Genomic DNA, 57,671 nt, shown 5'->3' on the forward strand with positions numbered 1-57,671 from the left:
TCCTCCCGCTCGGGCCTTGAACAGCCAGGGCGCACACTCAGCGAGTGCCCCCTGGATCGTGGCCACGTAGTCGTGCCGCTCGGCGACGAGTCGCGCACCTTCCTTCGCCAGGTGGGCACGCTCCTCAGGGGACGCCTCCAGAGCCCGTCGGAGCGCCAAGGCCAGTGCGAGGGGTGCCGCCGGCGGGGCGGAGAACCCGGTTACGCCGTCCAGTACGGTCTGGGCCAGCCCACCGGCGGTGGTCGCCACCACAGGTCCGGCGCCCGCGGCGAACGCCTCCAGCGGGATCCGTCCGAACGGTTCCGTCCGCGACGGCACAACCACAGCCCGCAGCTTCGGGTGATGCAGCCAACCTCGTACACGCGGGTCGAACCGGGTAAGCAGAGTGGCGTCAAGGTCGTACCTATCCAGAAGGCCGCGCAAGTGCTTCTGGTGGGCATTCGACTCGCCCGACCGACTGCCGGCCACCAGCACCAGGTGCGGTACGGGAAAACGCTCGTCGGCCAGCAGCCGAAGCGAGTGCAGGAGATCCGCGAACCCCTTGGACGCCTCCGCCCGGCCCATCGCGAGCACGAACCCGGCTTCGGCACTCTCGGGGAGCGGCAGCATGTGAGCCGGCTCCATTCGCCCTTCGGTATCCAGCAGCCCGTTCGGCAGGTCCAGCATGGCGCGGGCGGGCAGACCGTAGACGTTGACCAGGTGGTTGCGCATGTGGGCGGAGATCGCTGCGATGCGCCCGCCCCGTTCCGCGGCTGCGTTCAGCCCGCGCTGTTCCCAAGCGATCTGCTCCTGGTCACCCGGTCGGGTGAGCTTCGCCGTCGACCTGGGCACGAGCAGGACATCCACGCCCTCCGGGGCGTAAGAGCCGACAGCAAGGAACGGCACATCACAGCCGACCAGCAGACCGCCACCTTTCAGGTAGGCAGCGGCCCGGCGCACGGCCAGATAGCACAAGGCTTCGCAGTCGACCGGAGTCCCCAGCAGCGAGGCGCCGCGCACGGGCAGCACATATGCTCCGGCGTCCGCGAGCATCCCTTCCACTTCGGCCGCCCAGAGCGGATCACGCCCAGGGTGCCCCTGAGGCAGCAGGACTGGCACCACCACGAGGTTGCCGTATGGCAGGATCCGCGCGAGCGCGGTCAGGAACGCCCGGTTACTGAACCCGCTTCCGGAGACCGCGCCGTATACCCCCTCATGGACCAGAACTACGACGTGCCCGTCGCGGCCGGCACCAGGCGCTCCGGTACTCCTGCCGCTGTCGTAGACGAGGTTCAGCATGCTGTTCACAAAGTCCTCCATGGCGACGTGGCCATCGCAGGGCCCGCTCGTGTCGTGGCGCCTCTGTCTCCAGCACCAGGTCGGGCCGGGAGATGACTGGCCTCGGGCCGGTCAGAGACTGGTGCCCCAACGGACCGCTCGTTGCTCAGTCCTCCGACCGCAGCCAGACGCCGGCCGCCACGGTCTAGGAGATGTAGTACGGCCTCGGCTGCAGCCCACCTCTGCGGCCCAAGCTCAGGCCGATCATCAGTGCGCCTTCCATCAGCCACTCCGTGCAGCGAACTCCAGCCAGCGGCGGCCGCGACGATCAAGAAGCGTCGCGACCGGGGGCTGGACTGCCCCTTGACGGCCTTGCGGTGCGGGCTTCATGAACCTCGTCCTCCACCAGTTGGTTGCTGCGCACAAGCTTGGTGGCAGACGCTGTGCCGTCGGTACGTCCTCCGACCGCCCCTAGACCGAACTTTCACCGAACTTAGGCGCCCTACCAGGCCCTTCACCGCTGACAGGCACCCTCAGGGTGGCATCCTGGCCACATGGCAGAACTCAACGGAGAACCGGTCGAGCTCGGACAGCTGCAGACCTTGGCGCTGACCAACTACGGTCATTTCACATCCATGCGCGTCGACGACGGACGTGTCCGTGGCCTGTCACTGCATATGGACCGTCTTCGGCGGGACTGCCGGACGCTCTTTGGTGTCGACCTCGACCCGCAGCGTGTCCGCGAGCTGGCACGTCGTGCTGCTCCCGCCACCGGATCCACAACAGTCCGCGTCACCATCTTCGACCCGCGACTCGACCTCGGAAGTCCGGGCGCTGCGAACGATCCACATGTCCTCGTAACCTCACGGACAGCAGGCGCGCTCCCGCTCCCCCCTCTCCGGGTGCAGTCCACGCCGTACGTGCGCGACGTAGCCAAGGTGAAGAGCGTCGGCCTCTTCGCCAGCATCCATCACCGGCGACAATCACAGCTGGCAGGATTCGACGACGCCCTCTTCGTCGACCAGGATCAAGTGATCTCTGAGGGCGGCACCTGGAACATCGGCTTCTTCGACGGCACCCAAGTAATCTGGCCGGCTGCCGACTGCCTCGTCGGCGTGACGATGGAGCTCCTGAAGCAAGCCCACGACCACATCTCCACGCCTATCAGGCTGTCCGATCTGCCGAACATGCAGGCTGCCTTCGCCACGAACGCAGCGATCGGCGTCCGAGCCATCAGCGGCATCGACGGCATCCGCCTGCCCGAATCCCCCGCAATCATCGACACGCTCCGCAAGCTGTACATGGAGATCCCCGGCGACTTGTTGTAACGGTCCGGTCCCCGGCTCCAAGTGACTAGGCTGGCAAGGACCAACTGCAACAAGGAGTCCTGGGGTGGCCACAGTTGAGCGGTGGTCCGGGCTGGAAGTCCGGGCCTTACGCGAGGCATCACGCATGAGTACCGAGGAGTTCGCCGCGCGACTCGGTGTCAGCGACCGCATGGTGTCGAAATGGGAAGCGCGCAAGGACACGATCCGCCTTAGGCAGGTGAACCAGGCCGCCCTGGACACCCTCCTATCCAGCTCCTCCCGAGACGTCCACGAACGATTCGCCAGCCTCGCCCGCTCGCTGGGCACCGTACTGCCTGCGCAGGAGGCACCGCCCCCCGGACCGCAACCTCAGCAACACCAGGTCCGCCACCCCTTCGACGGCAAGAAGATGGCCCTGGTCGAGGCCAGCACCTTCCTGTGCGGTGAGGAGAACAAGCCAATCTGGCTGCCGTCCTTCTACATCGACGTGTTCCCAGTGACCAACAGCGACTATGCGCGCTTCGTGGCCGCCACCGAGCACCAGCCACCCCAGCATTGGCCGCGCGGCAAGTGCCCGGAAAGCATCTTCGACCACCCCGTCGTCTTCGTCACCTGGTACGACGCCACGGCCTACGCGACCTGGGCGGGCAAGGAACTGCCGAGCTCCCAACAATGGGAGAAATCGGCCCGCGGCGTCCGCGGCGAGACCTACCCCTGGGGCGACAGCGCCACGCCGGCCAAGTGCAACTCGCGAGAGAGCGGTATCGGCTCAACGACCCCGGTGTCCCGGTACCACAGCGGCGTTTCCCCATACGGGGTCTACGACCTCTGCGGCAACACCTGGGAGTGGTGCTCCACCCGGTCCGAGCCGGGTCGCTACGAGCTGAAGGCCGGCGCCTGGACCAGTCCCTTCCCGCGAGCCATCCCCGCTGTCTTCAACGACGCTTCCGCGGACATGCTCGACGACGACACAGGGTTCCGCTGCGCGGCGTCTGCGAGCAGCATCGAGGCCCTGCTCGGAGGGTGAGCAGCCGACAGCGGTCTAGCGGCCGGCGAGCCGGGCACCGGCCCGGCCGCAGACTTCGCAGGTCCTACGGGCGGGCGTCCTTCGCCCTCCTGCGGACACTTGTCCTCGCCCAGCCGCCATGACCGACACGAAATTTCCCCCCGCCCGATTTCACGATTTCCAAGCCTCATCACCCGCCACCGTGGCAAGGGCGGGCAGGCTGCCAGTACCGAACTGCTGCACAGGGAGCTCTGAAGCTGTGGTCAACAGGTGAGACTGTCCTACTCGTTAGGGCTACCCAGGTGTACAAAGACGGCATGTCTATATGCCCGCACTGCGTTCAACAGGTTGAACTCACTCGCGACGGACGCGTGGCACCGCATCTACTCACCGCCTACAGCGAGGCGCGTTGCAACGGTGCAGGGCAGCAACCAATGCACGACGCTGGGTCCTCTTCGGACAACGAGGGCGCATGGCGGCGCACCCATGCAGTAATGGAACTTCCGGCCCCTGGCTGGCTTCCCCCCTGGCGGCAGCGGCACTGGGCGTCGATCGCCCTGCCGGCCTCCGGCGCGGTGAGAATCTGGCTACCCTCGACCACATCGTTGGGGCATATTGCACTGATCGAGAGCCTACTGAGCACCAAGACCCCGCCCATGTGGGACTTGCACAGCGAGTGCTGGACAGTTCCGAAGGGGCACTTCCTTCCAATGCTTAGCAAGCTTCTCAGACGCCACCCAAAACTCATCCTCGGGCGCGAGTACAACCCACGAGAGCGGTGCAATCCCCGGTGCAAGAACGCGCAGGGCCCTTTGTGTACGTGCTCCTGTCTGGCCAAGTACCACGGTCATGGCAAATGGATGGACGGCTTCACCACCGTCGATGAGTTCGGTACCACCTACGAGAGGGCATCGTGGCACTGGCTCGTCACTACCCTGGCCAGTTAGAAGCCACCACGTCTCGGGTCTGCTCGCTGTGGCGGCCCCAGCCTGTCCGCGGACAGTTCTGCGATTCGTGACGCCACGTCGAACCTGTCAGCCAGGCCGCTGCCTTGACGTGGTCGGGGTGGCAGACAGGTGGTATTTGCTTCACTCCCTCGTCCGCACAGTCGAAGGAACCGCTCACCATCACCGGGCCTGCCTGCGCAAAGAACGCCGAGAGCGACGATCTGTACCGGGGTCGGGAGCCGTCGGAGCCCGCGGTCCTGGCGAGCCGGACGATCCGCCGGACGGCCAGCTCCTGGCCCGCGTCCGTCATTGGCACGTGTGGACGATCACGCAATTCGTGACCCCGAGCGACCGCACCATCAGGCCACCGGGCAGCGAAATCACCTCTCGGTCAGTTGTCTCATTCCGCTTCCTCGCTACGCTCTCCGGCACTAAGGTCACCCAGAGTGGTGATCTTGAAGAGGAGCATGGCATGAGTGTGGCGCTGGTCCGCCCCGTCCAGCGGGTGCTTGAGGAACGCTTCGGCAGCCTGATCGATACGTCCGACTTGGGAAGCCAGTCGGAGGAAAAGCTCCGGGAGCACCGCCTCACCCGTGCGCTGGCGGCGATGGCGATCGGCATCGAGCACCCGTTGACGGACGAGGAGTGCGCCCAGGCCGTCTTCGACGGTGGCGACGACCGCGGACTCGACGCGATAGCCATCGACCGCCGCCGGCATCCGACCAGGATCTCCCTCGTCCAGGCGAAGTGGAGCGACAACGGCAGGGGCAAATTCGGCGAGGCCGAGGTGCACAAGATGGTCGAAGGGCTCGACCTGCTCCTCGATCTCCGGTTCTCGAAGTTCAACGGGCGCTTCCAGCGGCACGTCCAGGTACTGGAGGAGTGCTACGACGGCACCCAGGAGGCCCCGAAGATCACTCTGGTGCTGGCCCTGATGAGATCAGATGCCCTCGGCCCGGAGATCCGGGAGCTGCTGGAGCGCAAGATCAAGCAGTTCAACGAGGTCGAGGAGATGGTCGACTACAAAGTCCTCGACCTGCGCGACTTCCGCCGGGCCGCCCTCGGAGACGCAGCCACCCCTAAGGTGGACGCCACGGTCAGACTCGAGGGTTTCGGCCAGGAGACGACGCCGTACAAGGCGTACTACGGCACGATGACCACTCCGGAGATCGCTGAGCTCTACGGAAAGCACCGTCGCGGCCTGTTCGCCCGCAACATCCGGGACGCCCTCGACCTGACCGATGTCAACGTGAAGATACGCGGCACCTTGACGGACGCCCCGGAGCACTTCTGGTACTTCAGTAACGGCATCACCATGCTCTGCGAACGGATCAAGCCGACACGCAAAGCTGTCACAGGAGGGGTCGGCGACTTCCTGGTCGAAGGCGTCAGCGTGGTCAACGGGGCCCAGACGGTGAGCGCCATCCACAAGGCGTACGACGAGAACCCTGAGGCAGCCCAGCAGGGTCGCGTTCTCGTACGGCTGATCTCCCTGGAGGACTGCCCGCCCGGGTTCGGGGACCTGGTGACGACCAACACCAACACCCAGAACCCGATCGAGGAACGCGACTTCAAGTCACTCGATCCGGTGCAGACCGCACTTCGGGACACCTTCGCCTTCGACCTTCGCCTCGCCTATGTGATCAAGCGGGGCGAGCGGGAGCCCGCGCCCGAGCACGGGTGCACGATCACCGAGGCGGCGGAGGCCCTGGCCGCGGTGCACCCGAACGCCGAGTACGCGGCGCTCGCCAAGCGCGACCTCGGCGGCCTCTGGGAGGACGGGACCTACGAGGCGTTGTTCGGCAAGGACCCGGCGGCCTTCCGGGTGTGGCGCTGTGTGCAGCTGCTGCGGTCGGTGCGTGGCCATCTGCAGGAGATCCGGGAGGGGCTGGTCTGGCGGGCAGCCGCGATGGCCGGCTACGGCGATCTCCTGGTCACGCATGTGATCTTCCGGCAGCTTGACACCAGGAAGATGTCGGATCCCGACTTCGACTGGGACACGCAGCTGGCCCGGGTGCCTGAACTGGTCGGCGAAGCCCTGATCCGGTCCCTGCAGGCCGTCGACGTGGAGTACGGGCCCAACAGCCACATCATCGCCGCTGTACGAAACACCGAGAAGATCCGCCAGGTGGCCCGGACAGCGCTGCGCGGAATGTCCTCGGACAGCCCGGCCCCGGAGCTTGCGGCGGACTATCAGGCGTCGGCCTCCTCGGGCCGCCAGGTCAATGCAGTCAAGACACTTGTCAAGCAAGGGGCAATCCCAGACGGGACTGTGCTCGAGTACCGACCCTACTCCGGTCCCGAGCGCCGGGAGATGCCGCAGTGGCTCGCCGAGGACCAGAGGCGATCTCAGGCGATTTGGCGGAACAGCGCAACCGATCAGCTGCAATGGTGCTACGACGACCAGTGGTACTCGCCCAGCGGCCTGGCCCGCATGATGCGCCGGCAGGCATCCGGGGCCGATCAGTCCACCCAGGGCACTCTCCGGTGGTTCCTGCCGGAAAGCGGATCGCTGGCAGAGATCGCGGAGCGGGCGCGCGCCGAGGCAGATCTTCTGGTGGGGAACGAGCCCGATGCCGATGAGACGGCGGCAGGAAGCGCATGACCAGCGCCCCTCCTGTCCTCCGCCAGGAACGGCGGCGGACGACAGGAGGGCCGGCATTGTCGGTGCCACCTTGTAGGGTCGCGCAGCGGCAGAGCGCAGGACTGGTCAGTCCTGGGAATCGCGCCCTACCCGTGACCGTAGGATCGCAGGTGGCGGCCGTGCTGTGAGTGGACCTTCACGGCACAGGACAGACATATCCGACCCCAGCGGTGACAGCCGCCGGCACGGTTGAGTACAAGGAAGAAGCAGCACGCCGATGGAGGAACTGACCTTGGACCTGGATATTCCGCAGCAGCCCGGAGAGAACGCAGGCCAGGCGGCGGGCGAGGAAGAATCCCAGGTTGTCGCCTTGAAGGAGGGCGAGGTCGCCGACTACATCAGCGGCAAGGCGATCAAGGAGACGCCCAAGGAGAAGGTCCGCCAGCGCACCGCTCGCGCGCTCGTCCACGAGTACGGGATCGACCCCGACGACATGGAGCGTGATTTCGCCCTCACGGTCAGTGAAGAGGGGGCCAAGCGGAAGCGCACCAAAAAGGCCGACATCGCGGTCTTCGAGTCCGGCATGCCCCACAACACCGCCAACCTGCGCCGGGTGGTGGTCTGCAAGCCCGAGCCCAAGCAGACCAAGAACGTCTTCAAGCTGCGCACGCCCGACCAGGCCCGGAATGACCTGGAGGAACTCCAGGAACTGATGGGCAACGACGGCCGTCCACTGTGCGCTCACGGCATGTGGACCGATGGCGCCGACTTCTTCTTCCTCAAGAAGGTGGTCGGCGAATTCGGGGTGGACTTCGAGGACCGCAGCGACTGGGAGATCACCGACGGGACGGCCGGCAGCCGTACCGTCGCCTCGCACCAGCGGCTGCGTGTGGCCGAGCCGGAGAGGCTCAAGATCGCCTTCCGGCGTTGCCACAACTACATCCACGGCAACGAGGGCATGCCGAAGGACGCCGCCTTCTGGCAGTTCCTCTACCTGCTGTTCGCCAAGATGTACGACGAGCGCGTCAGCCGGGGCACGGGGCACGGTAGGTTCCGGGTCGGCCTGAAGGAGATGTTCGAGGCAGACGGGCGCGCCGCCATCGCCAAGCGGGTGCGGAGCCTCTTCGAGGACGTCAAGGGCGAGTACAGGGAGGTCTTCAAGCCCACCGACGAAATCACCCTCTCCGACCAGGCGCTCTCCTTCATCGTGAGCGAGCTCGCCCACTACGACCTCAGCGCTTCGGACATCGACGCCAAGGGCATCGCGTACCAGGAACTCGTTGGCACCAACCTGCGCGGAGACCGGGGGCAGTACTTCACCCCGCGCTGCGCGGTCGACCTCATGGTGGAGATGCTCGATCCCCAGCAGGACGAGACCGTCCTCGACCCGACCTGCGGCACCGGAGGCTTCCTCCAGGCCACCCTCAAGCACCTGCGTGACGGCTGGAAGAAGGAGGCAGACACCTTCGGCTTCCCCGACACCAAGGAAGAGCAGGAACGCTACGCTGACCTGCTCAAGGAGTATGCGGACAAGCACCTGTTCGGTGCCGACTTCGACCGCTTCCTGGTGCGGGCGACGACCATGGACGTCATGATGCTCGCGCAGACCACGGGCAATATCTTCCACATGGATTCACTCGCCTTCCCACGCGGACACCTCGCGGATGTCGAGAAGGCGAAGGAGAGGATTCCCCTCGGCAAGACCGTTGACGTGCTGCTGTCCAACCCGCCGTTCGGCGCGGACATCCCGATCAGCGACGAGTCGGTGCTCGGCGACTTCCGCCAGGGCATCGCCCGGTCGTGGGGGCGCGACCCAGTGACGGGAGAGCCCACCGCGAGCACGACCACCACACCGAAGAGCATGGCACCCGAGCAGCTCTTCATCCAGCGTGCCATCGAGTGGGTCAAGCCCGGCGGACGGATCGGCATCGTCCTGCCCAACGGCATCCTGTCGAACCCCGGACCGACCGACGAGGCGATCCGCCGCTACATCCTGGAGCACTGCTGGGTCCTCGCCAGCGTCGAGCTTCCCGTGGAGACCTTCATCGTCGACGCCAACGTCAACATCCTCACCACGCTGCTCTTCCTGAAGCGGAAGACCGAGCAGGAAGTACGCAACTGGAGGATGAAGACGGAGAAGTCGTACCCGGTCTTCATGGCGGTTGCGGAGAAGGTCGGCTTCGACCGTCGGGGAAGCGAGTTGTACAAGCGCACACCCGACGGCGAGCCCGTGGTCGAGACCTCGGTCGAGATCGAACGGCTCAACATCCGGGGGAAGCAGGTGGTCCGGCCACTGAGGCGCAGCAGAAAGGTCATCGACAATGACCTGCCGGTGATCGCGGAGAAGTACCGGGAGTTTCGGGCCAAGTACCCGGTGCCGGGCAGCGACCCGCGCGAGGCTGCAGGAGCGGGCGCATGAAGGTCACCGACCTCGCCAACCCGGTGATGTCCGGCTGGTTCGCGGCCCAGGGGCTCCGGCTGGACGCATCGCCGTATGTCTCGGGTGCGCTGGCGATGAAGGAGATGCTCAAACGGGTTCCGAGGACGGAGCCGCTGGCAAGCCTGACCGACGGGCATAACGGGGGGCTCTTCAGTGGTCCCTTGTTCAAGAGGGTCTACCTCACGGACCCTGAGCACAGTGTGCCGTTCCTCGGTACCAAGGACATGATGACGGCTGACCTGACCGGGCTTCCTCGGTTGAAGAAGTCCGACGCGGAGTCGTCGGCGCTGTCCTACCTCGAACTCAAACCTGGCATGACTCTGATCTCGCGGTCGGGGTTCAATGCTGGTAGGCGCTCCTACGCTCGTCCTGATATGGAAGGTATCTGGGGATCGGAGGACATCGTCAAAGTCGAGCCCAACCAAAAAAAGATCAAGCCTGGCTACCTGTACGCCTTCCTCCTCAGCAAGTTCGGCGAAGTACTCGTCCGGGGATCCGTCTACGGGTCTGCCGTGAAGCACATTGAGCCGCACCACATCGCGGGGCTCCCGGTGCCCCGGTTCGATGCAAAGCTCGAGGAGCGGATCCACAAGCTGATCGAGAAGAGCGCGGAGCTGCGGGCGCAGTGTCAGAAGGACCTTGTGGCTGCAACAAAGGACTTCTTCGACAGCAACGGGCTTTCCGAGCTGAACGAGGTCGGCTGGCACCAGCAGGACCGGGACCTCGGGTTCGTGGTGGAGAGCGTGGGGACGACTTCGATCCGGGCGCTGAACTTTGCGCCTCGGGCGCGGAGGTTGCTGGAGCAGCTGGGGTCAGTGCCAGCCAAGAGCCTTGGGACGATTTGCAGCGGCGGGTACCTGGATTCAGGCGTCCGCTTCAAGCGGGTTGACAGCGATTCCGAGCACGGGGCCCAGCTCGTGGGCCAGCGGCAGGGGTTCTGGCTGCGTCCGGAGGGACGATGGATCAGCGCTGCTCACGCGCCCCGAGGAATCTTCGCGGAGGACGAGACCGTCATGATCGCAGCCCAGGGAACCCTGGGCGAGAACGAGGTGTTCTGCCGGCCACTGTTCGTTACCGGCAAGTGGCTCGACTACGCGTACACACAGCACTTCCTTCGCGTCGTCAGTGGTGACCCCGAGATCCCTGGCGCCTACCTCTTCGCCTTCTTCCGCTCCGAGGCCGCCTTCCGAATCCTGCGCTCCCTGAGCGTCGGCGGCAAACAGCAGGACATCCACGAAGCCCTTCGCGCCGAGATCCCGATTCCGCTGGCCCCGCCCGCCGACCGCGCCCGCATCGCCGCCACCGTCCGCTACGCCTACAACTGCCGCGACCGAGCCGACGTCCTCGAAGACAAGGCGCTCGCGCTGCTCACCGCCGCCATTGAGGAGGCCGCCGGGTAATGGGTGCCAGGATCGTTGCTGTTGGGGAGGCCGTCAACGATGCCGAGCGGAGGGTGATCGCGCACCTGCGTGATCACGCCCCCGACGACTGGACGGTCCTACACTCCGTCGAGATCCCGAGCCGGAACCGGGAGAGAACCTTCGAGGTCGATCTCGTCGTGGTGACGGGACACGCGGTGTACGTCATCGACGTGAAGGGCACCTACGGCCGGATCGAGGCCGACGGCAGCCGCTGGTACCCGGCCCGCCGCGCCCCGTTCCGCAGCCCGGTCCCCAAGCTCCAGAGCAATGCCAAGCAGCTCAAGACGATCCTGGAGACCATCAACCGGCCGCTCGCCCGGCTCTACACCGACGCTTTGGTGGTCCTCACCGCCCCGGACGCCGTCCTCACCGACTCCACGCCGCTCCAACGTGACGCGAAGGCCACCGTCGCCCTGGACGGCCTGATCGGGCGGCTGGCCGACCCCGGCCGGGTGCCAGTGGTGTCCGGCCGGTTCGACACCGATGTCTCCGCCCACCACGAGGCGATCGTCAGCACCGTCCGCGCTGCCTCCCGCGCGCCCTCCGGTGCGCTCCGGTTCGGCAACTGGCAGGTGATCGAGAAGCTCAGCGAGTCACAGCACGCCGACGGCGTCGACGTACTCGCCGAGTACCGGGCCAAGCACGCCCTGATGGTGCAGGGGTCGGGGACCGTCCGGCTCCAGGTGCGCAAGGTCGACCCCTACGCCTCGGAGGCCGAGCGGCTGTTCGAGCGCAAGCAGATCGGGATCGCCTACGAGGCGCTCGGCAAACTGCCTTCGCACCCGAACGTCGTAGGGGTCCGGGACTTCCTCGCCGACGACGACCAGGGCGTGTGCGTCACTGTCTTCGAGGACGTGCCCGGACACGCTCTGAGACTGCACTTGACCGGTAGCGGCAGCGCCGACCCGCTGACCGCCGACGCCAAGCTGCGGACGATCCGCGATGTTCTGCGCGGCCTTGCCCACGCCCACAGCCGCCGGATCGCGCACCGTGAGCTCACGCCGTCGAACATCCTGATCGCCCAGGACGGCCGGGCGATGCTGACGGGCTTCGAGTACGCCAAGACGGCCCAGCGCCGCCCCCACACCGTGGGCGTCCAAGCGCATCAGGTCGCCGACCGGGCGTATCTGGCGCCCGAGTGCCACGCCGCACCCTCGGCCATGGGCATGGCCGCGGACGTGTACGCGGTCGGGGTGATCGGCTACCAGCTGTTCACCGGGGAGCTGCCGTTCTCCTCGGCCACTGAGCAGGCCGATGCGGCCGGGCGGCTGCCCACGGGTGTCCTTTCAAGCGCCGGGGTGCGGGAGGAGCTCGCGCACTGGCTCCAGACCCTGTGTGCCACGGACCCCGCCGCGCGGCCCACCGCCGTCGAGGCACTGCGGCGCCTCGACCTCGCCATCGGCGCGGTCCGAGCACCCGCCAAGCGCATCGGCTCCTCCGCCGCACCAGCTCTACCGCCCGCTGCCGGCCGTGGCCGGGGAGACCTGGACGCCGCGCGCGGCCCGGAGTTCTACCGGGACCTCCCGGCCGACTTCCAGCTCGGCACGAAATACCTGGTGCGTCGGAGGCTCGGCCGTCCCGGTTCATTCGGGGTGGCCTACCGGGTGTACGACACTATAAGGAGCGTCGACCGGGCAGTGAAGCTGGTCCTGCGGGACCGGGACTCCGTCCTGGAGCGGCTGCGCCGCGAGGCCGACGTCCTGGCACGGCTCCAGGGCGCGCCGCACCCCAACGTAGTGGCGATGGTGGACGCGGACCGACTGCCATCCCCGGATGAATACCCCTACCTGGTCTTCGAGTTCGTCGACGGCAAGGACGTCGCCGAGGTGATCCGGGGCGGGCGAATGGGGGCGGCGGACGTACTGAAACTGGCGATTGACACCGCGCGCGGCCTGCGGCACATCCATGACCTCGGGGTGTGGCACTGCGACATCAAGCCGAGCAACCTGCTGTGGACCGACGACGGCGTCAAACTGATCGACTTCGGGATCGCCAAGACATCCGACTCCTCCGAGGGACACACCTACACCAGCCCCCGCTACAGCCCGCCCGACCTCGACCAGGTTCCCGCCGACGCCGGCGGCTACACCGATCGTGACCTGTTCGGGCTGGGCGTGACCCTTTACGAGGCGCTCACCGGCGGGAATTACCCGTGGGACGCCAACCGTCCGCTCCCAGGCGTCCGGCCCGACGACCCCCGGACGGCCTACAGCGGGTTCGGCGACCTCGCTCCTGGCTTCGCCGACACCATCCTCCGGGCGGTCTCGCCGTACCGGGCCGAGCGGTTCACCACCGCCGAAGAAATGCTGCGAGCACTGGAAGACCTCCAGTCCGCACGGGACGTCTCCGCATCCGCCCCGTCCTCACCCGCACGCTCGCAGGTACCGCCGGCGCCGCCCGCCGGTGACAGCCCCGAGGAGGCAGAGCCTTCCGAGCCGAACAGCAACCCCTTCGTCGGCCACCTGCAGACCCTGTACAGCCAGAGCCACCGTTCCAACCGGGGCACCCGCGGTCTCGACCCGCGCGCCATGTCTGTATACATCGAGACCGCCCTCGACCGTGAGCTCATCCCCGCCCTCCGCCGGGGCGAGCACGCACTCGTCGTGGTCACCGGCAACGCGGGCGACGGCAAGACCGCCTTCCTCGAGCACTTCGAGCGCCAGGCCCGCGAGCTGGGCGCCGACTTCGGCCCGCCCCGGTCCAACGGCAGCGACTTCACGCTGGAGGGGCACTGCTTCCGCACCAACCACGACGGCAGCCAGGATGAGGGCGACACCGTGGGGGACGAGGTCCTGGAGAACTTCTTCGCCCCTTATGCGGGTGCGTCGGAGGAGGGGTGGCAGGGAATCGAGGGCGAGACACGCTTGATCGCCGTCAACGAGGGGCGGTTGATCGACTTCCTCAGCCACCGCCACGACCGCTACCCCCACCTCTCCAAGCTGGTCAATACGGGCCTGGCCGGAGGTAGCACCGGACAGGTCGTCGCAGTCGTCAACCTCAACACCCGAGACGTGTCCGCCCGACTGGTGGGCGCCGACGGCGTCCCGCAGGACGGCGAGTCGCTCCTGGAACGCATGGTCAACCGGATGACCCACGAGAATTTCTGGGAGGACTGCGCAAGCTGCGACCTGGCCGCCGTCTGCTACGCCCGGCACAACGCCCAGACCTTCCAGCACCCCTCGGCCGGCCCCCAGGCCAAACGGCGACTGCGCCGGGTGTACGAGCTCACCCAGCTCCGCGGCAAACTCCACGTCACCCTGCGCGACCTGCGCTCGGCACTCGCCTTCACCCTCACCTCGGGCCGTGACTGCACCGAGATCCACGAGCTGTACGCAAACGGCGATGTCCGCCGCATCCTCGACGGCTTCTACTTCTCCGCACACCTGGGCACACCCCCAGCAGACGACGGCACCCTGCAGGAGCGCGACCGGCTGCTCGCACTGCTCCGCGAGGCGGACGTCGCCGCCACCCCGAGCCCCCGGCTCGATCGCCGACTGGACTACTCCGGCCTTCTGGACAGCGGCGCGCTGGTGACCGTGGACGGGCGGGGCGACCGGGACCGTGTCCTGCTCTCCGGCCTGTTCGCCGAGCTCACGCGGTCTGGGAGCACCCACCGTGACCAGGCCGAAGAACACCGCCGCTACCTGGACGCAGCCCGCCGCCTGCTCTACTTCGAGCTCCACGACGAGGAGCGCGCCCAGCGGATGCTGCCCTACCCCTCCGTCCTGCGCTTCATGGACCTCCTGTCCGCCGACGGCGACCTCGTACAGGAACGCGACGCGCTCCTGCGCGCCCTCAACCGGGGAGAAGGCCTGATGGCCCCCGAGCGCATTGGAAACGCCCTCGCCCTGAAGGTCCGCGAAGTGACCGGCGGCACCGTGCGAAGCTTCCGCCGCTTCCCCGCAAAGGGGTTCCGTCTCTCACCCGGCACCGCACACTCCTCCCCGTACATCGAATCCGGTCGGACCTCGCTGCGGCTCAGCTACCAGGACCCGGCAGGACGTCAGGGCGGCACAGCGGAGCTCGATATCCGGCTCGACCTCTTCGACCTACTGCATCGCTTCGAGCAGGGCTACCGGCCGTCCGTGGCCGACATCCAGGGGCAGCAGCTGGCTCTCTCTGTCTTCAAGAACCGGCTGTCCGCCGTCCCCTACCAGGAAGTGCTCCTCACCACCCACGGGCACGACCTGCGCCGCATCCACCGCACCGAGGACCGTGTCCTACACATGGAGGAACTGGCAGCCGGGCTTCCTGTCGGCGCTCGGGCCAACGGGGACATCGAGCAGCACGGCACCGACACTGACGGAGCGCAGGAAGGAGCGGCATGGCGCTGAGCGGATCACTCGGCACGTTCCACCACCCCGGCGTCAGCCGGATCGACTACAAGCCCCTGGACATGGACCGAGTCCTCACCGCGCTCCTTGCGCGGCTGTGGCACGACGGCAGGCCCAGCAAGATCAGTCGGGACAAGACGCTAGAGGTGGAGGTGTTCGTCAACCTCTTCCTGAAGCACCCCAAGGTATTCGACGGGTTCGACCGGGACACCACCGCGCGCTGGACCGCCACCCACCTCCTGGACCTGGTCAACCGAGGCAAAGCGGATGAGTCGGTGGCAGGGCCCAGGCCGCTGCACGGTTTCGTCTACCGGTTCCGCAACAGCCGCAAGTCCCGCCCCTACGGGGCCGACGAGCAGCTGTACGAGATGCTCGCGGTCGACGACGGAGCATTGAAGGGGCTCCGTGAGTTCTTCTTCTCCGACATCGACCGCTCCACCGACGCGATCACCCCGGGCCTGGACACCGACGTGGAGACACAGGCGCTGCTGCATCTGGTCGAACTCGCTGGCGGACAGATGCAGGACCGGCCGGACAACGGCAAACCCCGCACCCCCCACCCGCCGCTCTGTGCTGAACCAGCCCAGTTGCTCTGCCAGGACGTCATGCGGCTCCTTTACCACCAGGACCACATGCCTCGCACTGTTCTGGTGGACCACCTCAAGACGCTCTTCGCCTTCCACCTGGCGCTCTACCACCTCCGCATGGTGAAGCTGCTGCCTGCAGCCCTCGCGAACGGCACAGCCCCGGCCTCCTGCCGCAAGGGCCACACCGGCACGACGGCAGCCGACCGCTGCCCGTACCAGGTCCGCCTCTTCCTCGACGTGGAGGGCGCGCCGGGCACCCGGGCCGCCGGCCTCGCCGAGCACAGTGCGGAGATCTGGTACCGGCGGATCCCCCGCTTCGTGCAGGCCACCTACCAGATCAAGAAGCTGGACGAGTTCGCCGAGCACCTCGCCGCCCAGGGCGACGGCCCAGGCCGGTCCGGCGGCCGCAACTACGCCACCCTCGAGGAGGCGCTGAGGCTGCTCGGCAAGTCTTACGTGAAGAAGCGGGACTCCTTCTTCCAGCAGCGTGCCACCCGGGTGCGGGACGAGGAGAAGGAACTGCCGCCTGAGGTCAGGCAGATCACCCAGCTCAAGCTCGACCCCTTCGACGAGTACACCGAGATGCTCATGCACTACCGGGGCCGCTACTACCGGAGCCAGTTCGTGAAGTGCCTGGACTCCATGCTGCTCAAGCACCGCCCCGGCGCACTGATCGCCCAGCCGCGCGGCGGACATGGTGGCGATGCCTCGGCCCGACGCTTCATCCTGGACGCACGCCTCCTCGAAGTACTGCTCCAGGTGTCCCTTCTCCGCGAAGAGGCCGACTGGTCCGGGAACCTCGCAACCGCTCCGATGCGGGTCGACGAGTTCCTCGCCCTGCTGCGTGACCGCTACGGGCTCCACATCGACCGGCTCCCCGAGGGCGACGGCTTCACCGGGGCCCACCTCGACGACCGGGCGGCCCTGCGCGCCAACTCCACGGCGTTCCTCAACCGGCTGCGGGAGATCGGCTACTACCAGGACATGTCCGACGCCTACCTGACGCAGACCATCACCCCCCGGTACACCATCGGCACCGCGGCACGGACAGGAGCCACCCCCGGATGAGCAGCGGCACCACCGGAATGACCGAGACCACCTCCAAGGACCTGCGCGACGCCCTCGAAAGCGTCCTCGCGCCCCGGCTCTCCGCGCTCCTCGCCGCGCGCGGCCACGGGCACTGCATGCGGATCACGGAGGTGGAGGCCGAGCTTGCCGCGGCACTGGTGCGCCGCCTGCGCGGAGCCGCCGGCCCCGTAGCCACCGTCTGCCTGCTTCTCCCCGAGGCTGACCTGGGCCCGGACCGGCCATTCCATGACGTCGGCGTCACCAGCACCAGACTGGTCGAGCTCCGCAACCGGACGGAGGGCGAGGGCGTGGTGCCCGGACCACTCCTGGTCTTCGTCCCGCCCGGCACCAAGGTGAGCGCCGAGGACTCCTTCGGTATCGCGACCTTCGAAGAAGTACCGGTCGGAGACGCCTACGCCCATCTCGCGGACCATCTCCTCGACCAGGTACCCGAGCGACTGCGCCCTGGGATCGACACACTGCTCGCCGCCCTCCGCGACATGACCGGGACCCGCGGCGGCAGCCGCTCCATCGCCCACTTCCTCCTCATGCTCCAGGCCAATGACTACCGTGAACAGGTAGCCGGGGCGGCGGTGTACCACTTCGGGCTCGTACCGGACTTCGACCTGTTCTCCGACCCGGGGCTGATCGCTGAGCGGGTCGGGAAAAACCACCGCTTGGTGGAGAAGCTGACCGCCTCACCGCGCTCTGAGCGGCAACGGGTCCTCGACCTGGGCCTGAGCGACAGCGACTTCGCCTCCCGCCTGGCCGACTTCGCCGTCCGTTGCGGACTGGAGGATCCGGCGGCGTGGACCCGCCGCATCGTGGTCGACCGGGAGAACCGGCCCCTGTCTTTCAGCAACTGGCGCATCGACGAGCGAAAGCGCGCTGCCGTCTCCATCGAGGTGCGCGAACTCGGCCTGCCCACCGTCGGCGACAGCGCCGAGGCAGCTGCCTACCCAGCCCTCTCCGCCATCGTCGGCCAGCCCTACCTGCTCGCCGGGGAGAAGGGCGTACGCGACCTCGCCGTGCGATTCGCGGTACAGCCCGACCCTCGCAAGGTGGAAGGGCTGGCGAAGTTTCGTGTGGAGATCGTCTCGGAGAGCGGCGGCCCGATCGGCCGGATCACGCACATCGGCAAGGGTGCACGCCCGAAGACCGAATACAAGGCCTCACTCCTCCGCCTCAACAAGATCGACTGGCAAGAGGGGTGGCACTACGTCAGAGTCGTCCCGCTGGACGAGAGCGACGAACCCCTCGACGTCCTCCCCGGCGCGCATGATCTGCCCGGCGGGGAGAGCGAGCATTTCTACGTCGTACCCGGAGGAGAGATCGAGGAGCCTCCGGAGCGCAGCGCCGGGCGCTTCGCCGGAGTCGCCCAGGCGCTGAGGTGCCTGCAGCTCGACGCCGTGGCCGGCGCCGAGGATCCCGCACGGGTCACCGCGGCCGATGTCCGCTGGCGGCCGATCACGGCACGCAGCCCTCAGAAGATCCTGAATGTGCGGATCCAGACCGTCGGCAGCGCAGAGATCCGGCTCTCGCCGCTGCTCGTCCAGGCCCAGCAGGACCTGCTCGCCCGGCCGGACGACACCTCGTTGCGGCGTATCCTCCTGAGATCCGACGGCACTTCGGAGATGCCAGTCAGCCTGGACGAGGACCTGAAGGACGCCCTGACGGGACGGGCGGCCGAGGCGTACCACGACTTCCTCTCCGCCCGGCGGGCCTACTTCGCTGCGGTCAGCGGTCAGGACGACCGTGCGGCGCAGGATGGTCCGGCCGCGGCGGCCGGACTGCTCGTCAGCGAGGCCGCCGACTTCGAGCGGGTCCGAGACGAACTCGTCGCGTATGCGGAGGCGTACGCAGAGCTGGTCGATGCCCAATCTCTGCATGCCGAGCGGGCCGGCGAGACCGGACAGGGCCGTGCCTTGGCCGCTCTGGCCAGGATCCAGCAGGTCGACTGCGTGGCAGCGACCCTGGCGGACGGTCTGGGGCGCAAGGACACCGTTCTGCTGGTCTCTCCGACCCACCCGCTGCGGGCGCTGTGGCTGGCCGCGTGGTCGGCGCTCGGTCTGGACTGGACGCAGCGTCTGGCTTCCGGTGACAAGCCTGCTGTCCTCGCGGTCAAGGACTCCCTCATGGGGAACCTGGCCCCCCTGGGCTTCCCGTTCGCCGTCCCGCGGCAGGACGGCCGCCTGATGGCTGCCGCCGACAACCTCACCCCGTACTGGGGTGCCTATCTCCCCAGCGAGACGGCAGACCGCCGCGGCCTGCTCGGCAGGCTCGCCACTGCACTGCAGCTGCCGCCCGCAGGCACGCGTCCTGTCTCCGGCGCTCTTTCCGGAACGGCGCTCGCCGACCGCATCGAGCGGTACGTACGGCTCCATCCGTACGTCCACACGCTCGTCATGAACGTCGTCAACGCCGGCCGAGCGGAGATCGTCGCCGACGCCCTCCTCGAACTGCAGCGCCGCGACACCACCCGGGAACTCGCATACGACATTCGTCTCTGCGTGACCGATCCGCATGCCCCGGAGACCGGAGAAGCACTGGCGGAACTGCAGAGCGCCCAGAGCGCGATCACCTCCGCCGAAGCGGAGGCCTTCCTGCACACCGCAGGTCCAGGACGTACAGCGAAGCTCGTCCACTCCGTGCGCTCTGTCGCGGAGTTCACCAGCCAGGCCGACGACTTCGATGCCCATCTCACGGTCCTCATCGACGCCTTCGGCGGTGAGCAGCACGCCGCCACCACGCACCGGGGCATCGCTCACGCCCCTGTCCACGGCCTGGTGCAGAGCACCGCGGTCACCTACGAGGACAACGAGCAGCAGATCGTCTGGCGCACCTCCCCGCGCCACGGCAGCGCCCTCGCCCTGGAGGAGGCCGAGGACCTGGCGACCCTGATGAGCCGCCTGCCCGGACTGCTCACCACCGCGGCCGCCTGTGTGGCCACCGCCGGGCAGGCCCCGAGAAGCGTGCCCTGCACCGTCCTCGCCCTGGACACCGACGACCGGGCCCTGCTCTACCAGGCCCACGAGACCGGAGACTGGGTCGTCACCATCGACCGGACCCTCGGCCTGGAGTACTTCGACCACGCGGGACAGCACGGCCGCCCCGAATACGTCATCGACTACGCGCCCTCGGTCGGCAGCGGACTCGGACACCAGATCATGGTGAGCTCCAACTCGGTCGAAGAACTGCGCACCCTGCTCGGCCCCACCGCCCGGCAGCACGGCCTCGACGTCGACGAGCGCCACCTCGACACCTTCTTCGACCAGCTGCGGCTGCTGTCGGGGAACCTCGCCTTCAAACTCGCCTCGACCGCACCCAACCAGCGCACCGAAGTCCTCGGCCTGTCACTGGCCCGCCTCTACCTGGACTACCAGGACGTCCTGCGTAACCAGATCGTCGTCCCGCTCGACGCCCACCCCGAGCTGTACGCCGAAGTCCGCCGCCAGGCCCGCGAACTCGGGGGCTCCCTCTCCTTCCAGCGCAGCGACCTCGCGCTCTTCCACCTCGAGGCCCGGACCCGTACCGTCACTTGCCGCCTCGTCGAAGTGAAGTGCTACACCGCGCTCGATGACATCACCGCCTACCAGCGGCTCAAGACCAAGATCGGCCAGCAGCTGGAGCGCAGCCAGACTGTGCTCGCCGAGTCCTTCGACCCCGAGCATCGCAGTCCGGACCGCGTCGACCGCCCGGTCAAGAACCTCGCGCTCGGCACGATGCTCCGCTTCTACCTGGAGCGCTCGAACCGGCACGGCGTCATGGACCAGAGCGCTCGCAAGGCCGCGCACGAGCTGCTCGACACCCTCGACGACGGCTACCGGCTGCGGTTCACCCGCAGCGGCCTGATCTTCGACCTGGCCCGGACGGGAACAGATCAAGAGACCGACGCCGGAGTGGAGTTCCACCGGATCGGCAGCGACCTCATCAACGAACTGATCCAGGCGATCCCCACGGTTCGGCCCGGCCTGCAGGCAGCCCCGGACTCTGCTCAGGAGGAGGAGCTGGCACCACAAGGTTTTGCGACCGCGCCCACGCTGGCATTGCTGGACCTGTCCGTGCCCCGCCTCGCCGAGGCGGGCTTCCGTGCGGAAGAACCCCGGGGTGCAGAGGGATACGACTCTGACGGGCAGACTCCCGGAGGGCCGGTGGGGGACGCCAGCGCCGGGTCCGGCCCTGCCGACGAGCCACCGCACTCGGCCGAAGGGCAGGCCCCGCAGGACCAGGAGCAGCCCGCACCGTCGCCAGACCAGGCCTCCCTGCCTGAGGCAGAGCCCGCGCCAGCAGCCGAGGCGCCGGCCTCTGCGGTCGCCAGACCTGCGCACCCGGCAACCGTACTCGATCCGCCCGGCGGCTTCCACGATGCACCAACCGTTGGCGGTCCGAGGCAGGTTACGCAGGTCGCGGCCCCCATCAGCGCCGGAGCCGCACAGCCCGATGTCTTCCTGGGCGTCACCCGCCCCTCCCCGCAGTACGGAATCCTCGGTGAGGCAGTCGGCCGCGCAGTCGCTATCGACTTCCACGAGACCCACACCATCAGCCTCTTCGGCGTGCAGGGAGGCGGCAAGAGCTACACCCTGGGCACTCTCATCGAGGCGGCGTCGTTGTCGGCCCCGCCGGTCAACCTTCTTCCGCATCCGCTGGCCACAGTGATCTTCCACTACAGCCAGACCATGGACTACGCCCCCGAATTCACCTCAATGATCGCCGCCAATGACGACGAGCTGCAGCTGAAGATCCTGCAGGAGCGTTACGGAGCGCAACCGAGTGCTCTCGACGACATTCTGCTGCTGACTCCGGCCGACCAGGTGGAGGACCGTCGGCGGGAGTTCCCCGGAATCGATGTGCAGCCTCTCCGCTTCGCGTCCCGTGAACTCCAGGCTGCCCACTGGCGGTTCCTCATGGGGGCAGTGGGCAACCAGTCCACCTACATCCGCCAGCTCACCCGCATCATGCGCACCCACCGGAACGCTCTGAACCTCGATGCGATCCGACAGGGCGTCGCCGATTCAGGAATGCCGGACCATGTGAAACAGCTGGCTCAGCAGCGCCTCGATCTCGCTGCCGACTACATCGACGACAGTGCGCACCTGACCTCTCTCATCCGTCCCGGCCGGTTGATCATTGTCGACCTCCGGGACGAGTTCATCGAGAAGGACGAGGCTCTGGGCCTCTTCGTAGTCCTGATGCAGCTCTTCGCTGAGGCCCGGCGCGACGGCGAACACTTCAACAAACTGGTTGTCTTCGACGAGGCCCACAAGTACATCGACAGTCCGGACCTCGTGGCCGGCCTGGTGGAGACAGTGCGCGAGATGCGGCACAAGGGCATGAGCATCCTGGTCGCCAGTCAGGATCCGCCCTCTGTCCCGGTCTCCCTCATCGAACTCTCCGACCACGTGATCCTGCACAAGTTCACCTCCCCTGCCTGGCTGAAGCACCTCCAAAAGGCAAACACCGCTTTCGCATCGCTGCGACCGGACCAGCTCGCCCAGCTCCAGCCCGGCGAGGCGTACATCTGGGCGAGCAAGGCCACTGACCCGGCCTTCACCTACGGTGCGACGCGCGTCCGATGCCGCCCGCGGGTGACCCGGCACGGAGGGGCGACCAAGACGGCGAGCGGGGAGTAGCAGGGGCGAAGCTGAAGTTCTCAGGCAAGTTCGGACATCAGGAGAGCGGGACGAAACGAGGGGAGACGGCTGACAGCCCCACCCTGAGTGGGAGATCTACGAGGACACGTGAACCGGTCGTCGCTGCGTGCCCGAGGCCCCCGAGTGAACGGCGGGGGCCCCTCGGGGACGGTCGGTCAGGGTTTGGCGGCGATCTGCTTGCTCACCTCGTTGCGGATGGTGGCCACGGTTGCGGCGAACGAGTCGAGGTTGATGGAGGCCGGCGGAGTGTCGAAGTCGACGCTTCCGGCGACGGCGATGACCGCTGACTCGTCTGCCCAGGTGCATTCGGGTTCGAGGCTTGTAAACGACTGGCCGGCCTCGTGACGCCTCTTTGTCACGCGGCACGACAGAGGTTCGCCGCCGGAGGGGGTGATAGCGCGCGGGCCGACGACCGTTTCCTGCGGGAATTCCCATCGGCGGTCCAGCGTGTCCAGCATGTGAGTGCGCGCCTGTACCGGGCTGAGCACGAACCCTTGCACACCAGTGACGGTCAGGATGTCCGCGGCCTTGTTCTTATCGGGACTGGAGGGTCCCTCGTAGGCCGCGAAGACGGGGACCGGGTTGTCGATCCAGTCGGAGAGGCCGCGGGCGAGGGCTTGATCAGGCCCGGCGTGCTCCGTCTCCTTGTACTTTCCCTTGAGCAGGGTGGGCGGCAGGACCACCCGGTAGGGACCGGACTGCGAAAAGGCCTCGGGCTTCCCGCCGCCCCAGCTGCCCGGCCCGGCACTCGGGTCGCCGCTGCCGCAGGCTGTCAAGACACTTACCGTCATCGCGCATAGCGACAGCCGTCCCCAGTGCTTCACTTCGTACCCCCGTTGCCCCTCTGCTCTTGATCGAGAACACTCTGTCACGAAAGCCGTTGATGGGGTGATCGGTCTCGTACGCAACCCGCATACCGGGGGGTCAGGCGCTTGGACGGGTTCCGACGCTCCCGCAGTGGGGCCGCCGTCACAAGAACCCCGACAGAGCCGAATTGCGTGACCGTCCACAGCTGGTCGCGTCACCTGTCGTCCTGAGCCTCCACCCAGTCGAAGTTGATCCGGTCCAGCATCGGCGTGCGGTCGCCCTGGCCGCTAGCCGGGAGCAGCGTCACCTTCTTCAGTGCGCAACGCAGCAGCATGCGCTGGTCCGCAAGTGGCGCATCTTCCCATGCTTCGCCAAGCAGTTGGCCATCGAGCAGCGGGGTCAGGTCCGACTGACGATGAAGCTCCGTCAACTCCGCCCGCATTGCGCGCGTCTGCTCTCGCAGCCCGTCTGAGAGTCGTTCGTAGCGATCGGCCTTCATGCGGCCGTGCACGTAGTACGCGTCATCGAGATCGGCTCCTCTGCGTTCAGCGTCTTCGAGGGCTGCGGATACGCGGAGCGCTCGCTCATCCTGCTCCGGATCCTGGTAGCGCAACCAACGCCGGGCGATCTCGTGCAACACAGGGTCGCCGGGCTCCATGGAGGAGATACGTCGGACCCAGGCCCCCGCCACTGCCTCATCGGCACGATCAACCTTCGTTCGAACACCAGGACATGCGGCAGGGCCTCCCTCCATTCTGGTCCGGCAGCGGTACGACGCCCCGCCGGACACCATGCCTACCGCGCAACGAGGGCAGTGCAGGATCCCTGTCAGCAGCTTGGCGGGAGTCTTCACGCCGTGCCCGCCTCGGAGGCCCCGGACCGTGCGGGAGGCGAATCGGCTTCTGATCGCGTACCACTCGGTGAGCGAGACCACGCCGGTCCCGCAGGAGATCGGGTGACCATCCGGACCGATCAATGGCTCCGCCTTCCACCCCCACTTATCAATCGGATTGCCGAACTCGTCCGTCTTCCGCTCCCTGTGGGGCACGAGGCCGGCCCACAGGGGGGACTGAGCCATGCGACTGATCGCATTCGCGGACCAGTGACGTCCCGTGCGCGTCCTCAATCCCTGTTCCGTCAGCCGGTGTGCGAGTGTGGTGCTTGCCTCGCCGTTGAGGAGCGCATCAGCGATGCATCGGGCAGTCGGATACTCGGCAGGATGTGGGCCGACCTTGCCGTTGCCCAGGCTCTGGACTCCGAAAGGAGGCCGTCCACCGGGTGCACGGCCAAGGACGCGATGCGAGTCCAGCCCGATCTGCACGCGCTCCGCGATGTCCTTGGCCTCATCACGGGCACGCTCGGAAAGGAACGCGAAGACCAGCCGGCCGCCCTTTGAGCTGTCCAGCCCCTCTGAGACAGAAATGAGCCGAGAGCGGCGGCGGTCCAGTTCGTCGAGCAATGCACCGACGGCCCCCATGCCTCGCCGGTCCAGCCGGTCAGTCTTCCAGACCGCGAGGGTTCTGGACTGACCTGCCAGCACTGCTTCCTTCGCCTTCTCGAACTCGTCCCGGCGGACGTGAATCTTGCTGGCGCTCCGCTGTTCGAACCACACGTGCCGAACTGCAAGCCCTTCGGCGCGGCACCAGCGCACAATGTCCCGAAGGTGGGCCCGCAAGGTCGTCAGGTCTTCTCGCTTCTTTGAGCGACGGATGTAGGCATCGACAAGACATTCCGGATCTCCCACCGCCGGGTGATGCAGTCCGAGATCGACGAGTTCCTCCTCACTGAATCCCAGCGCCTTGAGAGCTGCCAGGTCGGCCCTCATCATCCGCACCAGCTCCTACCGTTCGGGATCTCCACACATGGGCAACATGGGGATATATACCCTCGCTGCCCGGCGATCGAGATTCCGGCCCTCTGACCGCCCGCTGACCGCCCGCTGACTGCCCGCTGACCGCCCGCTTCGTTCAACTCGTTCAACGCACCCAGGTATCAAAACCACCCAAAAGGTACGAATACTTGGGACCGCGCCTCCCCGTCGGGGTCAGTCGCATCCACCGACCGACCCCGGCGAGGGAGTTCCGCGATGAGCCATGCCCGCAGCGGCGAGAGCGGCGAACGGATCGCCGTGCTCGACCTGGACGGCACCCTGGCGGAGGGATCCGTGGCCGCCCCCTTCATCGAGGCCATGGTCGCCGGCGGCGCCTGCGATCCGGCGGCGGGGAGGGCCGTGCTCGCCTGCATATCCGGCTACCACGGCGACGCCGCGGGCACCGCGCACGCCTCGGCCGCCGCCGACGCCTATGACCACATCGGCCGCGCCCTGGCCGGGGCGGCCCGTACGGACGTGGCGCGCGCGGCCGCCGAGGCCTGGCCCGCGGCCCGGGAGCGGATCTTCCCCTTCGCCGCCGAACTGGTCGGGCTGCTGCACGGCGCCGGGCTGCGGACGGTGCTGATCTCGGGGAGCCCGTACGAGATCGTCCGGCTCGCGGCGGCCGAGCTGGGGATCGGCGAGGCGCACGGCATGCGCGCCGAGGCCCGCCGCGGGCGCTACACGGGGGTACTGGAGACCACCCCGGCCCTGCCCGGCGGCAAGCGCGCCGCCCTGCGCGAGGCGACCGGGGGCCGCCCCGTCGACCGCCGCCGCTCCTTCGCCATCGGCAACTCCCCCTCCGACGCCGAGGCGTTCGAGCAGGTCGGCCTGGCCGTGGCGTTCGAGCCGGACCCGGTCCTGCACGGCTGGGCCCTGGACCGGGGCTGGATCACCGCCGACCGGCAGGACGTGCTCGCCGTCTGCCGGGACCTGGTCGCGACGCACCCGATCCTGGGGCGGGGGCTCCGGGCGGCCGGTCAGCGCTGAGGCTCACCCGCCCCGGCGGGCGCGGCAGCATGCACGGGCACCGGCGGCGACACCGGAGGGACCGACACCGCGAGGGTCATCTCCATCGGGACGGAGCCGTCGTTGCGGTAGGAGTGGGGGAGGTTGGCCTCGAAGGCGGCCGCGGCCCCGGCCGGCACCTGGAACTGCTCCTCGCCGACCACCAGCGTCAGATCCCCCGCCGTGACGTGGAGCATCTCGATGGTGCCGGAGGGATGCGGGGCCGATTCCGTCCCCTCGCCGGGCACCAGGTGCCAGGTCCACAGCTCCATCGGGCCCCGCTCGTCGGTGCCGATCAGCATCGTCGTCGAACTGCCCGCCTCGCTCGACCAGATCCGGACGGCCTGGTCCGGCGCGACGATCCGCACCTGCGGGCCCCGGTCCTGGTCGAGGAGGGTGGAGATGCTGACGCCGAGCGCGTCGGCCAGCTTCACCGTGGTCCCGACGCTCGGGTTCGTACGGGCCTGCTCGATCTGGATGATCATGCCTCGGCTCACTCCCGAGCGGGCGGCCAGCGAGTCCAGGGTGAAGCCGCGCTCCCCGCGCCACCGCTTGAGGTTCCGGCCGAGCGTCTGGGTGAGCTTTTCGAGATCCGACACATTCCGTCCAATATTTTGGATGACACAGTTCAGTAGAGTGAACTAACCTGCGGTGTATTCGATGCTGCACTCCACGGTTCACTGCACTGTACTGCGAGGCCTGCCATGACCGCCTTCTTCGCCTTGGCCACAGCCGTGCTGTGGGGTCTGGCCGACTTCGGCGGCGGACTGCTGACCCGCCGGATCCCGGCGCTCACCGTGGTCGTGGTCTCGCAGATCGTCGCCGTCGTCGTGCTCGGCGGCGTGGTCCTCGGCACCGGCGCCTGGCGGGAGGCCGGCCCTCAGCTGTGGTTCGCGGTCGGCGCGGGGCTCGTCGGGCCGGTGGCCATGCTCAGCTTCTACAAGGCGCTCGCCCTCGGACCCATGGGTGTGGTCTCCCCGCTCGGTTCCGTCGGCGTGGTCGTGCCCGTCGCGGCGGGGCTGGTGCTGGGCGAGCGGCCCGGCCCCGGCCAGTTCGCGGGGATCGCGGTGGCCGTCGTCGGCATCGTCCTCGCGGGCGGCCCGGAACTGCGCGGCGCCCCCGTCCAGCGGCGGGCCGTGGTCCTCACCCTGGTCGCGGCGTTCGGGTTCGGCGCGGTCATGGCCCTGATCGCGCAGGCCTCCACCACCGTCACCGGGCTGTTCCTCGCCCTGTTCGTGCAGCGGGTCACCAACGTCGCCGTCGGCGGCGCCGCGCTCTGGGCCCAGACCCGGCGCGGCGTCCCGGCCCTGCCGGAGGGCACCGGCCCGCGGGTCCTGTGGGGGCTGCTGCCCGCGCTGGCCTTCGTCGGCCTCGCCGACGTCGCGGCGAACGGCACCTACTCCATCGCCGCCCAGAACGGACCGGTCACGACGGCCGCCGTGCTCTCCTCGCTCTACCCGGTGATCACCGCGCTCGCCGCCTTCGCCGCACTCAAGGAACGGCTGCGCACGGTCCAGGCGGCGGGCGCCGGCCTCGCCCTCGCCGGAACGGTTCTCCTCGCGGCCGGCTAGGCAGGCCGCGCCGGACCCCCTGGTACTCCAGCCGTAGATCGTGATCTCGATGGTGAGGGGTGTCGAGGCGGCAGGTGTCCAGCGTGGATCATCTCGTCCGAGATCGCCCACGCCGTCGCGGGCGTCGGCTCCTTCTCCGTCTACCCGAGTTCACCGCGACGGAAGGCGTCCCATATCTCGCTGAGCCTCGCGGTCGTTGCAGGGGTCCGCTCCTGTGCTTGTTCAACGAGTCGGAGGGCATCGTCGATCTCGCTGAGCTTCCTGGAGGACAGGATGGCCGCCCGCTCTGTCAGGTCGTCCCGGGACACGGTGGTCAGCCACGTGCACGGGGTGAAGCCTGGACGCGGGAACGCTAGCCGCAGCACGCCTTCGAACGGCAGCCCTTCACCGGCGCCGACCGTCACTTCGATGCCCAGGCCGCTGATGTCGAGGCCCGCCGGAGCGACGACCTGCATCACCTGGAACCCGGACGCGTCGTCTCCTGCCAGCAGTACGACCAACCTCCGCTCGTCGAACTGGACCCACCAGACTTCGCCACGTTGCACAAGCCCCTCCGATACACAGGACGACAGGCAGACGCTGCGCGACCTGACGCGGTGTGGAGACGGGTGCGGCCACCGTTGATCAACGGTGTGTGAAGACAAACGATCATGTGGTGGCCGCAGGTCACAGCGTAGACCCTGCCTGCTGGCAGGAGGCGTTCGAGGGCCTGATGAGCCGGATAGCGGGACGCTTCGCACGGGTCGAATCCCGACGCCGGATCAGGGAGCATCGTCTGGTGCCGTGCTTCGCAAGGCGGAGGAGGGCGGCGACGCGAATGGGGGTCTCCCCTGCTCGAGCGAAGCCGAGAGCTTGGGGAAGTCGTCGACCGACGACAACGCGGCGGGGCGTCGCGGTGCCAGGCGGCCCGGGCCCGGCCATGATCCGCCGGACACCCCCTAGCCCTGCTCGGCCTCCGCCAGCTGCGCCAGCCCGCGCAGCTGCTCCGGGGTCATCCCGTCCGGGATCGGCACCGGTGCCGGAGTGCGCAGCGGCGGCTGCCAGCCGGTTTCGGGCTGCCACCTGCGGACGATGCGCGCCGGCGCCCCCGCCACCACGGCGTGGTCCGGCACCTCGCCCCGCACGACGGCACCCGCGGCCACGACCACGTTGCGGCCGAGCCGGGCACCGGGGAGGATCACCGCGCCCGTGCCGAGCCAGCAGCCCGGGCCGATCTCCACCGGGGCGCTGCGCGGCCACTGCTTGCCGACGGGCTCGTGCGGATCGTCGTAACTGTGGTTCGTGGACGTGATGTAGACCCCGGGACCGCAGAACGTGTTGGACCCGATGGCGATCCGGGCGTCGGCGATGACGTGGCTGCCCCGGCCGATGACCACCCCGTCCCCGAGGACGAGCATCGGCTCCGCGCCCAGGTCGAGGTCCGGCATCATGCCGGCGGTGAGGGTGACCTGCTCGCCGATGATGCAGTGCCCGCCGAGGCGGATCCACTGCTCGCCGAAGACCGTGCCCTGCGGGAAGGCGAGCCGGGTGCCCTGCCCGATCGCACCGAACCGCAGGCGTCCCGGGGTCTGCGCGGTGACCGCGCCGGCCTGCTGCATCCAGCGCCAGCCGGCGTGGACCGCGCGGTTCGCCAGCCGGCGGCGCAGGGCCGTCAGCGATGAGAACGTGTTCTGGTTCTTCGGCACCCGGCCACGGTAGTGCGCCGGGCGGCGCCCGTCGGGGCCGCGATCCTGTGATCTTCACCCCATCGCGGGTGCGGGGGCCTGCGTGCCCTACGGTGCTGTGAGCGCGGCAGCGGCATCCGGAGAGACGAAGGAAGAGAACATGACGTACCAGGCGGCCCAAGCACTCGTGGCGGGCGTCGGCGGCAAGAACCCCGACATCGACCCGACGGCCTTCACCGCGCCCACCTCCGTCGTGGTCGGCGACGTCACCCTCGGCGCCGGCGCGAGCATCTGGTACTCGGCGGTGCTGCGCGCCGACTGCGGCCCGATCGCCCTCGGCGCGGACAGCAACGTGCAGGACAACTGCACGATCCACGTGGACCCCGGCTTCCCCGTCTCGATCGGCGAGCGCGTGTCCATCGGCCACAACGCGGTCGTGCACGGCTGCACGGTCGAGGACGACTGCCTGATCGGCATGGGCGCCACCGTCCTGAACGGCGCCGTGATCGGCGCGGGCTCCCTGGTGGCCGCGCAGGCGCTGGTCCCGCAGGGCATGGTGGTCCCGCCCGGCTCGCTGGTCGCGGGCGTACCCGCCAAGGTGCGACGCGAGCTGACCGAGGAGGAGCGCGAGCACATCCGGATCAACGCCCAGATGTACGTGGAACTGGCCAAGCAGCACCGCGCCTCGGTGACCCCGGAGGCGTAGTCCGCTAGCGGGACTCCCACGCCGCCAGCAGCAGGGCCCTGACGGCCCTGTAGTCGTGGCTGCGCGGCCCGGGGCCCGGCCAGCCACGGGAGGACGTCTCCTCGCGGGCGGTGCGCAGCTGCCCCGCCCGCCCTTCCCGCACGGTCCGCTCGGTGACGGCGGCGCCCCGCGCGAGCAGCCGCTCCACCGTGGCCGGGAAGCCCCAGTTGGCGGCCCAGTCGAGTGCGGTGCAGTCCTTCATCCGCTCCTCGATGTCGGCGCCCCGGTCCAGCAGCAGGTCGACGAGGTCCGGGTTCCCGCTGTCCAGGGACGTGGCCGCCAGGACCAGCGGTACGTAGCACAGCCCCCCGGCGGGGCCGCCCGGCGGGGCTCCCGCGTCCAGCAGGGCCCGAGCGGCTTCGGTGTGCCCGTTCATCGCCGCGAGGGCCATCGGCGTCGTCTCGTTGTACGGGCCGGCGTCGAGCAGGGGGTCGGCGCCCGCCGCGAGGAGGAGGCGGACGGCCTCCGCGTGCCCGGCGCACACGGCGAGGTCCAGTGCCCTGCGGCCCCCGACCACCCAGGCGTCGACCTCGGCCCCCTCGGCGAGCAGGCGCCGCACCAGCTCCGCGTCGCCGGCCTCCGCCGCCCGCCCCAGCCCGTTCGCCAGCGCGAGGTAGTGGTCCGTCCGGCCCTCGTTCGACCAGTCGCCTTCCGGTCGCTCCACCGCCGTCACTCGCCGACCGGCACTCGGGCCTCGGCCTGTGCGGGGACGCCGCCCCCGGTCACCGCCGCGGCCGCCTTCTTCATCCGGCTGCGCACCACCAGCGTCACCACGAGCCCGAACACCACGGCGAGCGCGAGCGCCGCCCAGGAGAACCGCTTCAGCCACGGCTCCGCGACGATCCCGACCGAGTAGATGACGGCCGTGGTGCCGCCCGCCCAGAGGATGCCGCCGAAGACGTTGGCGATCAGGAACTTCCAGTACGGCATGTGCAGCACGCCCGCCAGCGGCCCGGCGAAGATCCGCAGCAGGGCCACGAACCGCCCGAAGAAGACGGCCCACATGCCCCACTTCTCGAAGGAGCGTTCCGCCACGGCCACGTGCTCCGGCCCGAAGTGCTTGGGGAAGCGGCGGCCCAGCTTCTCCAGCAGGGGCTTGCCGCCGCGGCGTCCGATCGCGTAGCCGATCGAGTCGCCGACGATCGCTCCCGTGATCGCGCAGATGCCCAGCACCACCGGGTCGATGTCCCCGTGCTGGGAGGCCAGCAGTGCCGAGCTGACCAGGATGATCTCCCCGGGCAGCGGGATGCCGAGGCTCTCGAGTCCGATGACCAGACCCACCAAGAGATAGATGCTGACCGCGGGGATCGTCTCCAGCCATTCCTGGATGTCCACCGGTACGTCCTCCCGAGTCGTCCCCGGCGCGCCCCCTGTGACACGCCGAACGGGCAGCCTATCGGCTCCTCACCACAGCCTTCGCCCTCAGCGGCAGTTCGCGGGAGGAACGACCGGCGAACACCTCCCGGCGACCGGAACCCAGCACCCAGGTCCGCCGCTCCGGATCCCACGACGACAGCGTCCGGGCGTCCACGTCGACGGTGACCCGCTCCGCCGCGCCCGGCGCGAGGGTGAGCCGCCGGTAGCCGGCCAGGGCGCGCACCGGTTGGTCGAGGCTCAGCTCGGGGGACGGGCCGACGTACACCTGGGCCACCTCGGTGCCCTTGCGGCGGCCGGTGTTGCGGACGGTGAACTCCACGCGCAGGCCTCCCCGCTCCGCTCTGACCGTCAGCTTCTCGTACTGCCAGGTCGTGTACGAGAGCCCGTGCCCGAAGGGGAACAGCGGGGCCACCTGCTGCGCGTCGTACCAGCGGTGGCCGACGTGGACGCCCTCGGTGTACTCCTGCCGGCCGCCCACGCCCGGGTACCGGGCCGGGTCCCCGCCGACCGGGGTGGCCTGCTCGTCGGCCGGAAACGTCTGGGTGAGCCGGCCGCCCGGGTCCGCGTCCCCGAAGAGGACGTCGGCGGTCGCGCCCGCGCCCTCCTGGCCCGGGTAGTACATCTGGAGGACCGCTCCGGTGCGCGGGAGCCACGGCATGGTCGTACTGGAGGAGGTGTTGAGTACGACGGTGGTGCGCGGGTTCGCCGCGGCGACGGCCTCGATGAGCCGGGCCTGTCCGCCCGGGAGCGCCAGGGAGGTGCGGTCGCTGCCTTCGGTGGAGTCCTCGTAGGCGAAGAGGACCACGCTGTGCGCCGCCTTGGCGGTGCGCACCGCCTCGGCGACATCGGCGGCCCGGGTCGCCTTCGTGGTGTGCCGGAGCCGGAACCTCTGCCCCTTGGCCCCGCCCCGCGCGGTGACGGCGAGCCGGTGGGTGCCGGCCTTGAGGACGAGGGTGCGGCGGCGCACGTTCATCCCGTCGGGGGCGGCGCCGACGAGTCCGCCCGCGAAGCGCTCGGCCGCCCCTTGGCGCACCGGGAACAGCTCCTCGCCGTCGAGGCGTACGACGGGCCGCTGCCCGGTGTAGTGGACGAGCAGGGTCCACTCGTCCTCCTCGGCGAGCCGGAACTCGCCCGCGTGGTTCCAGCTCCGCCCGGCCTCCACGCTCCGGTCGTCCAGGTCGGCGGCCGGGGTGAGCAGCTTCGCGGGCAGCGGGCGCCCGTAGAGGTCCTCGCCGAGGGCGTAGCGGACGGTCGAGCCCTTCCCGGCGCGCTGCCTGATGGCGGTGAGCGGGGCGGCCGCCCCGTCGGGGACCACGTGCGCGCTGCCGCCGCCGCTGACGAACGGGACCTGGCCGGTGGGCCCGATCACGGCGATGGAGCGGGCGGCGGCGCCGGTCAGCGGCAGGGTGCCGTGTTCGTTGCGCAGCAGCACCGCGCCGGCGGTCGCCACCTTGCGGGCGAGCCGGGCCCCGGCGGCGGCGTCGCGCGGGGGCCGGGCGGCGGGCCGGGCCGCGAGCAGCCCGAAGCGGTCCATGGTGGTCAGGATCCGGTGTACGGCGAGGTCGACGAAGGCCTCCGGCACGGAGCCGCCGCGCACGGCCTGGCGCAGCGGGCCGCCGTAGTGGGTGCCGCCGGGCATCTCCATGTCGAGCCCGGCGCCGATGGCGGCGACGGTGCTGTGGGCGGCGTCCCAGTCGGACATCACCCAGCCGTCGAACCCCCAGGCCTCGCGCAGCAGTTCGTCGAGCAGCGGCTTGCTCTCGCAGGCGTAGACCCCGTTGACCTTGTTGTAGGCGCCCATCACCGCGCCCGCGCCGGCGGTCACCGCGGCCTCGAAGCCCCGCAGCTCGGTCTCGTGCAGGGTCTGTTCGGCGGCGATCACGTCGACGGTGTCGCGGCCGCGCTCCTGGTTGTTGAGGGCGAAGTGCTTGACGGTGGCGATGAGTCCCTCGTCCTGGATCCCGCGGACCACCTCGCCGACCAGGTCGGCGGTCAGCCGGGGGTCCTCGGCGAAGGTCTCGAAGTTCCGGCCCGCGTACGGGGTGCGGATGAGGTTGGCCATGGGCGAGAGCAGTACGTCCTGGCCGAGTGCCCGGCCCTCTCGCCCGAGGGCCCTGCCGTACTCGCGGGCGAGCGCCGGGTCGAAGGCGGAGGCCAGCATGACCGGCGCGGGCAGCGCGGTGGCGGGTTTGCCGACCCGTACGCCGGCGGGCCCGTCGGCGAGGCGCAGCGCGGGGATGCCCAGGCGCGGTACGCCGGGCACGTAGCCGGCCTGGCCGAGCGGGGCGGGGTCCTGGGCGCCGTGCAGCAGGGCGGTCTTCTCGTCGAGGGTGAGCCGCTCCAGCAGGGCGTCGATCCGGGCGGTGCCGCCGGGTTCCGCGGCGGGCGCCGCGGGCGCGGGCGAGGCCTTGCGGAGCCCCGCGCCCGGGGGCACGGTGGCCACGCAGCCGCCCGCCGCACCCATCGCTCCCGCCGCTCCGAGCAGCCGCATCACCGTACGTCTGGACACGGCCTCGCTCATGGGCGCTCCCTGCGGCGTGGGTCGGCGGGAGCGGCCCCGCGCCGGGCCGCTCCCCCGCCCACTGTGCGCCGGGCACCGGCGGGTCCCGCCGAGACGCGCCACCGGGCCCGCCGAGTTTCAGCCCTGCGGCGGCGGAGGCAGGCTGTCCACGTTCCGCTCGGCCTCTTCCCGGAGCTGCACCCGGGCCTCGGTGCGGTGCCCGCGCGCGATGTAGTCCCGTACGACGGCCTCCACGGCGTCCTGCGGCGACCCGACCCCGGCGAGGACCATCACCTCCACCACGAGCTCTGCGTCGAGGCTGATGTCGATCTTGGCCACGGGCACTCCCTCCATCGTCGTGCGAGGGACTCTAGCGGCAGTGGGCGCACTACGCCGTGGCGTTGGGACGCAGCGTCCAGACCACGGTCATCTCGCCCGTCACGGCCTCGTCCTCGCGCTGGATGGCGATGGTCACCGGGAACTCGGGGCGGCCGCCCGCGTCGAGTTCGGCGATGACCTCCGCGGCGGGGCGGCCGAGGGTGGCGGTGGCGGTCACGACGCCCTTGGCGAGCTTCTTGTAGCCGATCTCGGCCTTCACCGCGAGGGGGACGGCGCGCGAGAGCTGGTCGCCGAAGGCGGCCAGGACGATGGCGCCGCTCGCCGATTCGGCGAGGGTGAACATGGCGCCGGCGTGCGGGCCGCCGACGTGGTTGTGGTAGTCGGGCTGGTCCGGGAGGCGGACGACCGCGCGCTCGGGGGTGGTCTCCAGGAACTGGAGGTTCAGGGTGCGGGCCATCGGCACGGTCGCGGCGAGCAGTTCGCCCACGTTCATCTGATCTGCGCTCATGAAAAGCGATGTTACCCGCGAGTAAGCACGATTGGCCAGACCCAGGCCGGGGGCGGCCGTGGCCCACGGAGTCCCCTCCCACTATCGTTACCGGCCATGTGGCCAGGACAGCAGCAGCCGCCCGGGGGCGAACAGAACCCCCAAGGCGCACAACAGAACCCGTACCAGCAGCAGCCGGGGCAGCCGAACCCGTACCAGCAGCAGCCCGGTTACGGATACCCGCAGCAGCCCGGGTACCAGCAGCCCGGGTACGAGCAGCCCCCGACCGTCGTTCCCGGCCAGCAGTGGGGCCAGCCCCAGCCGCCCGCACGGCCCCAGGGCGGCGGGAGCCCCTTCCAGACCAAGACGGTGGCCATCGTCTCGGCAACCGCGGTCATCGTGGCGGCCGCGGCCACCGGCGCGTTCGTCCTCACGCGGGACGACAAGAAGACCGACGAGGCCGACGGCAAGCCCGCCACCTCCTCCTCGGCGCCCGCCACCACCGCGCCCGCCCCGGCCGGCAGCAGCGCGAACCCGCGTGCGGGCGGCGACGTCCAGCCCGTCGTGCCGGGCTGGAAGGTCGTGATCAACCCCAAGTACGGCACCGCCTTCGACGTCCCGCCGGAGTGGAAGGTGCTCGGCTCCGGCATGTCCGTGGGCTTCGAGGACGAGGCCAAGAAGGACGGCTCGGCCTTCGTCATGATGTCCGCACCGGCCTACCTCAAGGAAGAGTGGTGCAAGGTCGACTCCAACGGGGACGGCCGCGAGGAGAAGACCTCGCTGGCCGGCACCGGCACCAAGGGCGGCCAGGGCGCGAAGGACACCGCTGAGCTCTCGCGCAACGCGGCCGGCAGCTGGGCGTACGGCGGGTACGGGCAGCCGCATCCCATCGAGGTCACCAAGATCTCCGAGGCCAAGGAGTACACCACGCTCTCCGGCCTCAAGGGCCACATGGCGACGGCGACCGTGAGCGGCCTGCCGAAGCCGAACAAGTGCTCCTCCGACGGCAAGTCCATCGCCTTCAGCTTCAAGACCACGAACGGTGACTTCTCGTCCTGGGTCCTCTACAGCGCCGCAGGCGTCCCGGACGAGGTCAAGCAGGACACGATGGAGAAGATCCTCAGCACGGTCCGCCTCACCCCCGCGAGCTGACGTACCTCACCCCGGTCCCGGTCCGACAATCCGTTTGGATTCTCGGCCCGGGGCGGGGATAGTCCGGTGGTGAGCTCTCCCCGCACCGCCTCCGCCCGTACGCCCGCACGCCGCCGCCGCCCCGAGTGGGCCGGCCGCAACTACACGCTGCTGACGAGCGCGGCGGTCGTCACGAACCTCGGCAGTCACGGAGCGCTCATCGCCGCCGCCTACGCGGTGATCGAGGCGGGGGGATCCACGGGCGACGTCGGCCTGGTCGCCGCCGCCCGTACGCTGCCGCTCGTCCTCTTCCTGCTCATCGGCGGCGCGATCGCCGACCGGTTGCCGCGCCACCGCGTGATGGTCGCGGCCAACGCCCTCAACTGCCTGTCCCAGGCCGCCTTCGCCGTGCTCGTCCTCTCCGGGGAACCGCAGCTGTGGCAGATGATGCTGCTGACCGCCCTGTGCGGCACCGGCACGGCCTTCTTCAACCCCGCGGCCGAAGGCATGCTGCTGGCCACCGTCTCCGGCGAGCACGCCAACCGCGCCTTCGCGCTCTTCCGGATGGCGATGAACGGCGCCGGCATCGGCGGCGCGGCCCTCGGCGGCGCGATGATCGCCGCAGTCGGACCGGGCTGGGTGCTGGCCGTGGACGCGGCCGCCTTCGCGGTCGCGGGCGCGCTGCGCGCCTTCCTGCACGTCGCCCCCACCACCGGACGGGCTCCCGGCGGCGGCATGCTGGCCGATCTGCGCGAGGGCTGGGTGGAGGTCCGTACCCGCCCCTGGCTGTGGAGCATCGTGCTCCAGTTCTCCGTGGTCATGGCCGTCGTGGGCGCCGCCGAGGCGGTCTACGGTCCCCTGATCGCCCGGGAACGGCTCGGCGGCGCGGCGCCGTGGGGCTTGGCACTGGCCTGCTTCGGGGTGGGGACCATCGGCGGAGCGGTCCTGATGATGAGGTGGAAGCCGCGCAGGCTGCTGCTGACCGGCACCCTGTGCGTGTTCCCGCTCGCGCTGCCGTCGGCCGGTCTGGCCGTGCCGCTGCCGGTGTGGGGGCTGTGCGCGGTGATGCTGGTGAGCGGCGTGGCCATCGAGGTGTTCGGCGTGAACTGGATGACGACCCTGCACCAGGAGATCCCGGAGGACAAGTTCTCCCGGGTCTCCGCCTACGACTGGTTCGGCTCGCTGTCGATGCTCCCGCTGGCCACCGCCCTGGCGGGCCCGGCCGAATCGGCCTTCGGCCGCACCCCGTCGCTGTGGGGCTGCGCGGCACTGGTCGTGCTGGCCACGGCCCTGGTCCTCGTGATCCCGGACGTGCGCCACCTGACCCGCCGGGAGCACGTGGAGTCCGGGCCGGGCTCGAACCGCCCCGCGGGCGACCCGGCCGGGCCCGGCGGACGGCATCAGCCGGAATCCAGCCCCGCCGGCGTTTGAGGCGCGGGGTCTGGGGCGGAGCCCCAGGACGCGGCGCCGCACCCGCCCGCTCACCCCAGGCTGAACGCGCCCTCCGGCGGGGCCGGGGACGCAGCGGCGTCGGCATCGGCCACCGGCCGCGCCCCCCGCACGAAGCGGGCCAGCCCGTCCCCGAACTCCACCCTGGCGGGAAACGCGTCGCCCGCGCACAGCCGGGCCAGCACCCCCACCTCCAGCGGAGCGTCGGAGGCGAGCAGCACCGCGTTCCCGAACCGCCGCCCCCGCAGCACCGCCGGCTCCGCGATCAGCGCCAGCCCCGCGAAGGCTTCGCCGAAGTTCGCCAGTTGGGCCCGCAGGAAGTCGAACGGCGCCCCGTCCGCCAGGTTCGCCGCGTACAGCCCCCCGGGCCGCAGCACCCGCGCGGCCTCCCGCGCGTACTCCACCGACGTCAGCTGGGCCGGCACCCGCGAGCCGCCGAACACATCGGCCACGATCACGTCCGCGCTCCGCGCCGGCGCCGCCTCAAGCCAGGCCCGGGCGTCGGCGGCGTGCACCGTGACCCCGCAGCCCTCCGGCAGCGGCAGGTGCCCGGCGACCAGCTCCACCAGGCCCGCGTCGAACTCGACGACCGCCTGCCGGGAGCCCGCCCGGGTCGCGGCCGCGTACCGCGGAAGGGTCAGCGCGCCGCCGCCGAGGTGCAGCAGGTCCAGCGCCGCCCCCGGCTCCGCCGCGCAGTCCAGGACGTGCGCGAGGCGGCGTACGTACTCGAACTCCAGGTGCAGCGGATCATCGAGGTCCACGTACGACTGCGGCGCCCCGTCGACGGTCAGCAGCCAGGCCCGCTCCCGGTCCACGTCCGGCATCAGCTTGGCGGTGCCCTGGCCCACTTCCCGGATCACCGGGATCTGTTCGTCGCTCACCCCACCATTGTCGGGCCGGGCTCAGCCCGTCCACACCGCCGCGGCCTCGGCGGCGTGCTCCGCGGCCTGCGCCAGGCCCGCCCGGGCCGCCGGGTCGCGCCGGGCCGGGTCCAGGACGTTGCGCCCGAAGACCTTGCGGGCCGCCGCCGACGGGGTGATCACCAGCACCCGCGCCCCCGCCGCCCGCAGGCGCGCGGCCTGCGCGGCGGGCGAGGGGACCAGGCCGGAGCCGAGCGAGATCGGCGCGATGATCACCACGCGGGCGCAGCCGGCCGCCAGGTCGGCGTTGGTGGCGGAGCGGATTCCGCCGTCGATGAAGCGGCGTCCGCCCACCGTCACGGGCGGCCACACCCCCGGCACCGCGCAGCTCGCCGAGACCGCGTCGACGAGCCCGGCCCCGCTCTCCTTGTCGAAGTCGGCCGGCTCGCCGGTGAGCGCGTCGACGGCGGTGACCACCAAGCGCCGCTCGGGCCATTCGTGCGAGACCAGCCGGGCGGCGAACACCTCGCGCCGATCGGCCTCCACCCCCGTGTCGGCGGCCAGGGCGAGAGCACCGACCCGCTGCCGGTAGGCGGTCGAGTCGCGCGAGCGCACCATCGCGAGGGCGTACCGGGCGATGACGCCCGCCCCCAGCTTCGCGGCGGCCTCCCCGGTGGCGGCGCCGAGCTGGCGCTCGTACAGCTCCTGCGGGGAGAGCAGTCCGGAGGTGAGCTGGGCGCCGACCAGCGAACCGGCGGAGGTGCCGACCACGAGGTCGGCGGTCGTGAGGTCGACCCCCGCGCGGGCGAGCCCGTACAGGATCCCGCACTCCCAGCCGACGCCGGTCAGTCCGCCGCCGCCGAGCACCAGTGCCGTATCGCCGCCCATCGCAGCCCACCCCTCCGCGCATGCCTGTGGTGACGGCAGTCTGCCGCAGCAGGCCGGCCGTCACCACAGAGGGGGCCTGATCAACCGGCCCGGACAGCGGTCAGCCCAGCACCGCCGTCACCGTGCCCGCCCCGACCGTCCGCCCGCCCTCGCGGATCGCGAAGCCGAGCCCCGACTCCAACGGGACGTCCCGCCCGAGCTCGACGGTCATCGTGACCGTCTCCCCCGGCCGGGCCAGGCCGGCCACCCCCAGGTCCACGTCCCCCACCACGTCGGCGGTGCGGATGTAGAACTGCGGCCGGTAGCCGGTGGCCACCGGCGTCGTACGGCCTCCCTCGCGCCCGGAGAGCACGTACACCTGCGCGGTGAACCGGCGCTTCGGCGTCACGCTGCCCGGAGCGGCCACGACGTGCCCGCGGCGCACCCCGTCGCGCGGCACCCCGCGCAGCAGCAGCGCCACGTTGTCACCCGCCTCCGCGGACTCCATCGGCTTGCCGAAGGTCTCCAGGCCGGTGACGACCGTCTCGACGGGCCCGCCGGATCCGCCGCCGTCGCCGAGCACGCTCACGCGGTCGCCGATCCGGACGGTCCCGCGCTCGACGGCGCCGGTCACCACGGTGCCGCGGCCGGTGATCGTCAGCACGTTCTCCACCGGCAGCAGGAACGGGGCCTCCGTGTACCGCACCGGTGTCGGCACGTACGTGTCCACCGCGTCCAGCAGCGCCTCGATCGCCCCGGTCCACCGCGGGTCGCCCTCCAGCGCCCCGAGTCCGGAGACCCGTACGACCGGGGTGCCGTCACCGCCGTAGCCGTGCGCGGTGAGCAGCTCGCGGACCTCCAGCTCGACCAGGTCGGTCAGCTCGGGGTCCCCGGCGTCGGCCTTGTTGAGGGCGACGACGATGTGGTCGACGCCGACCTGCCGGGCGAGGAGCACGTGCTCGGCGGTCTGCGGCATGACCCCGTCGAGCGCGGAGACGACGAGGATCGCGCCGTCGAGCTGGGCGGCGCCCGTCACCATGTTCTTGATGTAGTCGGCGTGCCCTGGCATGTCGACGTGGGCGTAGTGGCGGGTGCCGGTCTCGTACTCGACGTGCGTGAGGTTGATGGTGATCCCGCGCCGGGCCTCCTCGGGGGCCCGGTCGATGCGGTCGAAGGGCACGAAGGAGGCGCCCCCGCGCTCGGCGAGGACCTTGGTGATGGCGGCGGTGAGGGTGGTCTTGCCGTGGTCGACGTGACCCATGGTGCCGATGTTGAGGTGCGGCTTGGTCCGCACGAAGGCCGTCTTGGCCATGATTTCTTCCCGTAGCTCGAAGCCGGAACGGGACCCCTGGATCCAGCCGACCCTCCCCCTGCGGGGTCCGCCGGACGATCCGGGAAGGGTCAGCTTCGTGCGCCGTCGAATGCGGCGAAGGGGAATGCCTCGAACGCCTCTGCGAGGACGGCAGCCTTCGGCGCGTCCGCGACTGCGGACGGTGCGACGGAGAAGGCGAACCGGGACATGGCCCTGATACTGCCCGACCGGCCCGGGTCCGTCGAACGAATTACCGCGCCGTCAGAGGTTCTTGAGCGCCTCGCGCACGGACAGCGGTGACAGCGAGCCGCGTTCGGCCTCGACGAAGGCGCGCACCGCCCCGGGGTCCGTCTTCGCGTACTCGCGCAGGGCCCAGCCGATCGCCTTGCGCAGGAAGAAGTCGGGGTGCCCGGCCTGGCGGCGGCAGTAGGCGAAGAGCCGGTCGGCGTCGGTGGCGTCCTTGTAGCGGAGCTGGTGCAGGAGGGCGGTGCGGGCGAGCCAGAGGTCCTCGTCCCCGATCCACTCGTCCATGACGGCCGCCGGCGCCGGGTCGGCGGCCACCAGCGGGCCGACGGTGTGCGCGGCCAGCAGGTCCACGGTGTCCCACCAGGGGACGGTGACGATCAGGTGCCGCACGACGGGCAGGAAGCCGGAGGAGCAGCGGGAGACGTGGCGGCGCAGGTAGTCGACCGCGAAGTACTGGTACTCGCGCTCCGGGAGCCGCCAGCAGCCGAGGGCGAGCGCCGCACAGTCGGATTCCGAGGGCCGGGGGGTGTCCTTGGTCACCGCCTTGGACAGTTCGCGGCGCTGTGGGGTGGGGATGCCGAGGAAGGGTGCGACGTCCTTCATGTACGCGGCCATGGCCTTGGCCCGCACGGGATCGGCGGCCTGCGCGTACGTGCCGGTCAGCCGCTCCAGGAGGGTGTCCGCGAGGGTGGTGCGGGGAACCCTCGGGGGTCGCCGGTCGTTCGACAGCATGAGGCCCAGATTACGGCGCGATGCCGCGAAGGTCGGTTACTCTCCCGGGATGTCCCTCCTCCTCGCGCCATGGGCCCGGCTGTCGCTGCTCGTCGTGCTGCTCGTGGCGGCCGGCGTGTGCGTGCTGCTGTACGAGCCCCAGCGGCTCCTCTCGGAGGGCTGGCCGCCGGGGCTTCCGATGGGCACGGCGGTGGTGCTGTTCGCGGCCGTGTACGGGGTGTGCACGGCGGCGTTCGTTCCGCGCCCCCTGCTCAACCTCGCCGCCGGGGCGGTCTTCGGCAGCCAGGCGGGCCTGGTCGCGGCGGTCGCCGGCACGGTCCTGGGCGCCGGGATCTCCTTCGGCCTCGGCCGGGTGCTGGGCCAGGAGGCGCTGCGTCCGCTGCTGCGCGGGCGCTGGATCCAGGCGGCCGACGGGCAGCTCAGCCGGCACGGCTTCCGCTCGATGCTCGCCGTCCGGATCTTCCCGGGAGTGCCGTTCGCGGTGGCCAACTACTGCGCGGCGGTGTCCCGCTGCGGCTGGCTGCCCTTCCTCCTCGCCACGGCGGTCGGGGTCGTCCCCAACACCGCGGCGTACGTGATCGCGGGCGCCAACGCCTCCTCCCCCGGTTCGCCCGCCTTCCTCGTCTCGTTCGGCTTCATCGTCGTCTCGGTGGCGGGTGCGGGCGCGGTGGCCTGGCGCAAGCGGCACCGCCTGGCACCACCCCGGATCCACGGAGCGGCGTACGAGCTGACGCCCCAGCACCCCCCAGTGGTCACCGCTACTCCACACGGGCCCTAGCATCGGGGGCGAACTGCCCGACGATCACAAGGACGAGCGCACCCCGACATGAGCTGGTTCGAATCCCTAATCCTCGGTCTCGTCCAGGGGCTTACGGAGTTTCTCCCGATCTCCTCCAGCGCCCACCTGCGGCTGACCGCGGCGTTCGCCGGCTGGCACGACCCGGGAGCGGCCTTCACCGCCATCACGCAGATCGGCACCGAGGCCGCCGTGCTGATCTACTTCCGCAAGGACATCGCGCGGATCGTCTCCATCTGGTTCCGCTCGCTGTACACCAAGGCGCTGCGCTCCGAGCAGGACGCCAAGATGGGCTGGCTGGTGATCGTCGGCTCGATTCCGATCGGCGTCCTCGGCCTCGTCTTCAAGGACGCGATCGTCGGCCCCGCTCGCAACCTGTGGCTGACGGCCACCACCCTGATCGTGATGGGTGTCGTGCTCGGCGTCGCCGACCGGCTGGCCGCGCGCGACGAGGAGGGCGGCCGGCACCGCGCCGTCCGCGAGCGCAAGACGCTCAAGGAACTGGGCGTCAAGGACGGTCTGATCTTCGGTCTCTGCCAGGCCATGGCCCTGATCCCGGGCGTCTCCCGCTCCGGCGCCACGCTCTCCGGCGGCCTGCTGCTGGGCTTCACGCGTGAGGCGGCGGCCCGTTACTCCTTCCTGCTCGCCATCCCGGCCGTCCTGGCCTCGGGTGCGTTCGAGATCAAGGACGTGGTGGAGACGCCGGGCCACATCTTCTGGGGTCCGACGATCTTCGCGACGGTCATCGCCTTCTTCGTGGGGTACGCGGTCATCGCCTGGTTCATGAAGTTCATCTCCAGCAAGAGCTTCATGCCGTTCGTGATCTACCGCATCGCCCTGGGCATCGTCCTCTACGTGCTGCTCGGTATGGGCGAGCTGAGCGCGGAAGCCGGCGCATCGGGCTCGTAGCCGCCGGCTCGCTCACCGCTTCGCGTGAACCGCAGGCCGTTCGGGAACGTTCCCGGGCGGCCTGCGCGTCGTTCTCCCTGGAGAGGGTCGAAGGCAAGCAGCAGGGGGTGTCCCATGGGTCGAGTGGTGCTGGAGCGGTTTCCGGCCGGAAGTCCACGGGGGAGCTGGCCCGCCGAGGAGTACGCGGCGCAGCGGTTGCGGGAGGGGGTGCCGGCCGAGGTCGTGATGGACCTGGACAGCGACGCGTTCCTCGTCGTGGTCCGCCAGCGGGAGGCGCATTCCGGTCACTGACCGCCGGTACGGAGATCCCGTCGGCGCACGCCCCTTGGACTCGCGGCCCCGCGCCCCCACACTGTCCCGATGACGCAGCGTGTGGACCTCGCGACGGTGATGGACCGGCTGGCGATCGACGAGGTGGTCTCCGGGTACGCGGTGGCCGTCGACGACGGTGACTGGGAGCGGTACCGGGCCCTGTTCACCCCTGCCGGGCGGGCGGACTACAGCTCGGCGGGCGGGATGGAGGGCCCGGCCGGGGAGGTCGCGGAGTGGCTCGCGGAGGCCATGAAGCTCTTCCCCGTGCGCCAGCACCTCATCGTGAACCGGCTGATCCGGCTGGAGGACGTGGACGGTTCGCCCGGCGACGGTGCCGAGGTGCGCGCGGACTTCCTCAATCCGATGCGGCTCGCCGGGGACGAGTTCGACGGGACGGTCACCGCGCCCAATTTCGTCGCCGCCGGGCGCTACACCTTCGCGCTCGCCCGCACCTACGACGGCTGGCGGCTGACCCGGGTCACCGTGCACGAGAAGTGGCGGCACATCTCGGCCTGACTGCCACACTGGAAGCGGAGGCGCCCATGGTCTCGCTACGCAACGGGGGGTTCCCCCGGTGGTCCCCCGGGTGGCGCGCGCCGGCCGCGGTCGGCTCCGGCGCCCTGCCCGCCCTGGCCTTCCCGGCGCCCGCGCTCTGGTGGTTCGCGTACGCCGCCCTCGTGCCCTGGATGCTGCTGCTGAGGTCGGCCCCCACCGGCCGGCGGGCGGCGTGGGAGGGCTGGCTCGGCGGCGCCGGGTTCATCCTGGCCGTCCACCACTGGCTGCTGCCGAGCCTGCACGTCTTCCTGCTCCCGGTGGCCGCGCTGCTGGGCGTGCTCTGGATCCCCTGGGCGCTGCTGGTGCGGGAGTTGCTGGGCGGGCGCCCGTCGGCGGGCCGGGCGGCCGCGGCGCTGGTCCTCGTGCCGGCCGGGTGGCTGCTGTCGGAGCTGGCCCGGTCCTGGCAGGGGCTGGGCGGGCCGTGGGGGCTGCTGGGGGCGAGCCAGTGGCAGGTGCCGCCCGCGCTGCGGCTGGCCTCGGTGGGCGGGGTGTGGCTGGTGAGCCTGCTGGTGGTGGCGGTGAACTGCGCGCTGGTGCTGCTGCTGGCGGCGCCGGGGGCGCGGATCCCGGCGGTGGCCGGGGTGACGGGGTGTGCGGTGCTGACGGGGGTGGTGTGGCTGTGGGCGGAGCGGCCCGAGGTGTCGGGCAGGCTGCGCGTGGCCGTCGTACAGCCCGGCCCGATACCGGACGGGCCCGACAGCGCGGAGCTGCGGTTCGCGGCCGGGGAGCGGCTGACGCGGACGCTGGCCGGGCAGCGGCCGGACCTGGTGGTGTGGGGTGAGAGCAGCGTCGGCGCGGACCTGGCGGCCCGGCCCGACCTGGCCCGGCGGCTCACGGCCCTGTCGGCGCAGGTCGGGGCTCCGCTGCTGGTCAATGTGGACGCCCGCGGGCCGGACCGGCCCGGCATCTACAAGTCCTCCATGCTCATAGGCCCCCAGGGGCCCACGGGCGACCGCTACGACAAAATGCGCCTCGTCCCCTTCGGGGAGTACGTGCCCGCCCGCGCCCTCCTCGGCTGGGCCACCTCGGTGGGCCGGGCAGCCGACGAGGACCGCATGCGCGGCAAGGCCCCGGTGGTCATGAGCCTGCCCGGCGGTCTCCGCCTCGGACCGCTGGTGTGCTTCGAGTCGGCCTTCCCGGACATGTCGCGGCACCTCACCCGTGACGGGGCGTCCCTGCTCGTGGCCCAGTCGGCGACGTCCACCTTCCAGGACAGCTGGGCCCCGGCCCAGCACGCTTCGCTGGCCGCGCTGCGGGCGGCGGAGGACGGCCGCCCGATGGTGCACGCCACCCTCACGGGAGTCAGCGTGGTGCACGGGCCGTCCGGCGAGCGGATCGGCCCGGCACTGCCCACCTCCGCGAGCACGGCGGCGGTGTACGAGGTCCCGCTGGCGACGGGCACGACCCCGTACGTCCGGTTCGGGGACTGGCCGGTGGGCGCGGCCCTCGCCGCGCTCACGGCCTTCTGCGCGGCGCGGGGCGCCCGCTCGCTCAGGAGGCCTGCTCCAGAGCCGAGTTCACCACCCGCTCGCACAGCTCGTGGGTGAGCAGCGCGTCCCGGGCGCTGAGCGTCTTGCCCGCGGCGACGGCCTCCAGGAAGTGGTCCACGACCTGCTCGATGCCGCGCTGGCGGGCGACGGACACCCAGTCCCCGCGGCGCCGGACGGTCGGCTGTCCCTTGTGGTCGATGACCTCCGCGAGGTTGACGACCTGCCGCTTGGTGTCCTGCCCGGACACCTCCAGGATCTCCTCGGTGGAACCGGAGAGCCGGTTCATGATCCCGAGCGCGGTGAAACCGGCACCGGACATCTGGAGCACCACCTGGTGCATCAGCCCCTCGCGCACCACGGCCCGGACGTCGACGTGGTCGGCTTCGCCGGGCAGCAGGAACCGCAGGGTATCGACGACGTGGATGAAGTCGTCCAGCACGAGGGTGCGCGGGTCCTCGGGGAGCCCGACGCGGTTCTTCTGCATGACGATCAGCTCGCGCGGGTGGTCGGCGCACTGCACGTACCCGGGCGCGTGGCGGCGGTTGAAGCCGACGGCGAGCGAGACCCCGCGCTCCTCGGCCAGTTCGACGAGCTTCGCGGAGTCCGCGAGCTCGTAGGCGAGCGGCTTGTCGACGTAGGTCGGCACGCCCGCCTCCAGGAGGCGCTCGACGATCTCGGGGTGGGCGGTGGTCGGGGCGTGCACGAAGGCGGCGTCGAGGCCCTCGGCGAGCAGCGCGTCGAGGCCGGTGTGCAGGCGGCCGGCCGGGACGCGGTGGATCTCGCCGACCCGCTCCAGGGTCGCGGGGGTGCGCGTCTGCAGGTGCAGCTCGATCCCCGGCCGGGTGGTGAGCACGGGCAGGTACGCCTTCTGCGCGATGTCGCCGAGTCCGATGCAGCCGACCTTCACGCGCGCCTCCTGGTGTGTTCCTCGTGGGATGCCAGCAGCTTAATCCCTGGTGGCGGACAGCCCCGTTCGCCGAGGATGTGCCCATGACGATCACCTCCGGAGCACATCGCGAAGAGCCCGCCACCACCGCCGACGAGCGGGAGATGCTGGACGGCTGGCTCGACTACCACCGGTCCACCCTCGCCTGGAAGTGCGAGGGGCTCGACGACGAGCAGCTGCGCCGCACCCCGCTCGCGCCTTCGGCGCTGAGCCTGCTGGGTCTCGTACGGCACATGGCGGAGGTGGAGCGGTACTGGTTCCGGGAGGTGATGCTGGGCGAGGACCTCCCCGAGCTGTACTCCACCCGGGAGAACCGGGACGGCGACTTCCACTTCACCGACGAGGGCACCTGGGCGGAGGCCGAGCAGGTCTGGCAGACCGAGGTGGAGCTCGCGCGGCAGGCCGCCGCGGGCCGTTCCCTGGACCTGCGCTCGCGGCCCGAGAGCCACCACCGCGGCGAGGTGTTCAGCCTGCGCTGGGTCTACACCCACATGATCGAGGAGTACGCCCGCCACAACGGCCACGCCGACCTGCTGCGCGAGCACGTGGACGGCGCCACCGGCGACTAGGGGGTGTCCTGCGGATGTCCTGCGGGGCGTCCGGCCGTCACCCGTGCGGGGTGAATATGGCTTCCGGGTTTCCCAACGCGGTCCCCGCCCCGCCAGAGTTGCGTGAGTGCATCCAACCCGAACCACGACAACGCTGCTGCTCGGAGTCGCCTGCGCCGTCTCCGCCGTCTCCGGCTGTGTGAATGTGAGCCCCGCGCCCGGGACGCCGGCCACCGGCCCCGCCGCGGGGTCCGCGCCGCGGCACGAGCCGCGCGGCGGGCCCGGAGCCTCGCCGGTGGTCGTCCAGGCGCCCGCGCTGGAGGCGCTGGAGGCGGCACCCGAGCCGTCCGCGACGCCCACGGCCCCCGCCTCCGCGGCCGCCGCCCCTGCGTCCCCGCGGCGGAGCGCGCAGGCCCCGCCGCCGGTCCCCGACATCCCGGAGCCGCGCAAGCCCGCCGATGCCGCCCCCGGCCGCGCGGGCGCCGGCCACCCGCATCCCCCGGGGCCCGGAGCGACGGTGGAGCGCGAGCTGATGCGGGAGCTGCCGGTGCGGCCGGCCGACGTGTGCGCGCTGGGCCGCCGGCACGGCCACTGGCACCCGGACAGCCCGGAGGCCCGTATCTGCTCGGGCGTCCACGGCGGCTGACGACGCCGGGCGCCCGCCACCGGCCCTACGGGGACTGCTCCGGGAACGGCGGGGGCCCCGCCTCCGGTCCGGCGGCCAGGCGCCGCTCCAGCCGGGCGATGGCGGCCCGTACGCCGTTCCCGTACCCGTCGTCGGCCAGCGCGGCGGCGGCCGCCCGGGCCCGGGAGAGGTGCACCCTGGCGGCCTCCGGCCGGCGCAGCTGCGCGTAGTCGTCGGCGAGGCTCAGGTGGAGGGACGGGTAGAACCCCCGGGGGACCGGCGGCCCGTCCCCCGGCGCCTCGGCGGCGGACAGGGCCCTGAGGTCCCAGGCCAGCTCGTCGGCGGGGTCGTCCTGGGCGTCGGCCATGTAGTGGGCGAGGGTGCAGCGGTGCAGGGAGTCCCCCTCCTCGCCCAGCTCGGACCAGATGTCGCCGAGCCGGTTGCGGGCCTCCTCGCGGTCCCCGGCGTGCAGCAGGATGACCGCCTGGCCGATCCTGGTCATGACGGCGTCCTCCGACGCCTCCTGCTGCTCCGTCACCGCGGCCTCCGGCTTGCTCTGCCAGACCTGCTCCGGTCTGATCATCAAGAAGCTAGCCGGAGGCACCGGCAATGGCGCCGAGGCGCGGTGTGGCGTCAGCCGAGGTCCGGGATCCGCCAGTCGATCGGCTCATGCCCCTGGGCGGCGATGGCCTCGTTGATCTGCGTGAAGGGCCGGGAGCCGAAGAACTTCTTGGCCGACAGCGGGGAGGGGTGGGCGCCCTTGACGACCACGTGCCGCTCCTCGTCGATCAGCGGGATCTTCTTCTGGGCGTAGGCGCCCCACAGCACGAAGACGGCCGGGTCGGGGCGGTCGGACACGGCGCGGATCACCGCGTCGGTGAACTTCTCCCAGCCCTTGCCCTTGTGCGAGTTCGGCTCGGCCTCGCGGACGGTGAGCACCGCGTTGAGCAGCAGGACGCCCTGCTCGGCCCACGGCATCAGGTACCCGTTGTCGGGGATGGGGAGGCCGAGCTCCTCCTTCATCTCCTTGTAGATGTTGCGCAGCGAGGGCGGGGTCTTCACGCCGGGCTGCACCGAGAAGCACAGGCCGTGGCCCTGGCCGGCTCCGTGGTAGGGGTCCTGGCCGAGGACCAGAACCTTCACCTTCTCGAAGGGAGTGGCCTCCAGGGCCGCGAAAACCTGCTCGCGGGGCGGGTAGACCGGCCCGTTCGCCCGCTCCTTCTCGACGAACTCGGTGAGCTCTTTGAAGTAGGGCTGGTCCAGCTCCCCGCCGAGGACGGGGAGCCAGGACTCGGGCAGCATCTGGGTCACGGCACAACCTCCGGTACAAGTTCTAGCGACTGATCAAGAACCTACCGGGGGCCACTGACAACGCGGCGGCCGCCCGTCCCGGCGGCCGCCGCCCGAGCCTCGCTACCAGCTGGTCTTGCGGTAGAACTCCCACATCTGCATGACGGTCTGCGGGTCCAGGGCCCGCTCGGCGCCCGCGATGTCCTCGCGCGCGGCCACGTACAGCTTGCCCTGCCACAGCGGCAGCAGCCGGACGTCCTCGGCGAAGATCTGCTGGGCCTGCTCGAAGTCGTGGACACCGGCGGAGCGGTCGCCCTCGCGGCGGGACCTGGGCAGCAGCTCGGTCAGGATCTGGGCGGGCTCGTACGGGGTGCCGACCGCGTTCTCCTTGCCGACGAACGGCGCGATGAAGTTGTCGGGGTCCGGGAAGTCGGGGAACCAGCCGCGGCCGAAGACCGGGTACTCCTGGCCCTTGTAGCCGGCCTGGAAGGCCTTCCAGGGCGCGCTGCGCAGGGTGACCTTGAACAGCTGGCTCTCGTCCAGCTGGCGCTTGATCTCGGTGAACTCCTCCGCGGTGGAGGAGCCGTACCGGTCGGTCGTGTACCAGAAGATCAGATCGACGGGCTGGGTGATCCCGGCGTCCCTGAGGATCTTCTTCGCCTTGGCGACGTCCGCCGGGCCGTACTTGTCGTAGAAGGGCGTCTTGTGGCCGACGACCCCCTTGGGGACCATCGAGTACAGCGGCTCGGCGGTGCCCTGGTAGACCTTGGAGACGAGCGCGCCGCGGTCGATCACCTGGGCGATGGCCTGGCGGACCGGGAGCTTGGCGACCGACGGGTCCTTGGGGTTGAAGACGAGGTAGCGGATCTCGGAGCCGACGTTCTCGACGACCTGGACACCCTGTCCGTGCGAGGCGGGCGTCTGGAGGTCCAGGACCTCCGAGGCCGACAGGCCGCGGTAGATCGCGTCGATCTCCTTCGCCTTGAGGGCGGCGGTCATCTTCGGGGACTCCGCGAAGTAGCGGATGGTCACCCCGGAGTTCCGGCGCTTGGCGAAGCCGTTGTAGCTCTCGTTGCTGTTGAGGACGGCCTCGCCGTTCTCCTTGTACGACTCGAGCACGTACGGGCCGGAGCCGACGACCTTGCCGTCCTCCCGGACCTTGCCGGCCGGGTACTCCTTGGGCGCGACCAGCGAGGCGGCGGGCGAGCCGAGGACGAACGGGAAGGTGGCGTCGGGCGTGTTCAGGTGGAAGACGACCGTCTGCGCGTCCGGGGTCTCGATCTTGTCGAGCGAGCCGAAGAGGTCCTTGGGGCCGACGCTGGAGTTGATGGTCCTGATCCGGTCCAGGGAGTGCTTGACGGCCTTGGCGTCGAGCGGGTCCCCGTTGGAGAACTTCAGGCCCTTGCGCAGGGTGCAGCGGTACGACTCGTTCTTCGCGTCCGTGAACTCGCAGTTCTGGGCGGCGTCCGGCTGGGGCTTGGTCGAGCCCGTCGGGAAGGCGACCAGGGTCTGGTAGACGTTCCGGTACAGCTCCCAGGAGCCGTCCCACGCCGCGGCGGGATCGAGGGTGCTCGGGGCGCTCGTCGTGCCGACGACGATCCGCTTGGCATCGTCGCCCTTGTCGTCCGAGAGCAGGCCGCATCCGGCGAGCAGGGATATGGACGCAAGGGCCGCAGTGATCTGCAGGCATCTGGTCCGGATGAACACGTGCACGCTCCCTCGATCAGCCATGGGTGCGGCAGACCCTACCGCAGTGCCCCACGAATCCAATGGGCAGGTTTCGTGGGGCAGATGACCGGTTCCGTGCGTATTCGTGATGCATTTACCTCCTCCCAGGAGGCAAATGCGTCCGATTATCGGTCAGTGCACGCCGGCATTCAGGAACATTCCCCCGTCAACGACGAGAGTTTGCCCCGTAATCCATTCCGCTTGTGCAGATGTAAGAAAGGCCGCGGCCCCTCCGATGTCCTCCGGGACCCCGAGCCGGCCCAGCGGGTAGGCGGCCGCCGCCTCCTGCTCCCGGCCCTCGTAGAGCGCCTGCGCGAACTTGGTCTTGACCACCGCGGGAGCGATCGCGTTGACCCTGACCCCGGGCGCCATCTCGTGGGCGAGCTGGAGGGTCAGGTTGATCATCGCCGCCTTGCTCATCCCGTACGCCCCGATGAAGGGCGAGGCGGAGACGCCCGCGATGGAGGCGATGTTCACGATCGCCCCGCCGTTGTCCTTCTGCCAGGCGTGCCAGGTCCGCTGGGCGAAGCCGAGCGCCGAGATCACGTTGGTCTCGAAGACCTTGCGCGCGACCCCGAGGTCCAGGTCCGCGATCGGACCGAAGACCGGGTTGGTGCCGGCGTTGTTGATCAGGAAGTCGACGCGGCCGAAGGCCTCCATCGTCCGCTCGACGGCGAGGGCCTGGTGCTCCTCGTCGTGCGCCTTGCCCGCGACACCGATCACCCGGTCGGCACCGAGCCGCTCGACGGCCTCCTTGAGGGCCTCTTCGTTGCGCCCGGTGATGCACAGCCGGTCGCCGCGCGCGACCAGCGCCTCGGCGACGCCGTAGCCGATGCCCCGGCTCGCGCCGGTGATCAGCGCGACCTTGCCGCTGTCCGTTCCTTCGTACGTCATGGCGTACGCCCCTGCCTCTCGTGGTCCGGTCAGTTGAGGGGGCCGCCGGCCACGTACAGGACCTGGCCGGAGACGAAGCCGGCGGCCTCGCCCGTGAAGAAGGCGATGGCGTTGGCGATGTCGTCCGGGGTGCCGACGCGCTGGACGGGGATCTGGGTGGCGGCCGCGGCCTTGAAGTCGTCGAAGCCCATGCCGACGCGGGCCGCGGTCTGGGCGGTCATCTCGGTGGCGATGAAGCCGGGGGCGACGGCGTTGGCGGTGACGCCGAACTTGCCGAGCTCGATGGCCAGGGTCTTGGTGAAGCCCTGCAGACCGGCCTTGGCGGCGGAGTAGTTGGCCTGGCCGCGGTTGCCGAGGGCCGAGCTGCTGGAGAGGTTCACGATCCGGCCGAACTTGGCCTCGACCATGTACTTCTGACAGGCCTTCGCCATCAAGAACGCGCCGCGCAGGTGCACGTTCATGACGGTGTCCCAGTCGGTGTCGCTCATCTTGAAGAGGAGGTTGTCGCGCAGCACGCCCGCGTTGTTGACCAGGACGGTCGGAGCGCCGAGCGTGCTCGCGACGCGCTCGACGGCCGCCTCCACCTGCGCGCTGTCGGACACGTCGCAGCCGACCGCCAGGGCCTTGCCGCCGGCCGCCGTGATGGCCTCGACGGTGTCCTTGCAGGCCGCCTCGTCCAGGTCGAGTACGGCGACCGCGCGGCCCTCGGCGGCCAGGCGAACGGCGGTGGCGGCGCCGATGCCCCGGGCCGCCCCGGTCACGATCGCGACGCGCTGCTCGGTGGTGGACATGTGGATCTCCTCGCCCTTGAGAGACGGCCGCCCAGAGGTGAGCAACCGCTTAGTAGCTTCAGCTGAGGAGACGCTAGGAGCCGTAGCGCTGCGCTGTCAACGGGAGCTCGGTGAGCCGCGGCGCCTCGTCCGACCCCGCCGGCGGCACATTCGGCCTCGCCGGCGTTTGAGGCGCGGGGGTCCGGGGGCAGAGCCCCCGGCAGCGGCGCCGCACCCGCCCACCGCCCGGACCCCGGTTCACCGAACCAACAGGTCCAGCAGCCTCTCCACCTCCACCGCCGCATCGGCCGTCAGGCCGGTATGCACCGGCCCCGGCTGCACGACAGTGCTCCGCGGCGCGATCAGCCACCGGAACCGCCGCCCGGCATCGTCGCCCGCCGCCTGCCCCGCCGCGGCGCCCCCCGCGCACACGCCCTCGACCCCGTGCAGGGCCGCCCGTACCCCGGCCACGTCCGCCCCGGGGTCCAGCGCGAGGAGCTTCGCCTCGTCGAGGTGGGTGCGCGCGGCGACGTACCCCTGCGCCCGGCAGTAGACGATCACTCCCGCGTTGAAACACTCTCCGCGTTCCATCCGGGGCACCACGCGCACCAGCGCGTACTCGAACACGTCCCGCTTGGTCACTCGTTGTCGCTCTTCTTCTTGGTCTTGTGGGGCCATTCCGGCAGGTGGTCGGTGAGCCAGCCCGGCGGCTTCGACGGGGCCTTCACCTCGGCCTCCAGCGAGATCCTCTCGTGGATCGTGGCCGCGCGCGGCAGCAGCGCCTCCACGTAGGCGCGTCGCAGGGCGTCGGTCGAGTCGAATCCCGGCTCGTCGACCAGCCACTCGTCGGGCACGTCGGCCGCCACCTCGGTGAGCAGTTCCTCGGTGACCAGCGGCGCGAGCGCGGCCGCCGCGCTCGCGATGTCCGGCCCCACGGGGGCCAGTACGTGGTCGGAGGCGTTGTACGGCTTGGCGGCCGCGGCCGCGGCGGTGGGCCAGTTGTGGTGCCAGATCATGGTGGCGCCGTGGTCGATGAGCCAGACGTCCCCGTGCCAGACCAGCATGTTCGGGTTCCGCCAGGACCGGTCGACGTTGTTGATGAGGGCGTCGAACCAGACGACGCGCCCCGCCTCGACCGGGTCCACCTGGTAGGCGAGCGGGTCGAAGCCGATCGAACCGGGCAGGTAGTCCATGCCGAGGTTCAGCCCGCCGCTGGCCTTGAGCAGCTCCTGGACCTCCTGGTCGGGCTCGCCGAGCCCGATGACCGGGTCGAGCTGCATCTGCACCAGCCGCGGCACCCGCAGCCCGAGGCGCTGGGCGAGCCGCCCGCAGATGACCTCGGCAACCAGGGTCTTGCGGCCCTGGCCGGCGCCGGTGAACTTCATGACGTACGTACCGAGGTCGTCGGCCTCGACGATTCCTGGGAGCGAGCCGCCCTCACGCAAGGGCGTGACGTAGCGGGTCGCGATCACTTCGGACAACATCCGCCCAGGTTACGGCGGTCAGCTCGCGGTGGCCCACTGATTGATCAGCGCCTCGGCGGTGGTGATGGTCGCCACGAGGGCGAGGGAGTTGCGGATCACCTCGGCGGTGCAGGAGGCGGGCACCCCGGCGATCGCGTCGGACGGGACCACCACCTGGTAGCCCAGGTTCACTGCGTCGAAGACGGTGTTCGGGATGGCGATGTTCGAGGAGACCCCGGTGACGACGAGGGTACGGACGCCGAGGTTGCGCAGCAGTGCGTCGAGGTCGGTTCCGGCCATCGGGGACAGTCCGTGCAGCCGGCGGACCACCAGGTCCTGTTCGGCCACGGCGATGGGCGCGGCGACCTCCACGGCCCCGCTGCCCGTCAGCTGGCGGACGGGCAGCTTCCCGGCGGCCCGGAACAGCCGCGCGTTGGTGTTCGCCCCGCGCCCGTCCGGCCGCCGCTCGGCGACCGCGTGCAGCACCTGTACGCCGGCCCCGCGCGCGGCGTCGGCCAGCGCGGCGACCCGCTCCAGCATCCCGGAGTCCCTGGCCTCCTTGGCGAGCTCGGGCAGCGCGCTCTCCTCGCCGACGACCCCGTTCTGGCATTCGACGGTGAGCAGCGCGGTGGTGGCGGGATCGAGTTCCGGCATGGCTCCCCCTGGCGTGACGACCGAACAGCCCGCATGATTCCTGACACACAGTCAGATGTGAAGGGGTGCGGGACGCATGGACGAGACGCGGTCGACAGCGGCACAGCGGCGGGGGCGCCGCATCATGATGAGCGACGCGGAGGTGGACGCCTTCCTGCGCGAGCAGCGGACCTGCCGGGTGGCCACCGTCTCCCCGGACGGCCGCCCGCACGTGGGCGCCCTGTGGTTCGCCTGGGACGGCACCTCGCTGTGGCTCTACTCGATCACGCGCAGCCGGCGCTGGGCGGACCTGCGCAAGGACCCGCGCATCTCGGTGGTCGTGGACTCCGGAGAGGCGTACGACGAACTGCGCGGGGTGGAGCTGTCCGGCAGCGCCGTCTTCGTGGGCGAGGCCCCGCGCACCGGCGAGCCCTGCCCCGAACTGGCCGAAGCCGAGCGGATCTTCCCCGTCAAGAACTTCGGCATCGAGGAGATGCCGCACGACGGCCGGCACGCCTGGATCCGCCTCACCCCGGAGTCGGTCGTGTCCTGGGACTTCCGCAAGATCTAGTGCTGTGGCCGGAAAGGTTTGCCGGGTCGCGGTGTCCGGTGCGGTGCATCGCAAGGCGGAGGGCCGCGGCTCGTACTGGACGTACTTGCGCGGTCCGACAACGCAGCGAGGTGCCGTGCCGGGCGCCGCGACCCGGTGAACCTTGCCGGTCACAGCACTAGCGCTGTGACCGGCGGGACCTGCGGCCGCGCCGTGCGTCCAGCGCGGTTGCCCGCCGGACCGGGCCTACCCGATGCCGGCGGCCGCCTCGCGCAGGGCCTCGACGGCGGCCCTGATGGAGGGCCGCCGGTCGGCGTCCGCGCGCCAGACCGCGTACACGTGGCGGCGTACGGTGTCGCAGACCGGCAGCAACCGGACCCCCGGCGGCACCGGGCCGCGCCCCAGCTTCGGCGCCACGCACACGCCGAGCCCGGCCTCCACGAAGGCGAGCTGGGTGTGGTGCTCCTCGGCGATGTGGGCGATGCGCGGCTCGATCCCCGTCCCGCGCAGGGTGGAGACGAGCCATTCGTGGCAGAACTGGCCCTCGTTCCAGGAGATCCAGTCGTCGTCGGCGAATTCGGCCAGGGCGATCCGGTCCCGGCCGGCCAGTCGGTGGCCGGCCGGGACGGCGATGTCGACGGAGTCGTCCAGCAGGTGGGTCCGGGTGAGTTCGGCCGGCACCGGCATGCGCTTGTTGTGCCAGTCGATGGCGAGGGCCAGGTCGAGGTCCCCGCGCACGACCGCCGCCATGCTCTCCTCCGGCTCCCGCTCGCGCACCAGGGCCCGCAGGTCGGGGTGCCCCTCGCGCAAGGCGGACAGGGCCCGCGGCAGCAGTCCGCGCATGGCGGTGGGGAAGGCCCCGATGCGCAGCTCGCCGACGGCGCGGCCCCGCTGGGCCTCGACATCGGCCTGGGCCAGCTCCACCTGGGAGATGATCCGCGCCGCGTGGTCGGCGAGCAGCCGCCCGGCGTCGGTGAGCCGGACCCCGCGGCCGTTCTTGGCCAGCAGCGGCTGGCCGACCTCGCGCTCCAGCTTGGCCATCTGCTGGGACACGGCGGAGGTGGTGACGTGGAGCCCGTCGGCCGCGCCGCTGACCGAGCCGTGGCGGGCGAGGGCGTCGAGGGTACGCAGGCGCTCCAGGTTCAACATGTAAGCGATGCTACGCCGTCACCCCCAGCAAGTCTCGCTTGTCCTACGAAGTTGATGGGCGCAAAGTAAAGGCCATGAGCGCACCCACCGCCCCGCGGCCCACCCTCCCGACCGCCTCTGCCGCTTCCTCCCCCACCGCCGCCGCCACCGCCGCCGTCCGCCGCGTCCGCCTCCTCGACTGGCGGGTCCGCTTCGCGATCCTCTCGGTCGTCTGGGGCTTCAGCTTCCTCCTGATCAAGGTGGGCACGGAGGCCTACGCGCCCTTCCAGGTGGCGCTGGGCCGGGTCCTGTTCGGCGCGCTCGCCCTCCTCGCCGTCCTGCTGGTACGCCGCGAGCCGCTCCCCCGGGGCCGGCGCACCTGGGGTCACCTCGCCGTGGCGGCGCTCCTGCTCAACACGGCCCCCTTCTCGCTCTTCGCGTACGCGGAGCTGAGCATCCCGTCCGGCCTGGCCGGCATCTGCAACGCCACCTCGCCGCTGTGGGGCATGGCGCTGTCGCTGGTCGCGCTGTCCGAGGACCGCCCGACCAGGCGCCGCTTCGCCGGTCTGGGCCTGGGCTTCCTCGGCGTGCTCACCGTGCTCGGGGCCTGGCAGGGCTTCTCCGGCGTCGACGCCAAGGGCACCGCGTTCGCCCTGCTGGCCTCGCTCTGCTACCCCATCGGCTGGATCTACGTCCGCCGCACGCTGGCCGGCACCCCCGGATCCCCGGCGGCCCTGACGGGTGGCCAGCTGATGCTCTCCACGCTCCAGCTCGCCCTGGTCAGCACCGTGTTCACGTCCGCCCCGGCAGCCTTCCCGCTCTGGCCGACCCTGTCGGTGATCGCCCTGGGCGCGCTCGGCACGGGGATGGCCCTGCAGATGCAGTACGGCCTGGTCGCAAAGGTCGGCCCGACCACCGCGCAGATGGTCACGTACTTCATCCCGGTCGTGGCCACGACGGCGGGCGTCCTGGTGCTCGGCGAACAGCTCCACTGGAACACCCCGGTCGGCGCCGCGATCATCCTGGCGGGCGCCGCCCTCACCCAGACCCGCCCCGCCCCCACCCCCTCCACTCCGGCCGCACCCTCCACCCCCGCCGGCGTCTGAGGCGCGGGGTCAGCGGCGGAGCCCCGGGACGCGGCGGGGCGGAGGCCCGCGGTCAGACCGAGCGGCCACGCCCCGCCGGGTGCACCGCAGCGGCAACGGCATCCGCCAGCCCCGGCACCTCGGCCACCGACAGCGTCGAGACCGTCAGCCGGACGCCCGGCCCCGACTCCAGCCGATGGCGGGCGCCCTCAGCCACGGCCCACCCCGCGGCCATCAGCCCCGCCACCACCGCGGTCTCACCGGCCACGGCCACCGGCACCCACACGTTCAGCCCGCTCGCCCCGTGCGCCCGCACCCCCCGCTCCCGCAACGCGGCGACCAGCGCGTCCCGCCGCTCGTCGTAGGCGCGGGCCACCGCCGC

Annotated in this window: 49 protein-coding genes (3 of these 49 running past the window's edge); 22 read left to right on the forward strand and 27 right to left on the reverse strand. The window is 70.5% G+C overall.

Features of this window, described 5'->3' with window-relative positions:
• Window position 1, reverse strand: partial view of a D-2-hydroxyacid dehydrogenase gene (locus AB0O21_RS24485; protein WP_365173882.1) — a 1-nt sliver only. 1,001 nt of this gene lie to the left of the window's left edge; only 1 of the gene's 1,002 nt is visible here; its start codon straddles the left edge of the window (only 1 of its three bases is visible, at window position 1); the stop codon falls past the left edge of the window.
• Window positions 1-1,278, reverse strand: partial view of a glycosyltransferase family 4 protein gene (locus AB0O21_RS24490; RefSeq protein ID WP_365174003.1) — the 5' portion only. It extends 9 nt beyond the left edge of the window; 1,278 of the gene's 1,287 nt are visible here — the first part of the coding sequence; its start codon is at window positions 1,276-1,278; the stop codon falls past the left edge of the window. Before AB0O21_RS24490 ends, AB0O21_RS24485 begins: the two co-directional genes overlap by 10 nt.
• A gap of 533 nt (window positions 1,279-1,811) precedes the next feature.
• On the opposite strand from AB0O21_RS24490, the gene AB0O21_RS24495 reads away from it, so the two are divergent.
• From AB0O21_RS24495 to AB0O21_RS24530, 8 genes are all read left to right on the forward strand, one after another.
• A complete protein-coding gene (locus tag AB0O21_RS24495; protein ID WP_365173884.1) occupies window positions 1,812-2,585 on the forward strand; it encodes an aminotransferase class IV family protein in 774 nt (257 codons plus the stop codon).
• 64 nt (window positions 2,586-2,649) lie between these two features.
• Entirely contained in the window at window positions 2,650-3,591 is a 942-nt protein-coding gene (locus AB0O21_RS24500) for an SUMF1/EgtB/PvdO family nonheme iron enzyme (protein WP_365173887.1), read from the forward strand.
• 1,242 nt (window positions 3,592-4,833) lie between these two features.
• Window positions 4,834-7,122, forward strand: coding sequence for an AIPR family protein (locus AB0O21_RS24505; RefSeq protein WP_365173889.1), 2,289 nt, complete (start codon window positions 4,834-4,836; stop codon window positions 7,120-7,122).
• Between the two features lie 256 nt (window positions 7,123-7,378).
• A complete protein-coding gene (locus AB0O21_RS24510) occupies window positions 7,379-9,520 on the forward strand; it encodes an N-6 DNA methylase (protein WP_365173892.1) in 2,142 nt (713 codons plus the stop codon).
• A complete protein-coding gene (locus AB0O21_RS24515) occupies window positions 9,517-10,941 on the forward strand; it encodes a restriction endonuclease subunit S (RefSeq protein ID WP_365173894.1) in 1,425 nt (474 codons plus the stop codon). Before AB0O21_RS24510 ends, AB0O21_RS24515 begins: the two co-directional genes overlap by 4 nt.
• Window positions 10,941-15,296 carry a protein kinase gene (locus AB0O21_RS24520; protein WP_365173896.1) on the forward strand — a complete coding sequence of 1,452 codons (4,356 nt, stop codon included), beginning with the start codon at window positions 10,941-10,943 and terminating at the stop codon, window positions 15,294-15,296. The genes AB0O21_RS24515 and AB0O21_RS24520 overlap by 1 nt, the downstream gene beginning before the upstream one ends.
• Window positions 15,287-16,951, forward strand: a complete 1,665-nt coding sequence (locus AB0O21_RS24525) for a hypothetical protein (protein WP_365173898.1) — start codon at window positions 15,287-15,289, stop codon at window positions 16,949-16,951. The genes AB0O21_RS24520 and AB0O21_RS24525 overlap by 10 nt, the downstream gene beginning before the upstream one ends.
• Entirely contained in the window at window positions 16,948-22,581 is a 5,634-nt protein-coding gene (locus tag AB0O21_RS24530) for a hypothetical protein (RefSeq protein WP_365173901.1), read from the forward strand. Before AB0O21_RS24525 ends, AB0O21_RS24530 begins: the two co-directional genes overlap by 4 nt.
• A gap of 176 nt (window positions 22,582-22,757) precedes the next feature.
• Here AB0O21_RS24530 and AB0O21_RS24535 read toward each other — a convergent pair whose 3' ends face one another.
• Window positions 22,758-23,426, reverse strand: a complete 669-nt coding sequence (locus AB0O21_RS24535; RefSeq protein WP_365173903.1) for a hypothetical protein — start codon at window positions 23,424-23,426, stop codon at window positions 22,758-22,760.
• Window positions 23,427-23,623: 197 nt separating this feature from the next.
• A complete protein-coding gene (locus AB0O21_RS24540) occupies window positions 23,624-25,237 on the reverse strand; it encodes a recombinase family protein (protein WP_365173906.1) in 1,614 nt (537 codons plus the stop codon).
• A gap of 258 nt (window positions 25,238-25,495) precedes the next feature.
• Between AB0O21_RS24540 and AB0O21_RS24545 the strand changes: the two genes are divergently transcribed.
• On the forward strand, window positions 25,496-26,269 hold the full coding sequence (locus AB0O21_RS24545; protein WP_365173908.1) for a haloacid dehalogenase-like hydrolase: 774 nt from the start codon (window positions 25,496-25,498) through the stop codon (window positions 26,267-26,269).
• On the opposite strand, the gene AB0O21_RS24550 is transcribed toward AB0O21_RS24545, so the two are convergent.
• On the reverse strand, window positions 26,260-26,886 hold the full coding sequence (locus AB0O21_RS24550; RefSeq protein ID WP_365173910.1) for a cupin domain-containing protein: 627 nt from the start codon (window positions 26,884-26,886) through the stop codon (window positions 26,260-26,262). The two genes, AB0O21_RS24545 and AB0O21_RS24550, sit on opposite strands and share 10 nt — an antisense overlap.
• A 105-nt stretch (window positions 26,887-26,991) precedes the next feature.
• On the opposite strand from AB0O21_RS24550, the gene AB0O21_RS24555 reads away from it, so the two are divergent.
• Window positions 26,992-27,858 (forward strand): DMT family transporter, encoded by an 867-nt coding sequence (locus AB0O21_RS24555; RefSeq protein WP_365173912.1) that lies wholly within the window; start codon window positions 26,992-26,994, stop codon window positions 27,856-27,858.
• A gap of 140 nt (window positions 27,859-27,998) precedes the next feature.
• On the opposite strand, the gene AB0O21_RS24560 is transcribed toward AB0O21_RS24555, so the two are convergent.
• On the reverse strand, window positions 27,999-28,403 hold the full coding sequence (locus AB0O21_RS24560) for a type II toxin-antitoxin system PemK/MazF family toxin (RefSeq protein WP_365173914.1): 405 nt from the start codon (window positions 28,401-28,403) through the stop codon (window positions 27,999-28,001).
• A 393-nt stretch (window positions 28,404-28,796) separates the two neighbouring features.
• Window positions 28,797-29,543 (reverse strand): acyltransferase, encoded by a 747-nt coding sequence (locus AB0O21_RS24565; RefSeq protein ID WP_365173916.1) that lies wholly within the window; start codon window positions 29,541-29,543, stop codon window positions 28,797-28,799.
• 139 nt (window positions 29,544-29,682) lie between these two features.
• Between AB0O21_RS24565 and AB0O21_RS24570 the strand changes: the two genes are divergently transcribed.
• Window positions 29,683-30,228 (forward strand): gamma carbonic anhydrase family protein, encoded by a 546-nt coding sequence (locus AB0O21_RS24570; protein ID WP_365173919.1) that lies wholly within the window; start codon window positions 29,683-29,685, stop codon window positions 30,226-30,228.
• Between the two features lie 4 nt (window positions 30,229-30,232).
• Here AB0O21_RS24570 and AB0O21_RS24575 read toward each other — a convergent pair whose 3' ends face one another.
• The 5 genes from AB0O21_RS24575 to AB0O21_RS24595 form a co-directional block, all read right to left on the reverse strand.
• A complete protein-coding gene (locus AB0O21_RS24575; RefSeq protein WP_365173922.1) occupies window positions 30,233-30,931 on the reverse strand; it encodes an ankyrin repeat domain-containing protein in 699 nt (232 codons plus the stop codon).
• A 5-nt stretch (window positions 30,932-30,936) separates the two neighbouring features.
• Window positions 30,937-31,602: a DedA family protein gene (locus AB0O21_RS24580; RefSeq protein WP_365173924.1), complete on the reverse strand. Its 666-nt coding sequence runs from the start codon at window positions 31,600-31,602 to the stop codon at window positions 30,937-30,939.
• A gap of 58 nt (window positions 31,603-31,660) precedes the next feature.
• The gene (locus tag AB0O21_RS24585) at window positions 31,661-34,165 is read right to left on the reverse strand and encodes a glycoside hydrolase family 3 C-terminal domain-containing protein (RefSeq protein ID WP_365173926.1); all 2,505 of its coding nucleotides are present in this window, start codon (window positions 34,163-34,165) and stop codon (window positions 31,661-31,663) included.
• A 117-nt stretch (window positions 34,166-34,282) separates the two neighbouring features.
• Complete coding sequence (locus AB0O21_RS24590) at window positions 34,283-34,483, reverse strand: DUF2191 domain-containing protein (RefSeq protein ID WP_365173928.1); 201 nt, start codon at window positions 34,481-34,483, stop codon at window positions 34,283-34,285.
• Window positions 34,484-34,532: 49 nt separating this feature from the next.
• Window positions 34,533-34,991 carry a DUF4442 domain-containing protein gene (locus tag AB0O21_RS24595; RefSeq protein ID WP_365173931.1) on the reverse strand — a complete coding sequence of 153 codons (459 nt, stop codon included), beginning with the start codon at window positions 34,989-34,991 and terminating at the stop codon, window positions 34,533-34,535.
• Window positions 34,992-35,087: 96 nt separating this feature from the next.
• Here AB0O21_RS24595 and AB0O21_RS24600 point away from each other — a divergent pair, with 96 nt between their 5' ends.
• Window positions 35,088-36,122, forward strand: a complete 1,035-nt coding sequence (locus tag AB0O21_RS24600) for a hypothetical protein (protein WP_365173933.1) — start codon at window positions 35,088-35,090, stop codon at window positions 36,120-36,122.
• Window positions 36,123-36,191: 69 nt separating this feature from the next.
• A complete protein-coding gene (locus tag AB0O21_RS24605; protein WP_365173936.1) occupies window positions 36,192-37,532 on the forward strand; it encodes an MFS transporter in 1,341 nt (446 codons plus the stop codon).
• 50 nt (window positions 37,533-37,582) lie between these two features.
• Here the strand turns inward: AB0O21_RS24605 and AB0O21_RS24610 are convergent, their stop codons facing one another.
• The 4 genes from AB0O21_RS24610 to AB0O21_RS24625 all read right to left on the reverse strand — a co-directional run bounded on the left by AB0O21_RS24610 (window position 37,583) and on the right by AB0O21_RS24625 (window position 41,567).
• Window positions 37,583-38,374: a fused MFS/spermidine synthase gene (locus AB0O21_RS24610; RefSeq protein ID WP_365174005.1), complete on the reverse strand. Its 792-nt coding sequence runs from the start codon at window positions 38,372-38,374 to the stop codon at window positions 37,583-37,585.
• Window positions 38,375-38,452: 78 nt separating this feature from the next.
• Window positions 38,453-39,298, reverse strand: coding sequence for a patatin-like phospholipase family protein (locus AB0O21_RS24615; RefSeq protein WP_365173938.1), 846 nt, complete (start codon window positions 39,296-39,298; stop codon window positions 38,453-38,455).
• A 100-nt stretch (window positions 39,299-39,398) separates the two neighbouring features.
• Window positions 39,399-40,589, reverse strand: a complete 1,191-nt coding sequence (gene tuf, locus AB0O21_RS24620) for an elongation factor Tu (protein ID WP_365173940.1) — start codon at window positions 40,587-40,589, stop codon at window positions 39,399-39,401.
• A gap of 261 nt (window positions 40,590-40,850) precedes the next feature.
• Window positions 40,851-41,567 carry a DNA alkylation repair protein gene (locus AB0O21_RS24625; RefSeq protein WP_365173942.1) on the reverse strand — a complete coding sequence of 239 codons (717 nt, stop codon included), beginning with the start codon at window positions 41,565-41,567 and terminating at the stop codon, window positions 40,851-40,853.
• A 49-nt stretch (window positions 41,568-41,616) separates the two neighbouring features.
• Here AB0O21_RS24625 and AB0O21_RS24630 point away from each other — a divergent pair, with 49 nt between their 5' ends.
• The 5 genes from AB0O21_RS24630 to lnt all read left to right on the forward strand — a co-directional run bounded on the left by AB0O21_RS24630 (window position 41,617) and on the right by lnt (window position 45,686).
• A complete protein-coding gene (locus AB0O21_RS24630) occupies window positions 41,617-42,345 on the forward strand; it encodes a TVP38/TMEM64 family protein (RefSeq protein WP_365173944.1) in 729 nt (242 codons plus the stop codon).
• A gap of 48 nt (window positions 42,346-42,393) precedes the next feature.
• The gene (locus AB0O21_RS24635; RefSeq protein WP_365173947.1) at window positions 42,394-43,272 is read left to right on the forward strand and encodes an undecaprenyl-diphosphate phosphatase; all 879 of its coding nucleotides are present in this window, start codon (window positions 42,394-42,396) and stop codon (window positions 43,270-43,272) included.
• 114 nt (window positions 43,273-43,386) lie between these two features.
• Window positions 43,387-43,563: a hypothetical protein gene (locus tag AB0O21_RS24640; RefSeq protein ID WP_329388158.1), complete on the forward strand. Its 177-nt coding sequence runs from the start codon at window positions 43,387-43,389 to the stop codon at window positions 43,561-43,563.
• A 69-nt stretch (window positions 43,564-43,632) separates the two neighbouring features.
• Entirely contained in the window at window positions 43,633-44,100 is a 468-nt protein-coding gene (locus AB0O21_RS24645; RefSeq protein WP_365173950.1) for a nuclear transport factor 2 family protein, read from the forward strand.
• Window positions 44,101-44,126: 26 nt separating this feature from the next.
• Window positions 44,127-45,686, forward strand: coding sequence for an apolipoprotein N-acyltransferase (gene lnt, locus AB0O21_RS24650; RefSeq protein ID WP_365173952.1), 1,560 nt, complete (start codon window positions 44,127-44,129; stop codon window positions 45,684-45,686).
• Here lnt and AB0O21_RS24655 read toward each other — a convergent pair.
• A complete protein-coding gene (locus AB0O21_RS24655) occupies window positions 45,631-46,536 on the reverse strand; it encodes a Gfo/Idh/MocA family oxidoreductase (RefSeq protein ID WP_365173955.1) in 906 nt (301 codons plus the stop codon). The genes lnt and AB0O21_RS24655 overlap by 56 nt on opposite strands.
• Before the next feature lie 83 nt (window positions 46,537-46,619).
• On the opposite strand from AB0O21_RS24655, the gene AB0O21_RS24660 reads away from it, so the two are divergent.
• Together AB0O21_RS24660 and AB0O21_RS24665 are read left to right on the forward strand one after the other, a co-directional pair.
• Window positions 46,620-47,144 (forward strand): DinB family protein, encoded by a 525-nt coding sequence (locus AB0O21_RS24660; protein WP_365173958.1) that lies wholly within the window; start codon window positions 46,620-46,622, stop codon window positions 47,142-47,144.
• A gap of 106 nt (window positions 47,145-47,250) precedes the next feature.
• On the forward strand, window positions 47,251-47,769 hold the full coding sequence (locus tag AB0O21_RS24665; RefSeq protein ID WP_365173960.1) for a hypothetical protein: 519 nt from the start codon (window positions 47,251-47,253) through the stop codon (window positions 47,767-47,769).
• A 25-nt stretch (window positions 47,770-47,794) separates the two neighbouring features.
• On the opposite strand, the gene AB0O21_RS24670 is transcribed toward AB0O21_RS24665, so the two are convergent.
• The 8 genes from AB0O21_RS24670 to AB0O21_RS24705 all read right to left on the reverse strand — a co-directional run bounded on the left by AB0O21_RS24670 (window position 47,795) and on the right by AB0O21_RS24705 (window position 54,547).
• Window positions 47,795-48,286 carry a hypothetical protein gene (locus AB0O21_RS24670; RefSeq protein ID WP_365174007.1) on the reverse strand — a complete coding sequence of 164 codons (492 nt, stop codon included), beginning with the start codon at window positions 48,284-48,286 and terminating at the stop codon, window positions 47,795-47,797.
• Between the two features lie 95 nt (window positions 48,287-48,381).
• A complete protein-coding gene (locus AB0O21_RS24675; protein ID WP_365174009.1) occupies window positions 48,382-49,050 on the reverse strand; it encodes a uracil-DNA glycosylase in 669 nt (222 codons plus the stop codon).
• 111 nt (window positions 49,051-49,161) lie between these two features.
• Window positions 49,162-50,769 carry an ABC transporter substrate-binding protein gene (locus AB0O21_RS24680; protein WP_365173963.1) on the reverse strand — a complete coding sequence of 536 codons (1,608 nt, stop codon included), beginning with the start codon at window positions 50,767-50,769 and terminating at the stop codon, window positions 49,162-49,164.
• A 129-nt stretch (window positions 50,770-50,898) separates the two neighbouring features.
• Window positions 50,899-51,660: an SDR family oxidoreductase gene (locus tag AB0O21_RS24685; protein WP_365173966.1), complete on the reverse strand. Its 762-nt coding sequence runs from the start codon at window positions 51,658-51,660 to the stop codon at window positions 50,899-50,901.
• Between the two features lie 29 nt (window positions 51,661-51,689).
• Window positions 51,690-52,451: a 3-oxoacyl-ACP reductase FabG gene (gene fabG / locus AB0O21_RS24690; RefSeq protein ID WP_365173968.1), complete on the reverse strand. Its 762-nt coding sequence runs from the start codon at window positions 52,449-52,451 to the stop codon at window positions 51,690-51,692.
• A gap of 237 nt (window positions 52,452-52,688) precedes the next feature.
• A complete protein-coding gene (locus tag AB0O21_RS24695) occupies window positions 52,689-53,072 on the reverse strand; it encodes a DUF3037 domain-containing protein (RefSeq protein WP_365173970.1) in 384 nt (127 codons plus the stop codon).
• On the reverse strand, window positions 53,069-53,914 hold the full coding sequence (locus AB0O21_RS24700; RefSeq protein WP_365173972.1) for a HipA family kinase: 846 nt from the start codon (window positions 53,912-53,914) through the stop codon (window positions 53,069-53,071). Before AB0O21_RS24700 ends, AB0O21_RS24695 begins: the two co-directional genes overlap by 4 nt.
• 18 nt (window positions 53,915-53,932) lie before the next feature.
• Window positions 53,933-54,547, reverse strand: coding sequence for a cysteine hydrolase (locus AB0O21_RS24705; RefSeq protein WP_365173974.1), 615 nt, complete (start codon window positions 54,545-54,547; stop codon window positions 53,933-53,935).
• Window positions 54,548-54,623: 76 nt separating this feature from the next.
• On the opposite strand from AB0O21_RS24705, the gene AB0O21_RS24710 reads away from it, so the two are divergent.
• Window positions 54,624-55,097, forward strand: coding sequence for a pyridoxamine 5'-phosphate oxidase family protein (locus tag AB0O21_RS24710; protein WP_365173976.1), 474 nt, complete (start codon window positions 54,624-54,626; stop codon window positions 55,095-55,097).
• A gap of 225 nt (window positions 55,098-55,322) precedes the next feature.
• Here AB0O21_RS24710 and AB0O21_RS24715 read toward each other — a convergent pair whose 3' ends face one another.
• Entirely contained in the window at window positions 55,323-56,225 is a 903-nt protein-coding gene (locus tag AB0O21_RS24715; protein WP_365173977.1) for a LysR substrate-binding domain-containing protein, read from the reverse strand.
• A 74-nt stretch (window positions 56,226-56,299) separates the two neighbouring features.
• Between AB0O21_RS24715 and AB0O21_RS24720 the strand changes: the two genes are divergently transcribed.
• Window positions 56,300-57,310, forward strand: coding sequence for a DMT family transporter (locus AB0O21_RS24720; protein ID WP_365173979.1), 1,011 nt, complete (start codon window positions 56,300-56,302; stop codon window positions 57,308-57,310).
• A 52-nt stretch (window positions 57,311-57,362) separates the two neighbouring features.
• Here AB0O21_RS24720 and AB0O21_RS24725 read toward each other — a convergent pair whose 3' ends face one another.
• Window positions 57,363-57,671 carry the 3' portion of an aminotransferase class I/II-fold pyridoxal phosphate-dependent enzyme gene (locus AB0O21_RS24725; protein ID WP_365173982.1) on the reverse strand. The gene runs 1,029 nt beyond the window's last position, so only the last 309 of its 1,338 coding nucleotides appear in the window; its start codon lies beyond the right edge, outside the window — the gene reads right to left on this strand; its stop codon occupies window positions 57,363-57,365.

Origin of the sequence: Streptomyces sp. NPDC091371, assembly GCF_040684275.1 — a bacterium.
Lineage (GTDB): Bacteria > Actinomycetota > Actinomycetes > Streptomycetales > Streptomycetaceae > Streptomyces.

Coding starts and splice junctions, on each gene's coding strand:
- lnt (WP_365173952.1), top strand. CDS start 44,127: ATGGTCTCGCTACGCAACGGGGGGTTCCCCCGGTGGTCCCCCGGGTGG.
- AB0O21_RS24545 (WP_365173908.1), top strand. CDS start 25,496: ATGAGCCATGCCCGCAGCGGCGAGAGCGGCGAACGGATCGCCGTGCTC.
- AB0O21_RS24585 (WP_365173926.1), bottom strand. CDS start 34,165: ATGAGCGAGGCCGTGTCCAGACGTACGGTGATGCGGCTGCTCGGAGCG.
- AB0O21_RS24675 (WP_365174009.1), bottom strand. CDS start 49,050: ATGCTGCCCGAGTCCTGGCTCCCCGTCCTCGGCGGGGAGCTGGACCAG.
- AB0O21_RS24660 (WP_365173958.1), top strand. CDS start 46,620: ATGACGATCACCTCCGGAGCACATCGCGAAGAGCCCGCCACCACCGCC.
- AB0O21_RS24705 (WP_365173974.1), bottom strand. CDS start 54,547: ATGCCGGAACTCGATCCCGCCACCACCGCGCTGCTCACCGTCGAATGC.
- AB0O21_RS24720 (WP_365173979.1), top strand. CDS start 56,300: ATGAGCGCACCCACCGCCCCGCGGCCCACCCTCCCGACCGCCTCTGCC.
- AB0O21_RS24680 (WP_365173963.1), bottom strand. CDS start 50,769: ATGGCTGATCGAGGGAGCGTGCACGTGTTCATCCGGACCAGATGCCTG.
- AB0O21_RS24700 (WP_365173972.1), bottom strand. CDS start 53,914: ATGTTGTCCGAAGTGATCGCGACCCGCTACGTCACGCCCTTGCGTGAG.
- AB0O21_RS24570 (WP_365173919.1), top strand. CDS start 29,683: ATGACGTACCAGGCGGCCCAAGCACTCGTGGCGGGCGTCGGCGGCAAG.
- AB0O21_RS24640 (WP_329388158.1), top strand. CDS start 43,387: ATGGGTCGAGTGGTGCTGGAGCGGTTTCCGGCCGGAAGTCCACGGGGG.
- AB0O21_RS24530 (WP_365173901.1), top strand. CDS start 16,948: ATGAGCAGCGGCACCACCGGAATGACCGAGACCACCTCCAAGGACCTG.
- AB0O21_RS24635 (WP_365173947.1), top strand. CDS start 42,394: ATGAGCTGGTTCGAATCCCTAATCCTCGGTCTCGTCCAGGGGCTTACG.
- AB0O21_RS24495 (WP_365173884.1), top strand. CDS start 1,812: ATGGCAGAACTCAACGGAGAACCGGTCGAGCTCGGACAGCTGCAGACC.
- AB0O21_RS24510 (WP_365173892.1), top strand. CDS start 7,379: ATGGAGGAACTGACCTTGGACCTGGATATTCCGCAGCAGCCCGGAGAG.
- AB0O21_RS24630 (WP_365173944.1), top strand. CDS start 41,617: ATGTCCCTCCTCCTCGCGCCATGGGCCCGGCTGTCGCTGCTCGTCGTG.
- AB0O21_RS24520 (WP_365173896.1), top strand. CDS start 10,941: ATGGGTGCCAGGATCGTTGCTGTTGGGGAGGCCGTCAACGATGCCGAG.
- AB0O21_RS24685 (WP_365173966.1), bottom strand. CDS start 51,660: ATGACGTACGAAGGAACGGACAGCGGCAAGGTCGCGCTGATCACCGGC.
- AB0O21_RS24710 (WP_365173976.1), top strand. CDS start 54,624: ATGGACGAGACGCGGTCGACAGCGGCACAGCGGCGGGGGCGCCGCATC.
- AB0O21_RS24600 (WP_365173933.1), top strand. CDS start 35,088: ATGTGGCCAGGACAGCAGCAGCCGCCCGGGGGCGAACAGAACCCCCAA.
- AB0O21_RS24540 (WP_365173906.1), bottom strand. CDS start 25,237: ATGATGAGGGCCGACCTGGCAGCTCTCAAGGCGCTGGGATTCAGTGAG.
- AB0O21_RS24525 (WP_365173898.1), top strand. CDS start 15,287: ATGGCGCTGAGCGGATCACTCGGCACGTTCCACCACCCCGGCGTCAGC.
- fabG (WP_365173968.1), bottom strand. CDS start 52,451: ATGTCCACCACCGAGCAGCGCGTCGCGATCGTGACCGGGGCGGCCCGG.
- AB0O21_RS24515 (WP_365173894.1), top strand. CDS start 9,517: ATGAAGGTCACCGACCTCGCCAACCCGGTGATGTCCGGCTGGTTCGCG.
- AB0O21_RS24645 (WP_365173950.1), top strand. CDS start 43,633: ATGACGCAGCGTGTGGACCTCGCGACGGTGATGGACCGGCTGGCGATC.
- AB0O21_RS24555 (WP_365173912.1), top strand. CDS start 26,992: ATGACCGCCTTCTTCGCCTTGGCCACAGCCGTGCTGTGGGGTCTGGCC.
- AB0O21_RS24615 (WP_365173938.1), bottom strand. CDS start 39,298: ATGGGCGGCGATACGGCACTGGTGCTCGGCGGCGGCGGACTGACCGGC.
- AB0O21_RS24595 (WP_365173931.1), bottom strand. CDS start 34,991: ATGAGCGCAGATCAGATGAACGTGGGCGAACTGCTCGCCGCGACCGTG.
- AB0O21_RS24625 (WP_365173942.1), bottom strand. CDS start 41,567: ATGCTGTCGAACGACCGGCGACCCCCGAGGGTTCCCCGCACCACCCTC.
- tuf (WP_365173940.1), bottom strand. CDS start 40,589: ATGGCCAAGACGGCCTTCGTGCGGACCAAGCCGCACCTCAACATCGGC.
- AB0O21_RS24715 (WP_365173977.1), bottom strand. CDS start 56,225: ATGTTGAACCTGGAGCGCCTGCGTACCCTCGACGCCCTCGCCCGCCAC.
- AB0O21_RS24610 (WP_365174005.1), bottom strand. CDS start 38,374: ATGCCGGACGTGGACCGGGAGCGGGCCTGGCTGCTGACCGTCGACGGG.